Origin of the sequence: Azospirillum brasilense (assembly GCF_001315015.1) — a bacterium.
GTDB lineage: Bacteria > Pseudomonadota > Alphaproteobacteria > Azospirillales > Azospirillaceae > Azospirillum > Azospirillum brasilense.
In genome coordinates this window covers 1,642,084-1,697,321 of the sequence record NZ_CP012915.1, presented here as the reverse complement: position 1 = coordinate 1,697,321, position 55,238 = coordinate 1,642,084, and the positions used below count along the sequence as shown (strand labels likewise).

At 69.6% G+C, this 55,238-nt stretch carries 56 protein-coding genes and 1 riboswitch (1 of these 57 running past the window's edge); of the genes, 36 read left to right on the top strand and 20 right to left on the bottom strand.

Features of this window, described 5'->3' with window-relative positions; translation table 11 throughout:
• The 4 genes from nirB to cobA all read left to right on the top strand — a co-directional run.
• A protein-coding gene (gene nirB, locus AMK58_RS21410; protein WP_035677832.1) for a nitrite reductase large subunit NirB crosses the window boundary here: on the top strand, window positions 1-1,521 show its 3' portion. The gene continues 945 nt to the left of window position 1, outside the view; the window shows 1,521 of its 2,466 coding nt (coding positions 946-2,466); the start codon falls outside the window, past its left edge; the stop codon is at window positions 1,519-1,521.
• A 6-nt stretch (window positions 1,522-1,527) separates the two neighbouring features.
• Entirely contained in the window at window positions 1,528-1,884 is a 357-nt protein-coding gene (gene nirD, locus AMK58_RS21405) for a nitrite reductase small subunit NirD (protein WP_035677835.1), read from the top strand.
• Window positions 1,885-1,960: 76 nt separating this feature from the next.
• On the top strand, window positions 1,961-4,672 hold the full coding sequence (locus tag AMK58_RS21400) for a nitrate reductase (RefSeq protein WP_059399391.1): 2,712 nt from the start codon (window positions 1,961-1,963) through the stop codon (window positions 4,670-4,672).
• Window positions 4,641-5,579 carry a uroporphyrinogen-III C-methyltransferase gene (gene cobA, locus AMK58_RS21395; protein WP_079285741.1) on the top strand — a complete coding sequence of 313 codons (939 nt, stop codon included), beginning with the start codon at window positions 4,641-4,643 and terminating at the stop codon, window positions 5,577-5,579. Before AMK58_RS21400 ends, cobA begins: the two co-directional genes overlap by 32 nt.
• On the opposite strand, the gene AMK58_RS21390 is transcribed toward cobA, so the two are convergent.
• Window positions 5,502-6,296 carry a C40 family peptidase gene (locus AMK58_RS21390; protein WP_035677864.1) on the bottom strand — a complete coding sequence of 265 codons (795 nt, stop codon included), beginning with the start codon at window positions 6,294-6,296 and terminating at the stop codon, window positions 5,502-5,504. The two genes, cobA and AMK58_RS21390, sit on opposite strands and share 78 nt — an antisense overlap.
• A gap of 114 nt (window positions 6,297-6,410) precedes the next feature.
• Between AMK58_RS21390 and AMK58_RS29880 the strand changes: the two genes are divergently transcribed.
• A complete protein-coding gene (locus tag AMK58_RS29880) occupies window positions 6,411-7,037 on the top strand; it encodes a hypothetical protein (RefSeq protein WP_079285742.1) in 627 nt (208 codons plus the stop codon).
• Window positions 7,038-7,163: 126 nt separating this feature from the next.
• On the opposite strand, the gene AMK58_RS21380 is transcribed toward AMK58_RS29880, so the two are convergent.
• The gene (locus tag AMK58_RS21380; RefSeq protein WP_051140545.1) at window positions 7,164-9,245 is read right to left on the bottom strand and encodes a YgiQ family radical SAM protein; all 2,082 of its coding nucleotides are present in this window, start codon (window positions 9,243-9,245) and stop codon (window positions 7,164-7,166) included.
• Between the two features lie 309 nt (window positions 9,246-9,554).
• Between AMK58_RS21380 and AMK58_RS21375 the strand changes: the two genes are divergently transcribed.
• Window positions 9,555-9,740, top strand: coding sequence for a hypothetical protein (locus AMK58_RS21375; protein ID WP_035677836.1), 186 nt, complete (start codon window positions 9,555-9,557; stop codon window positions 9,738-9,740).
• Window positions 9,741-9,802: 62 nt separating this feature from the next.
• Window positions 9,803-9,997 carry a hypothetical protein gene (locus AMK58_RS29875; protein WP_079285656.1) on the top strand — a complete coding sequence of 65 codons (195 nt, stop codon included), beginning with the start codon at window positions 9,803-9,805 and terminating at the stop codon, window positions 9,995-9,997.
• 63 nt (window positions 9,998-10,060) lie between these two features.
• Here the strand turns inward: AMK58_RS29875 and AMK58_RS21370 are convergent, their stop codons facing one another.
• Window positions 10,061-11,881, bottom strand: a complete 1,821-nt coding sequence (locus tag AMK58_RS21370) for a hypothetical protein (protein WP_236778258.1) — start codon at window positions 11,879-11,881, stop codon at window positions 10,061-10,063.
• Between the two features lie 565 nt (window positions 11,882-12,446).
• Between AMK58_RS21370 and AMK58_RS21365 the strand changes: the two genes are divergently transcribed.
• From AMK58_RS21365 to AMK58_RS21355, 3 genes are all read left to right on the top strand, one after another.
• Window positions 12,447-12,998 carry a YcbK family protein gene (locus AMK58_RS21365; protein WP_059399390.1) on the top strand — a complete coding sequence of 184 codons (552 nt, stop codon included), beginning with the start codon at window positions 12,447-12,449 and terminating at the stop codon, window positions 12,996-12,998.
• Between the two features lie 246 nt (window positions 12,999-13,244).
• Complete coding sequence (locus AMK58_RS21360) at window positions 13,245-13,439, top strand: hypothetical protein (protein WP_014197998.1); 195 nt, start codon at window positions 13,245-13,247, stop codon at window positions 13,437-13,439.
• Window positions 13,440-13,486: 47 nt separating this feature from the next.
• Window positions 13,487-13,711 (top strand): hypothetical protein, encoded by a 225-nt coding sequence (locus AMK58_RS21355; RefSeq protein ID WP_035677842.1) that lies wholly within the window; start codon window positions 13,487-13,489, stop codon window positions 13,709-13,711.
• Window positions 13,712-13,799: 88 nt separating this feature from the next.
• Here AMK58_RS21355 and AMK58_RS21350 read toward each other — a convergent pair whose 3' ends face one another.
• The 4 genes from AMK58_RS21350 to AMK58_RS21335 form a co-directional block, all read right to left on the bottom strand.
• The gene (locus AMK58_RS21350) at window positions 13,800-14,030 is read right to left on the bottom strand and encodes a hypothetical protein (protein WP_236778257.1); all 231 of its coding nucleotides are present in this window, start codon (window positions 14,028-14,030) and stop codon (window positions 13,800-13,802) included.
• 150 nt (window positions 14,031-14,180) lie between these two features.
• Entirely contained in the window at window positions 14,181-16,025 is a 1,845-nt protein-coding gene (uvrC, locus tag AMK58_RS21345) for an excinuclease ABC subunit UvrC (protein ID WP_035677844.1), read from the bottom strand.
• A 99-nt stretch (window positions 16,026-16,124) separates the two neighbouring features.
• Window positions 16,125-17,249, bottom strand: coding sequence for a LacI family DNA-binding transcriptional regulator (locus AMK58_RS21340; RefSeq protein WP_051140547.1), 1,125 nt, complete (start codon window positions 17,247-17,249; stop codon window positions 16,125-16,127).
• Between the two features lie 290 nt (window positions 17,250-17,539).
• Window positions 17,540-18,445 (bottom strand): LysR family transcriptional regulator, encoded by a 906-nt coding sequence (locus AMK58_RS21335; protein ID WP_104675438.1) that lies wholly within the window; start codon window positions 18,443-18,445, stop codon window positions 17,540-17,542.
• Window positions 18,446-18,725: 280 nt separating this feature from the next.
• Here AMK58_RS21335 and AMK58_RS21330 point away from each other — a divergent pair, with 280 nt between their 5' ends.
• A complete protein-coding gene (locus tag AMK58_RS21330; protein WP_035677846.1) occupies window positions 18,726-19,916 on the top strand; it encodes a urate hydroxylase PuuD in 1,191 nt (396 codons plus the stop codon).
• Here AMK58_RS21330 and uraH read toward each other — a convergent pair.
• A complete protein-coding gene (gene uraH, locus AMK58_RS21325) occupies window positions 19,901-20,263 on the bottom strand; it encodes a hydroxyisourate hydrolase (RefSeq protein ID WP_014198004.1) in 363 nt (120 codons plus the stop codon). The genes AMK58_RS21330 and uraH overlap by 16 nt on opposite strands.
• 303 nt (window positions 20,264-20,566) lie before the next feature.
• On the opposite strand from uraH, the gene uraD reads away from it, so the two are divergent.
• From uraD to AMK58_RS30950, 6 genes are all read left to right on the top strand, one after another.
• A complete protein-coding gene (gene uraD, locus AMK58_RS21320; protein WP_035677850.1) occupies window positions 20,567-21,049 on the top strand; it encodes a 2-oxo-4-hydroxy-4-carboxy-5-ureidoimidazoline decarboxylase in 483 nt (160 codons plus the stop codon).
• Complete coding sequence (locus tag AMK58_RS21315; RefSeq protein ID WP_059399389.1) at window positions 21,046-22,287, top strand: allantoate amidohydrolase; 1,242 nt, start codon at window positions 21,046-21,048, stop codon at window positions 22,285-22,287. Before uraD ends, AMK58_RS21315 begins: the two co-directional genes overlap by 4 nt.
• The gene (locus AMK58_RS21310) at window positions 22,284-23,516 is read left to right on the top strand and encodes a M20/M25/M40 family metallo-hydrolase (protein ID WP_035682802.1); all 1,233 of its coding nucleotides are present in this window, start codon (window positions 22,284-22,286) and stop codon (window positions 23,514-23,516) included. The genes AMK58_RS21315 and AMK58_RS21310 overlap by 4 nt, the downstream gene beginning before the upstream one ends.
• 125 nt (window positions 23,517-23,641) lie before the next feature.
• Window positions 23,642-24,685 carry a GMP reductase gene (locus tag AMK58_RS21305; protein ID WP_035682805.1) on the top strand — a complete coding sequence of 348 codons (1,044 nt, stop codon included), beginning with the start codon at window positions 23,642-23,644 and terminating at the stop codon, window positions 24,683-24,685.
• A 157-nt stretch (window positions 24,686-24,842) separates the two neighbouring features.
• Window positions 24,843-26,096: a UDP-galactopyranose mutase gene (gene glf, locus AMK58_RS21300; RefSeq protein WP_059399388.1), complete on the top strand. Its 1,254-nt coding sequence runs from the start codon at window positions 24,843-24,845 to the stop codon at window positions 26,094-26,096.
• A complete protein-coding gene (locus tag AMK58_RS30950; protein ID WP_167555924.1) occupies window positions 26,093-26,260 on the top strand; it encodes a hypothetical protein in 168 nt (55 codons plus the stop codon). Before glf ends, AMK58_RS30950 begins: the two co-directional genes overlap by 4 nt.
• 50 nt (window positions 26,261-26,310) lie before the next feature.
• Here AMK58_RS30950 and nadC read toward each other — a convergent pair whose 3' ends face one another.
• The 4 genes from nadC to AMK58_RS21280 form a co-directional block, all read right to left on the bottom strand.
• The gene (nadC, locus tag AMK58_RS21295) at window positions 26,311-27,144 is read right to left on the bottom strand and encodes a carboxylating nicotinate-nucleotide diphosphorylase (protein ID WP_059399387.1); all 834 of its coding nucleotides are present in this window, start codon (window positions 27,142-27,144) and stop codon (window positions 26,311-26,313) included.
• Window positions 27,129-28,751 (bottom strand): L-aspartate oxidase, encoded by a 1,623-nt coding sequence (locus AMK58_RS21290; protein WP_059399386.1) that lies wholly within the window; start codon window positions 28,749-28,751, stop codon window positions 27,129-27,131. Before AMK58_RS21290 ends, nadC begins: the two co-directional genes overlap by 16 nt.
• A gap of 153 nt (window positions 28,752-28,904) precedes the next feature.
• A complete protein-coding gene (gene nadA, locus AMK58_RS21285) occupies window positions 28,905-29,915 on the bottom strand; it encodes a quinolinate synthase NadA (protein WP_059399385.1) in 1,011 nt (336 codons plus the stop codon).
• Between the two features lie 101 nt (window positions 29,916-30,016).
• The gene (locus AMK58_RS21280; protein WP_035677890.1) at window positions 30,017-30,379 is read right to left on the bottom strand and encodes a hypothetical protein; all 363 of its coding nucleotides are present in this window, start codon (window positions 30,377-30,379) and stop codon (window positions 30,017-30,019) included.
• A 95-nt stretch (window positions 30,380-30,474) separates the two neighbouring features.
• Between AMK58_RS21280 and AMK58_RS21275 the strand changes: the two genes are divergently transcribed.
• The 9 genes from AMK58_RS21275 to AMK58_RS21235 all read left to right on the top strand — a co-directional run bounded on the left by AMK58_RS21275 (window position 30,475) and on the right by AMK58_RS21235 (window position 39,317).
• Complete coding sequence (locus AMK58_RS21275; RefSeq protein ID WP_051140548.1) at window positions 30,475-31,080, top strand: biotin/lipoate--protein ligase family protein; 606 nt, start codon at window positions 30,475-30,477, stop codon at window positions 31,078-31,080.
• The gene (locus AMK58_RS21270; RefSeq protein ID WP_035677893.1) at window positions 31,077-31,601 is read left to right on the top strand and encodes a DUF3305 domain-containing protein; all 525 of its coding nucleotides are present in this window, start codon (window positions 31,077-31,079) and stop codon (window positions 31,599-31,601) included. The genes AMK58_RS21275 and AMK58_RS21270 overlap by 4 nt, the downstream gene beginning before the upstream one ends.
• Entirely contained in the window at window positions 31,594-32,157 is a 564-nt protein-coding gene (locus AMK58_RS21265) for a DUF3306 domain-containing protein (RefSeq protein WP_051140549.1), read from the top strand. Before AMK58_RS21270 ends, AMK58_RS21265 begins: the two co-directional genes overlap by 8 nt.
• A 134-nt stretch (window positions 32,158-32,291) precedes the next feature.
• Window positions 32,292-32,972 (top strand): TorD/DmsD family molecular chaperone, encoded by a 681-nt coding sequence (locus AMK58_RS21260; protein ID WP_035677895.1) that lies wholly within the window; start codon window positions 32,292-32,294, stop codon window positions 32,970-32,972.
• Window positions 32,962-33,186 (top strand): twin-arginine translocation signal domain-containing protein, encoded by a 225-nt coding sequence (locus tag AMK58_RS21255; RefSeq protein WP_035677897.1) that lies wholly within the window; start codon window positions 32,962-32,964, stop codon window positions 33,184-33,186. Before AMK58_RS21260 ends, AMK58_RS21255 begins: the two co-directional genes overlap by 11 nt.
• 28 nt (window positions 33,187-33,214) lie before the next feature.
• Window positions 33,215-36,133, top strand: coding sequence for a formate dehydrogenase subunit alpha (locus AMK58_RS21250; RefSeq protein ID WP_059399384.1), 2,919 nt, complete (start codon window positions 33,215-33,217; stop codon window positions 36,131-36,133).
• A gap of 25 nt (window positions 36,134-36,158) precedes the next feature.
• Window positions 36,159-36,794 carry a formate dehydrogenase FDH3 subunit beta gene (gene fdh3B, locus AMK58_RS21245; protein ID WP_035677902.1) on the top strand — a complete coding sequence of 212 codons (636 nt, stop codon included), beginning with the start codon at window positions 36,159-36,161 and terminating at the stop codon, window positions 36,792-36,794.
• A 160-nt stretch (window positions 36,795-36,954) separates the two neighbouring features.
• Window positions 36,955-37,959, top strand: coding sequence for a formate dehydrogenase subunit gamma (locus tag AMK58_RS21240; protein WP_051140550.1), 1,005 nt, complete (start codon window positions 36,955-36,957; stop codon window positions 37,957-37,959).
• 74 nt (window positions 37,960-38,033) lie between these two features.
• A complete protein-coding gene (locus tag AMK58_RS21235) occupies window positions 38,034-39,317 on the top strand; it encodes an acetylornithine deacetylase/succinyl-diaminopimelate desuccinylase family protein (protein WP_035677903.1) in 1,284 nt (427 codons plus the stop codon).
• Between the two features lie 15 nt (window positions 39,318-39,332).
• Here AMK58_RS21235 and AMK58_RS21230 read toward each other — a convergent pair whose 3' ends face one another.
• Entirely contained in the window at window positions 39,333-41,057 is a 1,725-nt protein-coding gene (locus AMK58_RS21230; RefSeq protein ID WP_051140551.1) for a DUF5672 family protein, read from the bottom strand.
• A gap of 127 nt (window positions 41,058-41,184) precedes the next feature.
• Window positions 41,185-41,314, top strand: a riboswitch (TPP riboswitch).
• Window positions 41,315-41,388: 74 nt separating this feature from the next.
• On the opposite strand from AMK58_RS21230, the gene AMK58_RS21225 reads away from it, so the two are divergent.
• The 6 genes from AMK58_RS21225 to AMK58_RS21200 are packed head-to-tail and all read left to right on the top strand — an operon-like array spanning window position 41,389 to window position 47,225.
• Complete coding sequence (locus AMK58_RS21225; RefSeq protein ID WP_035677906.1) at window positions 41,389-42,480, top strand: LuxE/PaaK family acyltransferase; 1,092 nt, start codon at window positions 41,389-41,391, stop codon at window positions 42,478-42,480.
• Window positions 42,465-43,928 (top strand): acyl-CoA reductase, encoded by a 1,464-nt coding sequence (locus AMK58_RS21220; RefSeq protein WP_035677909.1) that lies wholly within the window; start codon window positions 42,465-42,467, stop codon window positions 43,926-43,928. The genes AMK58_RS21225 and AMK58_RS21220 overlap by 16 nt, the downstream gene beginning before the upstream one ends.
• Before the next feature lie 10 nt (window positions 43,929-43,938).
• Window positions 43,939-44,709: an ABC transporter ATP-binding protein gene (locus AMK58_RS21215; protein ID WP_059399383.1), complete on the top strand. Its 771-nt coding sequence runs from the start codon at window positions 43,939-43,941 to the stop codon at window positions 44,707-44,709.
• On the top strand, window positions 44,709-45,455 hold the full coding sequence (locus AMK58_RS21210; RefSeq protein WP_035677911.1) for an ABC transporter permease: 747 nt from the start codon (window positions 44,709-44,711) through the stop codon (window positions 45,453-45,455). Before AMK58_RS21215 ends, AMK58_RS21210 begins: the two co-directional genes overlap by 1 nt.
• Before the next feature lie 7 nt (window positions 45,456-45,462).
• Window positions 45,463-46,440 carry an ABC transporter substrate-binding protein gene (locus AMK58_RS21205; RefSeq protein WP_035677913.1) on the top strand — a complete coding sequence of 326 codons (978 nt, stop codon included), beginning with the start codon at window positions 45,463-45,465 and terminating at the stop codon, window positions 46,438-46,440.
• Between the two features lie 17 nt (window positions 46,441-46,457).
• On the top strand, window positions 46,458-47,225 hold the full coding sequence (locus AMK58_RS21200; RefSeq protein WP_035677915.1) for a 3-oxoacyl-ACP reductase: 768 nt from the start codon (window positions 46,458-46,460) through the stop codon (window positions 47,223-47,225).
• A 22-nt stretch (window positions 47,226-47,247) separates the two neighbouring features.
• On the opposite strand, the gene AMK58_RS21195 is transcribed toward AMK58_RS21200, so the two are convergent.
• The 5 genes from AMK58_RS21195 to AMK58_RS30615 form a co-directional block, all read right to left on the bottom strand.
• Window positions 47,248-47,454, bottom strand: coding sequence for a DUF6494 family protein (locus AMK58_RS21195; RefSeq protein ID WP_035677918.1), 207 nt, complete (start codon window positions 47,452-47,454; stop codon window positions 47,248-47,250).
• 81 nt (window positions 47,455-47,535) lie between these two features.
• A complete protein-coding gene (locus AMK58_RS21190) occupies window positions 47,536-47,964 on the bottom strand; it encodes a diheme cytochrome c (protein ID WP_051140553.1) in 429 nt (142 codons plus the stop codon).
• 24 nt (window positions 47,965-47,988) lie between these two features.
• Window positions 47,989-48,411: a DUF1924 domain-containing protein gene (locus AMK58_RS21185; RefSeq protein WP_059399382.1), complete on the bottom strand. Its 423-nt coding sequence runs from the start codon at window positions 48,409-48,411 to the stop codon at window positions 47,989-47,991.
• Window positions 48,408-48,947: a hypothetical protein gene (locus tag AMK58_RS21180; protein WP_059399381.1), complete on the bottom strand. Its 540-nt coding sequence runs from the start codon at window positions 48,945-48,947 to the stop codon at window positions 48,408-48,410. The genes AMK58_RS21185 and AMK58_RS21180 overlap by 4 nt, the downstream gene beginning before the upstream one ends.
• Entirely contained in the window at window positions 48,934-49,089 is a 156-nt protein-coding gene (locus AMK58_RS30615; RefSeq protein ID WP_155903588.1) for a hypothetical protein, read from the bottom strand. The genes AMK58_RS21180 and AMK58_RS30615 overlap by 14 nt, the downstream gene beginning before the upstream one ends.
• A gap of 155 nt (window positions 49,090-49,244) precedes the next feature.
• On the opposite strand from AMK58_RS30615, the gene AMK58_RS21175 reads away from it, so the two are divergent.
• The 4 genes from AMK58_RS21175 (at window position 49,245) to chrA (ending at window position 53,096) form a co-directional block, all read left to right on the top strand.
• Complete coding sequence (locus tag AMK58_RS21175) at window positions 49,245-49,601, top strand: PepSY domain-containing protein (RefSeq protein ID WP_035677922.1); 357 nt, start codon at window positions 49,245-49,247, stop codon at window positions 49,599-49,601.
• Window positions 49,602-49,606: 5 nt separating this feature from the next.
• Window positions 49,607-50,266, top strand: a complete 660-nt coding sequence (locus tag AMK58_RS21170) for a response regulator (RefSeq protein ID WP_035677938.1) — start codon at window positions 49,607-49,609, stop codon at window positions 50,264-50,266.
• Window positions 50,263-51,612, top strand: coding sequence for a sensor histidine kinase (locus AMK58_RS21165; RefSeq protein WP_059399380.1), 1,350 nt, complete (start codon window positions 50,263-50,265; stop codon window positions 51,610-51,612). The genes AMK58_RS21170 and AMK58_RS21165 overlap by 4 nt, the downstream gene beginning before the upstream one ends.
• Before the next feature lie 92 nt (window positions 51,613-51,704).
• The gene (gene chrA, locus AMK58_RS21160; RefSeq protein ID WP_059399379.1) at window positions 51,705-53,096 is read left to right on the top strand and encodes a chromate efflux transporter; all 1,392 of its coding nucleotides are present in this window, start codon (window positions 51,705-51,707) and stop codon (window positions 53,094-53,096) included.
• Window positions 53,097-53,121: 25 nt separating this feature from the next.
• Here chrA and AMK58_RS21155 read toward each other — a convergent pair whose 3' ends face one another.
• Together AMK58_RS21155 and AMK58_RS21150 are read right to left on the bottom strand one after the other, a co-directional pair.
• Window positions 53,122-54,072, bottom strand: coding sequence for a hypothetical protein (locus tag AMK58_RS21155; protein WP_137165214.1), 951 nt, complete (start codon window positions 54,070-54,072; stop codon window positions 53,122-53,124).
• A 137-nt stretch (window positions 54,073-54,209) separates the two neighbouring features.
• Window positions 54,210-54,809: a calcium-binding protein gene (locus AMK58_RS21150; RefSeq protein WP_051140555.1), complete on the bottom strand. Its 600-nt coding sequence runs from the start codon at window positions 54,807-54,809 to the stop codon at window positions 54,210-54,212.
• Window positions 54,810-55,238 lie beyond the last annotated feature (429 nt).

Sequence of the window (55,238 nt, the reverse complement as noted above, 5' to 3'; positions counted from 1 at the left end):
GAGGCCGCCTACACCGGCTCCGTCACCTCGACCAAGCTGAAGGTGACGGGGGTGGACGTCTTCTCGGCGGGCGACTTCACCGGCGGCAAGGACTGCGAGGACATCGTGTTCCGCGACGCCGCCCGCGGCGTCTACAAGCGCGTGGTGGTCAAGGAGAACCGCATCCTGGGCGCCGTGCTCTACGGCGACACCAAGGACGGCGGCTGGTACTTCCAGATGCTGAAGGACGGGACCGAGGTGGCGCCGGTCCGCGACACCCTGATCTTCGGCCAGAGCTTTGGAGGCGAGGGGGCGGCAAACCCTAAGGCCGCCGTTGCGGCGCTCCCCGACAGTGCGGAGATCTGCGGCTGCAACGGCGTGTGCAAGGGCACCATCGTCAAGGCGATCACCGAGAAGGGCCTGTCTAACCTGGACGAGGTGCGGGCTCATACCAAAGCCTCGGCCTCCTGCGGAAGCTGCACCGGTCAGGTGGAGCAGCTCCTGGCCCTGACGCTGGGCGACGGCTACGCGGGCGAGGCGAAGGCCAAGCCGATGTGCAAATGCACCGACCGCACCCACGACGAGGTGCGCCGGGCCATCACCGCGCTGGAACTGAAATCCATCCCCGACGTGATGCAGCGGCTGGAATGGCGCACGCCCGACGGCTGCCACCATTGCCGCCCGGCGCTGAACTATTACCTGCTCTGCGAATGGCCGGGCGACTACAAGGACGACAGCCGGTCCCGCTACATCAACGAGCGCGTCCACGCCAACATCCAGAAGGACGGCACCTACTCCGTCGTCCCGCGCATGTGGGGCGGGCTGACCAGCGCGAAGGAGCTGCGCGCCATCGCCGACGTGGTGGACAAGTTCGCCATTCCCACGGTGAAGGTGACCGGCGGCCAGCGCATCGACCTGTTCGGCGTGAAGAAGGAGGATCTGCCCGCGGTGTGGGCGGACCTGAACGCCGCCGGCATGGTGTCCGGCCACGCCTACGCCAAGGGGCTGCGCACGGTGAAGACCTGCGTCGGGTCGGAATGGTGCCGCTTCGGCACGCAGGACAGCACCGGCCTTGGCGTCAAGCTGGAGCGGATGACCTGGGGAACCTGGACCCCGCACAAGGTGAAGCTGGCCGTCTCCGGCTGCCCGCGCAATTGCGCGGAGGCCACCATCAAGGACCTGGGCGTCGTCTGCGTGGACAGCGGCTATGAGCTTCACGTCGGCGGCAACGGCGGCATGCACGTCCGGGCCTGCGACCTGCTGGTGAAGGTGGAGACCGAGGCGGAGGTGCTGGAATACACCGGCGCCTACATGCAGCTCTATCGCGAGGAGGCCCGCTATCTGGAGCGCACCGCCCCGTGGGTCGAGCGCGTCGGGCTGGACCACATCAAGCGCCGGCTGGTCGATGATGCCGAGGGCCGCGCGGCGCTCAACGCCCGCTTCCTCTTCTCCCAGAGCTTTTCGCAGGACGATCCCTGGGCCGAGCGGGCCAACGGGTCGGTGGACCGTCACGAATTCGCGCCGCTCGCTCAGGTGGGGTAACGAGACATGGATCAGAGCATTTCCTGGATCACCGTCGGCTCGGTCGAGGACATCCCCCGGCAGGGATCCCGCGTGGTGCGGACCGACTTCGGCGACATCGCCCTGTTCCGCACCGTGGCGGACGAGGTCTACGCGCTGGAGGACCGCTGCCCGCACGCCGGCGGCCCGCTGTCGCAGGGCATCGTCCACGGCGCGCGGGTGACCTGCCCGCTGCACAGCTGGGTGATTGACCTCGCCAGCGGCGAGGCGGTCGGCCCGGACGAGGGCTGCGCCGGCCATTGCCCGGTGCGGGTGGTCGACGGCGCGGTGCAGCTCGGGCTGGCGGCCTTCCGTCCGGGCCGTGGAGGGTGCGGCCATGGGTGACGCTGAAGGCCCCTCTCCCCCTCCTTCTTCCCCCTCTCCCCTCTGGGGAGAGGGTTGGGGTGAGGGGGTTGCGCTTTTGCCGGACGCACCGCCACGCGCAACCCCCTTACCCTCCCCTCTCCCCGGGGGGGAGAGGGAATTTGCAAAGGAAACGGTCCGCACCACCTGCCCCTATTGCGGCGTCGGCTGCGGCGTCCTGGCCTCCGTCTCCAGCGACGGCAGCGTCTCCGTCTCCGGCGACCCCGATCACCCGGCCAACCGGGGGAAGCTCTGCTCCAAGGGCACCAACCTGCCCGATACGCTGGGCCTCGGCGAGCGGCTGCTCCACCCGCAGGTGGACGGGCGGCGCGTCGCCTGGGACGAGGCCATCGCCGCCGTCGCAACGCGCCTGTCCGACACCATCGCGAAGCATGGGCCGGACTCGGTCGCCTTCTACGTCTCCGGCCAGTTGCTGACCGAGGACTATTACGCCGTCAACAAGCTGGCGAAGGGCTTCCTCGGCACCGCCAACATCGACACCAATTCGCGCCTCTGCATGGCCTCCAGCGTGGCGGGCCACAAGCGCGGCTTCGGGGCCGACGCGGTGCCGGTGACCTACGAGGACCTGGAGGAAGCCGATCTGGTCCTGCTGGTCGGCTCCAACCTCGCCTGGTGCCACCCGATCCTGAACCAGCGGCTGCTGGCGGCCAAGCAGGCGCGCGGCACCCGCATTATAGCCATCGACCCGCGCCGCACCGCCGCGGTGGACGGGGCCGACCGCCACCTGCCCATCCGGCCCGGCACCGACGCCCTGCTGTTCAACGGGCTGCTCGTCCATCTCGCCGACAACGGGTTGCTCGACGCCCGTTTCGTCGCGGAGCACACCGCCGGTCTGGCCAAGGCGCTGGAGGCCGCCCGCGCCGACGCCCCCTCCCCCGCCCATGTCGCCGCCCGCTGCGGTCTGCCGCTGGCCGACATCGAGGCCTTCTACGCTGAAGTCGCAACGGTCCGCCGCACCGTCACCATTTACTCCCAGGGGGTGAACCAATCCTCGCAGGGGACGGACACGGTCAACGCCATCCTGAACGTCCATTTCCTGACCGGGCGGATCGGCGCGCCGGGGATGGGGCCCTTCTCGGTCACCGGCCAGCCCAACGCCATGGGCGGGCGCGAGGTCGGCGGGCTCGCCAACCAGCTCGCCGCGCATATGGGGTTCGAGCCGGAGTCGGTGGACCGGCTGCGCCGCTTCTGGAACGCGCCGCGCGTGGCGGACAAGCCCGGCCTGAAGGCGGTCGACCTGTTCCACGCGGTGGAGGAGGGCACGGTGCGCGCCGTCTGGGTCATGGCGACCAACCCGGCGGTCAGCATGCCCGACGCCGCCCGCGTCCGCCGCGCGCTGGCAAACTGCGAGACGGTCATTGTCTCCGACTGCATTGCCGACACCGACACGGCACGGCTGGCCCACATCCGCCTGCCCGCCGCGGGCTGGAGCGAGAAGGACGGCACCGTCACCAACTCCGACCGCACGATCTCCCGCCAGCGGTCCTTCCGTCCCCTGGCAGGCGAGGCGCGGCCCGACTGGTGGATCGTCACCCAGGTTGCCCGCGCGATGGGCTTCACCGCCGCCTTCCCCTTCGAGACGCCCGCCGCCGTTTTCTGCGAGCATGCCGCCCTCTCCGCCTTCGAGAACGACGGCACACGCGCCTTCGACATCGGCGGCCTCGCCGGGCTGTCCGACGCTGAATTTGAAACGCTCGCTCCCGCCCCCTGGCCGCGGCGGGTCGGCGAGGGTCCGACGCGCCGTCTCTACACCGACGGGCGCTTCTTCACCGACGACGGGCGGGCGCGCTTCGTCCCCGTCACCTCCCGCCCCCCGCCCCGCTTTCTGGAGCCGGGTTCGCTGATGTTGAACACCGGCCGCCTGCGCGACCAGTGGCACACCATGACGCGCACCGGCCTGTCGCCGCGCCTCTCCGCCCACGCGCCGGAACCCTGCCTGGACCTCCACCCGCAGGACGCGGCGGCGCGCGGCCTGACGGACGGCGCCCTGGTCAGCCTGTCCACCCCCGTCGGCACGGCGCTGGCCCGGCTGCGCGTGACCGAGGCGCAGCGGGCGGGGGAGGCCTTCCTGCCCATGCACTGGACCGACCGCTTCACCGCCTCCTGCGTCGTCGGGCGACTGGTGGACGATCTGGCCGTGGACCCCGTATCCGGCCAGCCCGACCTGAAGCGTATGCCGGTGACGGTCGCCCCCTACCCCGCCGCCTGGACCGGATTCCTGATCGCCCGCGAGCCCGTGGAGCCTGCCCATGGCGGCTATTGGTCCCGCCGCGCCGTCCCCGGCGGCCACCTGATCGAGCTGGCCGGCGAGGACGCCCTGCCCGCTCCGGAGGCGCTGGCGTTCGGCTTCGCCGGGGCGACGGTCGATTACAGCGACGCGGCCTGCGGCGTGCTGCGCCGCGCCTGGGTGACCCACGACCGGCTGGAGGCCTGTCTGTTCCTGTCTACCTCCGGCGGCCTGCCAAGCCGCGCCTGGCTGGTCGACCTGCTGTCGGCGGAGACGCTGGACGGTGCCGCCCGCCGTGCCCTGCTCTCCGGTCGGTCGCCGGTTCCCATGGCCGACGAGGGGCGGACGGTCTGTTCCTGCTTCGGCGTCGGCGTCAACCGCCTGATCGCCGCCATCCAAAGCCAAGGCCTGACCACGGTCCAGGAGGTCGGAGCGGCCCTGCGGGCCGGGACCAACTGCGGCTCCTGCCTTCCCGAACTCAAGGAGATCCTTGCCGATGCCCAGCGCAGCCATGTGGCTTGACGGTCTCGTCTCCCGGTCCGGGGGCAAGCGTTTCAACTTCATCGTCGCCCTGCGCGCGGCGCTGGGTTCGGCATTGCGTCCGCGCACGACCCACCGCGTCGCCCGCGCCATCCCGGAGGCGGGCAAGCGGACGCCCCATGTCACGCTGGTCGGCGCCGGGCCGGGGGACCCCGACCTGCTGACCGTCGCGGCGGCGAGGGCGATTTCGCAAGCCGAGGTGATCCTCTACGACCATCTCGTTGGGCCGGGCATCCTCGCCCTGGCGCAGCCGAGGGTGGAACTGATCTGCGTCGGCAAGCGGTCGGGCAGGCACTCCCACTCGCAGGAAGCCATCAACGCCCTGATCGAGGAACAGGCCCGCAGCGGGCGGCGCATCGTCCGGCTGAAGGGCGGCGACCCGATGATCTTCGGCCGGGCCGGCGAGGAGATCGAGCATCTGGAGCGTGTCGGAATCAGCGTGTCGGTGATCCCCGGCATCACCGCGGCGCTCGGCTGCGCGTCCAGCGCCGGGCTGTCGTTGACCAAGCGCGGCGTGTCGCGCGCCGTTACCTTCGTCACCGCCCACGCCCGTGAGGGTGACGCGACCGAGCCGGACTGGGCGCGGCTGGCCGACCCGAAGGGCACGCTGGCGATCTACATGGGCCGCGAGGCCGCCCGCCGCGTCGGGCGCGGCCTGACCGCCGGCGGCCTGTCCCCCGACACGCCGGTGCTGGCGGTGGAGAACGGCTGCCGTCCCGACGAACGCCACCATCGCACGACTCTGGGCGCCATGGCCGAGCGTGGCGTGGCGGCGGGCGACGGCCCGACGCTGCTCCTGATCGGCTGGGCGCTAGATGAGCGGGCGGCGCACGCCGGTGATGCCTTCAGCGCGGGCGGCCACGTCGGCCAGGGGCTCGGTCACGACTGACATGGTGAAGACGGTGGCGTGCAGCAGCGTGGCGCCGTCCAGCATGATCCCGACATGGCCGGGGAAGAACACGATGTCGCCGCGGCGGTAGTCGATCCCCTGCCCGTCCGGCCCAAAACCATCTTGGGACAGCATCGGCCCCAGCCGGTCGTCGTTGCGCTGCATCCCGCTGCTGTGGTGGGTGGTGATCCCCGCCGCGCGCAGCGCCACCTGGACGAGGCCGGAGCAGTCGATGCCGAAGGCGCTCCGCCCGCCCCAGACATAGGGGGTTTCCAGGAAGCGCAGCGCCGTCTCCACCGGAACGCGGTCCAGCGGCACGGCGACCGGCTCCAGCTGCTTGCCGAACGTCCACAGCCCGTTGTCGAGCCGGACCCAGCCGCTGTCGGCCTTTTCCGCTACGGTCACGAGGCTGCCGAAGCTCAGCGCCGCCACGGGCACCGCCTTGTGGGTGGGCGCCGGGTGCAAATTCGCCACGCGCCCGGACACGCGGTGAGTCGGGGCGACCGGTTCCGTCAGGTCCGTGCCGGGGGGAAGCCAGCCGACATGGCCGTCGGTGCGGTTTTCCACCTTCACCCAGTCGCCATCCCGGTCGAGCGGCGTACATGTTTCACCGAACAGCATCTCGCTGGTTTGCGGGACGCCGTGCCTCGGCTGTTCCAGAAGAACGGCCTGCGGGGCGGCGAGCCGGCGGATCGGGGTGGTCTGTGCATCGGTCATGCCGGTCACGCTAGAGCCCGCCCTGCCGGAATGCAAGCCAGAGGACCGTTCCGGACAATCCTCCGGCAAACGGGGATTTGCTATGGATTTGACGCTTTTCGACAGGAGAGTGCGATGGGCGACCGTGTGAGGCGTCTGGGACTCGCGGCGGCGGTGGGCTCGTGCCTGTTGGCCGGCGCCGCCGTGGCGCAGACGGCCCCCCAAACAGCCACCCAAGGTCCTCTGCGGCTCGTGCCGCAGCCCAATCCTTTTCCGGCGGTGGAGTTGTCCCCTCCCCAGCCGATCCCCGTTCCACCGCAGCCGTCCCCGGCCGCCGCGGTGGTCCGGCCGGGTCAGCCCGTAGCCAACCCTGCGCCCATCCCGCAGACGGCTCCGAGCGCTGACCCGGCCCAATTCACCCCGCCGACGCACCGCCCCCAACCGACCGACCGGGTCGCGGCGGTGCGCGCTTTCTACGAGGCCTTGGGGCAAGCCGACGCCGCGCGGGCCAACACCTACGTCGTCCCCGAGAAGCGGGGCAGCGGGGCCTACGACATCGCGTCGATGAGCCGCTTCTACGGCAACATGAGCGTTCCCATCCGCCTGCTGGCCGCGGAGGCCGCCGGGCGGGACGCCGTGCGCGTGCGCTACCACTATGTCCATGTGAGCGGCCGCGCCTGCGACGGCGCCGCCGAGGTCGCGTTGGCCGAGCGCGACGGACTGGCCTTGATCGAGCGCATCCGGGCGCTCAACGACTGCTGAGGTCTTGTTCCCTCTCCCCTCCGGGGAGAGGGTTAGGGTGAGGGGGATGCGCGTGACGTCACGTCCGGCACACGCGCATCCCCCTCACCGGCCCTGCGGGCCACCCTCTCCCCGGAGGGGAGAGGGCTATCGCACCCGTCCCGTCGGCTTGCCGGCCTTGGCCGGCGCCCGGCGGCCCTTGCCGGCCTGCTGGGTGTAGAAGGTCTTGCCCGGCTTCGGCTTCTCCGCCTTGCCGATTCCGCCCGTCGTCTGCCAAGCCGGCACCAGCTGGTGCTCGCCCGGTCCGATCAGGTCGCTGCGGCCCATCGCCTTCAGCGCGTCGCGCAGAACCGGCCAGTTCTCCGGGTCGTGGTAGCGCAGGAAGGCCTTGTGCAGGCGGCGCTGCTTCAGCCCTTTGGCGGAGAACACCGTCTCCGAGCCCTCGCGGCGGATCGGGCGCAGCGGGTTGCGGTCGCTGTGGTACATCGCCGTGGCGAGCGCCATGGGGGAGGGCAGGTAGGTCTGCACCTGATCGGCCTTGAACCCGTTCCGCTTCAGCCACAAAGCGAGGTTCATCATGTCCTCGTCGCTGGTGCCGGGGTGGGCGGCGATGAAGTAGGGGATCAGGTAGAGCTTCTTGCCCGCCGCCTTGGCCGCCTTCTCGAACATCTCCTTGAAGCGGTCGTAGGTGCCGATGCCCGGCTTCATCATCTTGGACAGCGGGCCGGGCTCCGTGTGCTCCGGCGCGATCTTCAGGTAACCGCCGACATGGTGGGTCACCAGCTCCTTCACATACTCCGGGCTGCGGACGGCGAGGTCGTAGCGCAGGCCCGAGGCGATGTTGATCTTCTTCACGCCGGGAATGGCGCGCGCCTTGCGATAGAGCTGGATCAGGTCGCTGTGGTCGGTGTTCAGGTTCTTGCAGATGTCCGGGAAGACGCAGGACGGGCGGCGGCAGACCTTCTCGATCTCCGGGTCCTTGCAGGCCATGCGGTACATGTTGGCGGTCGGCCCGCCCATATCGGAGATGACCCCGGTGAAGCCCTTCACCTTGTCGCGGATCTCCTCGACCTCCTTGAGGATCGACCCCTCCGACCGGCTCTGGATGATGCGGCCCTCATGCTCGGTGATGGAGCAGAAGGAACAGCCGCCGAAGCAGCCGCGCATGATGTTCACCGAGAAGCGGATCATCTCCCAGGCCGGGATGCGCGCGTCGCCGTAGGCCGGGTGCGGGGCGCGGGCGTAGGGCAGGCCGTAGACCCCGTCCATCTCCGCCGTGGTCAGCGGGATCGGCGGGGTGGTCAGCCAGACCTCGCGGTCGCCGTGCCGCTGCACCAGCGCGCGTGCGTTGCCGGGGTTGCTCTCCTGGTGCAGCACGCGCGACGCGTGGGCGTAGAGCACCTTGTCGGCGCTGACCTGTTCGAAGGAGGGCAGGCGGACCACGGTGCGGTCGGCCCCGGCGGCGCGCGGGGCGGCGGGGGTCAGCTCGTCGATGCTGCTGCTGTCGAGGACGGTCCAGCCGTCCGGCACGCGGCTGCGGACGATGGAGGTGCCGCGGATGTCGTCGATCTCCCGCGCCTTCTCCCCGGCGGCGATGCGGTGGGCGACGTCGATGATCGCCCGCTCGGCGTTGCCGTAGCACAGGATGTCCGCCTTGGAATCCACCAGGACGGAGCGGCGGACCTTCTCGCTCCAATGGTCGTACTGGGCGATGCGGCGGAGGCTCGCCTCGATGCCGCCGAGCACGATGGGCACGTCCTTGTAGGCTTCGCGGCAGCGCTGGCTGTAGACGATCACCGCGCGGTCGGGCCGCTTGCCGCCCTCGTCGTTGGGGGTGTAGCTGTCGTTGTGACGCAGGCGGCGGTCCGAGGTGTAGTGGTTCACCATCGAGTCCATGTTGCCGCCGGTCACCCCGAAGAACAGGTTCGGCTTGCCCAGTGCCTTGAACGGCTCCGCGCTGCTCCAGTCCGGCTGGGCGATGATGCCGACGCGGAAGCCCTGCGCCTCCAGCAGCCGCCCGATGATCGCCATGCCGAAGCTCGGGTGGTCCACATAGGCGTCGCCCGTCACCACCACGATGTCGCAGCTATCCCAACCCAGCCGGTCCATCTCCGCCCGCGTCATCGGCAGGAAGGGCGCCGGCCGCCGGGCCTCCGTCCGGTGCCGGGGGAGGGAGAAGATGTCCCGCGCCGCCGGAACGGCGACGGTGGGCGTGGCTTCGTTGAGCATGACGCTCTCCGTTCGGGCCGCCGGTGCGCGAGGAGCGCTGCCGGGGCGGGGTGCTTGATGGTCGGGTGCCGGCTTCATACCGGCAATGTCCGGCATGGTCCACCGCGCGAGTCCCTACGGAAGTGCCGCGGCGCGGTCAAGGATTGCCTGACCGTCGGGGTCAACTTTATACGCGATTATGACGCCGTGATGTGTGCAGCCGGGCCGCTGTCGGCAAGGGGCTACGGTACGGGGCTGGCGCAACGGCCATGCCGGTGTCCTGTTGGGAAGGGCGGAGACGCAAGCTTCACCCATAAGCAGGAGTGGATCATGAACACCGACAAACGCTACGGCGACGAGCGCGACGTGCCGCTCGACATCAAGAACACCCGCGCCGACCCCGCCATCGACGAGGAGAAGATGGGCTTCCAGAACATTGAAGGGCCGGGCGCCGAGACCAGAAAGGATAAGGCGCCGGGCACGGACGACTCTCCGGACAGCGCACCCCGCCCGTGACGCGGACCCCGCGGACATCACAGACGTTGTCCGTTGGAACCACAACAAAGCGGAGGTTCGCCATGGCTGAAGAGAAAACACCCGACAGCCCTTCCCAGGCGGGGGGCGAGGCGGGGAAGGACTCCCCGTTGGAGGACAAGACCAAGACGCCCGGCGACGGGACGCTGCAGGACGCCGTGCCCGCCGGAACCACCTCGGACGAGCTGCGGCGGCGGGCGGAAGAGGATGACGGGTCCGTCCAGCCGGGCACCGGCTGACGCGTCGGACGGCGTCGCCGGTTTCATCATACGACGTCGTATGAGAGCTACCGGGTATGAGAGCTACCGGGTGACGCTCTCGCCCCCGGGCGCGGCCAATCCGACCATGGCATAGCTGCTGCGGATGGCCGCGTCCAGCGTCGGAGGCAGGGGTTGGATGCGTTGCTCCCGTGCGGCGCGCCGTGCGAAATCAGGGTCCGCCGCCAGTGCCCGCGTCGCCGCCGCCTTGGCCTCATCCATTCGGCCCATCTCAACGAAGGCCACGGCCAGCGCGGCCTGGGCCGGTGCAGCGGCGGTCACCTCGAACTCAAGCTTCGTACTGTCCGGGTGCCCATGGCGCTGGAGGGCAAGGCTGTAAGCGGACAGAAGCCGTTCCCGCTGCGCCGGGTCGCGCTCCATCGCCTGCTCCAGCAGAGGCAGGCCTTTCGCGGATTGTCCAGCCTCGACATGCCAGAGACCGAGGTCACCCAGCACATGAGCGTTGCCAGGTGATGCCTGCAAGGCGCGTTGCCCGGTGGCGAAGCAGGGGGCGTATTGCCCGCGCAGGCAATAGGCGGTGTAGAGTGCCGTCAACGGGCGCAGCGATGCCGGCTCCAGTTCGGTGGCGCGCAGGGCGGCGGCCAGGGCATCGTCCAGTGCGGCGTCGTTCCGCTCCGCCCGATAGGCGTTGGATTGCAGAAGGGACAGCGCAGACCACAGCCGAGCGGACTCGCCGGCGCTGCTCGTCAATGCGCTGGCGGCCGAGTTCAGGCAACCGCTCAAGGCGGTCCGCTCGATTGGCGGAATTTCATGCCGACCGGTGGCGAGAAAGGCGCATTCGCGCGGCGACAGGCTGGTGGTCGGTTTGGTGCGCAGACGCGCGGTGGCAACCGACAACAGGGGACCTTGCGCAGCGGTGAGCGGTTCGACGATGCTGGCCGCCAGGTTCTGCGGGGTCGGCGCTCCCTCCGGCCCGGCCGGCCGGTCCAGGCTGTTGGACCAGAGCACCGCTCCGGTGGCGAGGTCGGTCAAGTGCACGACCAAGCGCACCGCCGTGTCATGCCCCTGAAGGCTGCCGGACAGACGGATCCCTTGGTGGGGCAGGGCGGCGGTCGGCGGCGGATCGATCCGCACCGGAAGATCGGTCCGGTTGGCGAGGCCGCTGGCAATCTCGTCGGTCAGCATGGCGGCAAGGGCGCCGTCCTCCGCCGACTGGCCGGTGGTGCGGAAGGGGCCGACGACGATGGTCACCGATGCATCGAGCGCCGTGTGCGGTTTCGCTGACAGGGGCGTCGCCGACAGGGGCAACGCCGGCTCGCTCCCCCCCGGCTCCATAGTGGCCGCGATGGGATGCGGGCCGAGCGCCAGTGCCTCTTCCACGTCGATGGGGGTGGCGAGGTTTCGCCCGACCAGCAAGCCGGCCAAGCCGACGGCGATCAGCACCACGGCGGCCCACCCGGCGACGCGCAGGGAAACGGGCCTTCGCATTGTTTCCGCTGTCGGAACGGCTTGAGGGGCGGGCAGGCCGGGGGACGGATCATCGTTCACCCGTTCGAAGCGGGGTGCATAGCCGCCCTTCGGCACGACGATGCGGATCGGGTCGCTGCGGCCCGCGGTCAGATAGTAATGCTCCAGGCTGCGGCGCAGACGCCCGGCCTCCAGCCGCACGATGGGGTCTGACTGCGGGTCAAAGCTCGGCTCCCGGTTGAAGACGCTGACGGCGATGCAGTAGGCCTTGATCTGCTGCGCCCGCCCGTCCAGACACTCCTCGACCACATAGCGCAGGAAGCGGCGGTTGCGGTCCGACGCGTCGAAATGGTCGCTCGCCAAAATCCGCTCAAGCTGAGTCCTGACGGCATGATCATCCAATGCCCACCCCTGCGCGGGCGGAGTTTCCTCGGTCATTTCTGACATCTCCCGGACGTTGAGAAAGTCGACGGTCGATCCTTCTCAAAAGGGGTGGGTCGATGTGTTGCCGGCATTCTTTCATCGGGAAAAACTGATGTCCATCAGCCCTGTGCTTTTAGGTCGGGCCTTATTCCCGAAGTCCGTTCATGTCTCTGTTCGTTGGGATAGATCGCCTATCCAAAGGATGATGCCGCACGCCCGAAGGCGACGGGAGCCACCCCCGCCGAACGGGGGGTAAACTACCGTATGCTACCCGCCGCGGCGGAACGGTTGGGCTGTTGTCCGGGTTACCCGCCGCCGGACAGGGGACTCGACACGGGAGAGCCCGAACATTGGCTGAAGGTTTCTCCCGTCCCCGCGGCACGCCCGGCTCACCGACGCGCATCCCCTGCCGTCGCCAAGGCGTGCCGACATTTCCCGGTTTTCCCTGTTCTCGGCTTCGGTAACGCAACACACCGGTGGTTCCATGTCGTTTTTGTCGTCGTCTTTTCTGTCGTCTCTGAACGTTCCGTCCCGCCGCTATCCCGCTCCCCACCTTCAAACGTCTCCCCATAAATCCCCGATGGACCAGCCCGCCGCGTCCGCGCTGACGCGCCGCGGCATCTTCGGGCTGGGGGCCGCCGTGGCGGTCGGCGTCTGCAACAGCCGCAGCGCGGCGGCGTGGGAGCCAGCGCCGGAGCGCACGCTGCGGATCTACAACTGCCTGACGGGAGAGAGCTTCGACGGCGTCTACTGGGCGGAGGGACGCCCGGTGGCGGAGGCGATGGCCCGCATCGACTGGGTGCTGCGCGACCATCGCAGCGACGATTGCCACCGCATCGATCTCGCCCTGCTGAATCGTCTGTCGGAGATGCAGGAGAAGCTGGACAGCCAGCATCCGTTCGAGGTGCTGTCGGCCTTCCGGTCCAAAGAGACCAACCGCCGCGTCAAGGGGGCGGCGACGGGCAGCCTGCATCTGCAGGGGCGGGCGGTCGACCTGCGCCTGCAGGGGCGGCGCGCGGTGGATCTCTACCGCTGCGCCCTGTCCTTCGGCGAGGGCGGGGCGGGTTGCTACGCGAAGCGGAACTTTGTCCATGTGGACACCGGGCCGACGCGGCGCTGGGTGGGAGCCTGAGCGTGGCGGCACGGAGTCGGGACTTTTCGTCGCAGAACCTTTTGCCAGGGGGCATCGGGCGAAGGGCATTACGCCGATGGATGGATTGTGCGCAGGACGGAGGAAGCGCACCATAGCCCGAAAAAGAAGGCCATATGATTGGCCAATGCTCTTTGGGAGGAGCCCATGCTAACCCCAACCGACCTTGCGGACCCCCGAGGCCGCAACTTATCGGCGCATCGTCATCCGTTGACGGACCCGGCCCGGATGGCGCAGGCCCGCACGCTGGCGGGCTGGATCGCCGTGATCGCCGAAGACCGCGGCCTGGACGAGCGTGGCGTGGCCGCCGCCACCGGCCTGGACATCGAGGATGTCCGGGCGGTTCTGGGCGGCACCGTGTTCATGATGCCCGTAAGCACGCTCGACCGCGCGCTGCGCCGCCTGGAAGGCCGCCCGCACTGAGGAGCCGCAAACCCGCCACTCCCTGCCCGCCGGCACAGGAGCACCGCATGACCCATCACGTCCGCAAACGGAGCAGCGCCATGGACCGCTCGGAAAAACGCGACGCCATCACCCGCATCCGCCACGCCGCCGAACAGCAGGGGCTGGACGCCGGCGATCTGGCCCGGATGACCGGTCTGGCACCGGGGCACGCCCGCGCGATCCTGTCCGGTTTCGGCTCGACGGTTCCGCGCGATGCCCTGGACCGCACGGTGTCCGTCCTGCCGGAGTGACGGAACGCTCGTGGCGGCACGCTGAAATGGAAACGGCGGCGCACCGGGTGCGCCGCCGTTGTTCCTGGACCTTGTGGAGTGCCGCGGTTCAGGCGACCGAGAGCACGTCCAGATAGACGTTCGCCGGCTCGGTCAGGTGAATCCGGTACAGCATGCCCGTCTGGTCGACGATGATGCTGGCGACGGGGTTCTTCGCGGCCATGTCGGTGACGGCGGCGCGCACGTTGCGCGGCAGGCTGTCGAGTTCGACGTCGCGGTAGCCGTTCTTATCGGAGAACTTGATGGTCTTCTGGCCCATGGTCAGGCGCCCTGCGTGCATGCTCTGTTTGTGGTGGGCGGACCATGATCCCGTCGGGTTAAGGAAGCACTAACCAAAATCCGCGCAAACGCAGGACTGATGAGCGGCGGCTGCATCGGTGTCCTTGGAATAATTCGGGCGGCGGTTGCCCCCACCTCGGCCACTCATCCCCTACCCATGGAAATGCTCGAACACCCGCCGGGCCAGCGCCGCGCTGATGCCGGGGGTGGCCTCCAAATCCTTCAGCCCGGCCGAGGCCACCGCGGTGGAACTGCCGAAATGGTGCAGCAGGGCCTTCTTGCGCGACGGGCCGACACCGGGGATGCCATCGATGCGGGTGTGGTCCATCGCCTTCAGGCGGCGGGTGCGGTGGGCGTCGATGGCCGTCCGGTGGGCCTCGTCGCGCAGCCGCTGCAGGAAGTAGAGGACCGGGTCGTTGGGCTCCAGCTGGAAGGGCTCACGGTCCGGCAGGAAGAAGCGCTCGCGCCCGGCGTCGCGGTCCGGTCCCTTGGCGATGGCGGCCAGCGGCACGCCCGCGATGCCCAGCCCGTTCAGCACCGCGCGGGCGGTGTTCAATTGGCCGAGACCGCCGTCGATCAGCACCAGATCGGGCCATTGGCCACCGCTGCGCTGCGGATCCTCGCGCAGCGCCCGCCCGAAGCGGCGGGTCAGCACCTCGCGCAGCATGGCGTAGTCGTCGCCAGCCGCGGCGGGGTCCTTGATGTGGAAGCGGCGCCCGGCGTTGCGCTGGATGCCCTCCGGCCCGGCGACCACCATGGCGCCGACCGGGAAGGCCCCCTGAATGTGCGAGTTGTCGTAGATTTCGATACGGGCCGGAGTCTTCGGAAGGCCGAAGACGCGGGCCACCCCGGCCAGCAGCTTGCCCTGGGCAGAACGTTCGGCCATGCGGCGCCCGTGGGCCTCGCGCGCGTTGGTCAGGGCGTGTTCGACGACGCGGCGCTTGGGGCCGCGTTGGGGCACCTCGACCTCCACCCGCCGCCCGGCGGCCAGCGTCAGCGCCTCGGCGAGCAGGGCGCGCTCCGGGATGGCGTGGCTGAGCAGCAGGTGGCGGGGCGGCGGCGTCCCTTCGTAGAGCTGCGCGGCGAAGGCGGCGAGGATCGCGGCGGGCTCCTCCTCCCCGTCGTGCCGGGGGAAGAAGGCGCGGGTGCCTTGGTTGCGCCCGCCGCGGAAGAAGAAGGCCTGGACGCAGGCGGTCCCGCCCTCGGCGTGGACGGCCAGCACGTCGGCGTCCTCCAGCACGCCCTCCAGATTGATGTCCTGGCGGCTCTGCAGGGCGGTCAGGGCGCGGATGCGGTCGCGCCAGCGGGCGGCGTCCTCATAGGCCAGCCGGTCGGAGCAGTCCATCATGTGGCGGGCGAACTCCGCCTGGATGGCGGCGCTGCGCCCGGTCAGCACGTCGCGCACGCCCTGCATCTGCGCGGCGTACTCCTCCGCCGTGACGCGGCCGACGCAGGGGGCGGAGCAGCGCTTGATCTGGTGCTGGAGGCAGGGCCGCGTGCGCGCGGTGAAGGTGGCGTCGTCGCAGTTGCGCAGCAGGAAGGCGCGCTGCAACGCCCCGATGGTCATGCCGACCAGGGCGGGGGAGGCGTAGGGGCCGAACAGGTCGCGCTTTCTGCCATGCCGATCGGCGCTGCCGCGGTGGTGCATCAGGCGCGGAAATTCGTGTCCCTCGCCCAGAGCGATGTAGGAGAAGGACCGATCGTCCTTCACCAGCACGTTGAAGGGCGGCAGCAGGCGGCGGATCAGGTTGGCCTCCAGCAGGAGGGCCTCCGCCTCGGTGTGGGTGGTGACGAACTCCATGGAACGGGTCAGCGCCACCATGCGGCGGGTGCGGTTGGGCAGCCCGTCCGTCCGGGTGTAGCTGGCCACCCGGCGTTTCAAGTTCTTCGCCTTGCCGACATACAGGATGCGCCCGTCCGCCCCGATCATCCGATAGACGCCGGGCGTGTCCGGCAGCGTCGGCAGGGTGGCGCGGATCACCGCAGCTCCGTCCATCACACTAACCCGGTGTGTTAATCACGATGGGGCGGAAGGAAGCAGGGGAACGAACCATGGACAAGGGACAATCGTCGGCCCTGTCCATCAGACCAGGATTCACCCCGCCTTCTGCCGCTCCACGCCCGCATCGGCGTCGGGACGGGTGCTGTCGCGGACGACCAGCTCGCAATCCAGCCCATGATGCGGCTGGGCCACCGTGGTGCCGTTCAGCCGGGCCAGGATCTGGCCGGCGGCCAGCTCCCCGATCTCGCGCTGCGGCGGGCGCACGGTGGACAGCGGCGGCAGGCAGGCGGCGCTGAAAGTCAGGTCGCCGAAGCCGATCACCGCCAGATCGTCGGGCACGCTCAGCCCGCGCCGGTTCGCCTCGAACAGCACGCCCAGCGCCATGGCGTCGTTGGAGCAGACCACCCCGTCGATGTCCGGGTGGAGCGCGAACACCTCGTCGATCAGCCAGATGCCGACGGGGGTGGAGGCGGTGTCGGGGGCGGTGAAGGCGATCGGCTCGTGCAGGCCGCGGCGCCGCACCTCGTCCTCATAGCCGTCGGTGCGGCTGCGCACGCGCATGTCCTGATGCACGGCGGCGCCGATGTAGGCGACCTTGCGGCTGCCCTGGTCGTAGAGGTGGCTGGCCTGCCGCCGCCCGACCTCGAAATGGGAGAAGCCGACCGTCATGTCCACCGCCGGGGTCTGGGCGGAGGGGATGTCCCACATCTCCACCACCGGCACGCCGGAGGAGCGCAGCATGGCGCGCGTCCGCTCGGTGTGGTGCAGGCCGGTGACCACCACCGCGGCGGGCGACCAGGCGAGGAAGGCGCGGATCAGCTCCTCCTCCCGCTCCGGATCGAACTCGCTGACGCCGAGCAGGGTCTGGTAATGGGCGGTCTGGAAGGCGCTTTGCAGCGTGTTGTAGGTTTCCGCGAAGAAGGAGTTGGTGATGGAGGGCAGGATCACCCCGACCGTCCGGCTCTTCGCCGCCGCGAGGCTGCCCGCCACAAGATTGGGCACGTAGCCGAGCTGGTCGATCACCGTCCGCACGCGGGTCGCCAGCTCCTCCGACACCGCCTCCGGCTTGCGCAGATAGAGCGAGACGGTGCTGGGCGACACGCCGGCGGCGTTGGCCACGTCCGTCATGGTCAGCCGCTCGGTGGCGCGGCGGGTCTTCTTGCGGATGGGTTTGGCGGGTTTCGGCGGAAACGGCTTGGCGGGCGGCTGTGCGGTCATTCTCGTCCTTCCCTGCGGCGAACCCCGCCGCGCGGCGTGGCGGCATCATAGCACGCCGTTGGAAAAGCGGGGGAAAGAGCGGGAGCGTCACCGGGGCAATCGCCTGAACGCAGGGAGCAGAAGATGCGAGCAAGATTCGACACGGATTTCACGGATCAACGCACGGATTTCACGGATTGTTTCCATGCCAAAATCAGGTCATGCCGCAATGGACATCACGTCGAATGGTTCCGTGAAATCTGGTTAAAATCCGTGAAATCCGTGTCAATTCTTGTCCCCAACGGGGCGACTTATTTTGAATCCGCGAGCGCGGCGCGGGCCTGCTCCGCGAAGAAGTCGATGAAGACGCGGATCTTCGCGGGCAGCAGGTTGCGGTGGGGGTACAGCACGGCGAGCGTCACCGGTTCCGGCGGGCAGTGCGGCAGGACGACGCGCAGCTCCCCGCGGCGCAGATGGTCGGCGACCTCCCACAACGGTTTCAGCACGATGCCTTCCCCGGCCAGCGCCCAGCCGGTCAGCACGTCGCCGTCGTCGGCGTCGAACTGGCCGGACACCGGCAGGGTCATCGGGCCTTGCGGCGTGTTCAGCGTCCACTGGAACTGCTGCGATCCGGGAAAGCGCAGCAGCAGGCAGTGGTGGGACAGCAGATCCTCCGGCCGGGCCGGCACGCCCCGCCGCTCCAGATAGGACGGCGCGGCGCAGAGCACCCGCGGCAGGTCGGCGATCTTGCGCGCGACGAAGCTGGAATCCTTCAGCGGCGCCATGCGGATGGCGACATCGGTCGCCTCGCGCAGCAGGTCCAGCAGATGGTCGGACAGGCGCAGCCGCAAATCCACCTGGGGGTAGGCGGCGTGGAAGCGCGGCACCATCGGGGCCAGGATGCGCCGCCCGAAGCCCAGCGGCGCCGTCACCCGCAGGCTACCCACCGGCGCCCCGCCGATGGCGCCGACGCTGCTCTCCGCCCGCTCCGCCGCCTCCAGCACCTCCAGGCAGTGTTCGAAGAAGACCTTGCCAGCCTCGGTGAATTGCACCTGCCGGGTGGTGCGGTTGAGCAGGCGGGCGTTCAGATGCTCCTCCAGGCTTTGCAGCCGGTGGCTGACCACGGCGGGCGACAGGCGCAGGCTCCGCCCGGCGGCGGACAGGCTGCCCAGCTCAACCACCCGCACGAACACCCGCATGTTCTCCAGCAGCGCCACGCCGTGTCTTTCCTGATTTTCCTTCTCCCCCCGGGGGAGAAGGTCAGGATGAGGGGGCGGCCGAAGGCCGACCACGCCGGCCCCTTGCCGCGCGTTGGACGCCCTGGCGGGCGCCCCCTCACCCTAAACCCTCTCCCCAGGGGGGCGAGTGGATATGGAGGAGAATCCTCCCACCTTTCCGTTTTTTTTGAAAGTGCTGGCGCACGCATCCGCTTCCCCGCTGCGCTGCGGCAACCGTAGAGTTCAGGGTGAGGATCACCGAACGGAAGAGGCCGCGCGCATGGAGCCGATCGTCTGGGAGTGGGTCAACTTTCTGGTGCGCTGGCTGCACGTCATCACGGCCATCGCCTGGATCGGGTCGAGCTTCTACTTCATCCACCTCGACCTGTCCCTGCGGCGGCGCGACGGCCTGCCCAACGGCGTGGCGGGGGAGGCGTGGCAGGTCCACGGCGGCGGCTTCTACAACATGATGAAATACACGGTCGCCCCGCCGGAGCTGCCGGAGAAGCTGACTTGGTTCAAGTGGGAAGCCTACGCCACCTGGCTCAGCGGCTTCGCGCTGCTGTCGGTGCTCTACTACCACGGCGCCGCGCTCTACATGATCGACCCGGCGGTGCTGGACATCCCCTGGTGGGGGGCGGTGCTGCTCAGCCTGGGCGCCCTGGGGCTGGGCTGGCACGTCTATGACCGGCTGTGCAAGTCGCCGCTGGGCAAGGACGACGTGAAGCTGGCGGCGGCGGGCTTCGTCTTCCTGGTGCTGGTCGCCTGGGGCCTCAGCCACCTCTTCAGCGGGCGGGCGGCAATGCTGCATGTCGGGGCGCTGATCGGCACGATGATGTCGGCCAACGTCTTCCGCATCATCATCCCCAACCAGACCAAGGCCGTGGCCGCCATGAAAGCCGGTCAGGTACCCGACCCGGCGCTGGGCAAGCAGGCCAAGCAGCGCTCGCTGCACAACAATTACCTGACGCTGCCGGTCGTCTTCCTGATGATCTCCAACCACTACCCGCTGGCCTTCGGCACGCGCTACAGCTGGGTGATCGTGGCGGTGGTCCTGGTGGTGGGGGCGGTGATCCGCCACTTCTTCAACAGCCGCCACGCCGGCAAGCCGACGCCCTGGTGGACCTGGGCGGTGGCCGCCGCGGGCGTCGCCGTCATCGTGGGGTTGAGCGCCGCCGGCACGCGGACGGAAAGCGCCGCCGCCGCGCCGGCCAGGGTCGAGTTCGCGCAGGTGGAAGAGGTGGTGCTCTCCCGCTGCTCCATGTGCCACGCGGCGCAGCCGGTGTGGGAGGGGATCGGCGCGCCGCCGCGCGGCGTGATGCTGGACAGCGCCGAGGCGATCGGCCGCCACGCGCCCCAGATCCGGACCTGGGCGGCGCTGTCCGACGCGATGCCCCCCGGCAACGTCACCGGGATCACGCCGGAAGAGCGCCGCCTGCTCGCCGCCTGGACCGATCAGCTTCCCCGGTAGGTCGAGTAGCTGTAGGGGGAGACGAGCAGCGGCACGTGATAATGCTGGTCCGCGTTGGCGACGCCGAAGCGGATCGGCACCACGTCGAGGAAGGCGGGTTCGACGATCTCCAGGCCGGAGGCGCGGAAATAGTCGCCGGCCTCGAACACCAGCTCGTAGACGCCCGGCGTCAGGTCGGCCCCGGCGAGGAGCGGCGCGTCGCAGCGCCCGTCGGCGTTGGTGCGGGTCTGCGTCAGCCGTTCCCGCCGCTCCCCGTCGATGCGGTAGAGGGTGACGGCGATCCCGGCGCCGGGCCGTCCGTGCGTCGTGTCGAGAACATGGGTGGTCAGGCGCCCGCTTCCGGACATGGGTCTCTCTCCTCTCGCGAATCCCCTCGCCCCCTGGGGAGAGGGTTAGGGTGAGGGGGCGCCCGTCAGGGCGTCCAACGCACTGCAATGAGCCGGCGTCGTCGGCCTTCGGCCGCCCCCTCATCCTGACCTTCTCCCCAGAGGGGAGAAGGAATAAGTGACTTTATACCGCACCGCCGCGCGGTCCGAACGGGGCCTGAGCAAAAAGACTTTCAAACGGATCGAAAAAGCGGACCTCGGCGATTGCGGTTATGCTGCGGGGCAGGGGACCGATCAGGGAAGGCCGGGATGCGACCGAGCGAGATGGACCGTGCAAGTTTCGTCGCCCGATTCGGCGGCGTGTTCGAACATTCGCCCTGGGTCGCCGAAGGCGCCTGGGATGCCGGAAATCTGTCCGACGACGCGGAGGGTTTGCACGCCGCCATGGTGGCCGTCCTGCGCGCCGCCGACCATGAGCGCAAGCTGGCGCTGCTGAACGCCCACCCCGATCTGGCGGGCCGTCTGGCGCTGCGCGGCGAGCTGACCGCCGACAGCACGGCGGAGCAGGCCAGCGCCGGGCTCGACCGCTGCACGCCGGAGGAGTTCGCCCGCTTCACCGAACTGAACGACGCCTACAAGGCGCGCTTCGGCTTTCCCTTCATCCTGGCGGTCAAGGGCCGCAGCCGCGCCGACATCCTGGAGGCGTTCGAGACCCGCCTGTCCAACGGCCCAGAGGAGGAGTTCGCCACGGCGCTGGTCCAGGTCGAGCGCATCACCTGGCTGCGCCTGAAGGACCTGCTTCCATGACGACGTTCGGCGCGGACCTGATGGCGCGGCTCGACGCCTTCGCCGGCTTCACGGAGGAGCCGGGGCTGCTGACCCGCCTGTTCCTGACCCCGCAGCACCGCGCCGCCGCGGACTGGCTGATGGAGCTGATGGGCAAGGCCGGGATGAACGCCCGGCTGGACCCTGCGGGAACGGTGGTCGGCCGTTACGAGGGGACCGTGCCGGGCGCGCCGGCCCTGCTGATCGGCTCCCACATCGACACGGTGCGCAACGCCGGACGGTATGACGGGAATCTGGGCGTGCTGGCCGCCGTCGCCGCGGTGGCGGAGCTGGACCGGCGCGGCGAGCGGCTGCCCTTCGCCATCGAGGTGCTGGGCTTCGGCGACGAGGAGGGGGTGCGCTTCCCGGTGACCCTGACCGGCAGCCGCGCCGTCGCCGGCCGCTTCGACCGGGCGGCGCTGGAGACGCGCGACCGCGACGGCGTGCGCATGGCCGACGCGCTGCGCGCCTTCGGCGGCGACCCCGAGGCCATCGCCGCGGCGGCCCGCAAGTCGGGGGAGGCGCTGGCCTTCCTGGAAGTCCACATCGAACAAGGGCCGGTGCTGGAGGCCGAAGGGTTGCCGGTCGGCATCGTCACGGCCATCAACGGCGCCACGCGCTTCGCCGTCCGGCTGCGCGGCATGGCCGGCCATGCCGGCACGGTGCCCATGGCGCTGCGCCGCGACGCGCTGGCCGCCGCCGCCGAGATGACTCTGGCGGCGGAGCGGGTGGCCGCGTCCTCCGACGCCGGGCTGGTGGCGACGGTGGGCCGGATCGAGGCGAAGCCGGGCGCCGTCAACGTCATCCCCGGCGAGGCCGCCTTCACACTCGACGTCCGCGCGCCGGAGGACTCCGTGCGGCGGGACGCTTGCGCCGCCATCGTCGCCGACTTCGAGGCGATCGCCGCACGCCGCGGCGTGGAACTGGCCGTGGAGACCACCCACGACGCGGCCGCCGCCCCCTGTTCCCCCGGCATCCGGCGGCAGATCGAGGCCGCCGTGATCCGCGCCGGCGTCCGTCCCCTGTCGCTGCCCAGCGGCGCCGGGCATGACGCCATGGCCTTCGCCGGCGTGCTGCCGATGGGCATGCTGTTCGTCCGCTGCAAGGGCGGCATCAGCCACAACCCCGCCGAATCCATCACCGTGGAGGACGCCGACCTGTCGGTGCAGATCCTCCTGGACATCATCCGCCACTTCGAGCACGAGACCCCGACACCATGACCGACACCGCTCAACAGGCCATCCGCGCGTTCCTGGAGCAGACCCGCGACGAGCAGGTCCGTTTTCTGGCCGAACTGGTCAAGGTGCCCTCCGACAACCCGGCCGGCGACTGCGCGCCCCACGCGGAGCGCGCCGCCGCGCTGCTGGAGGCCATGGGCCTGACGGTGGAGCGCCACCCGGTCCCGGCGGAGCTGGTTCGGGCCAACGGCATGATCTCCGCCACCAACCTGATCGTGCGCTGCCGCTTCGGCGACGGGCCGACCGTGGCGCTGAACGCCCACGGCGACGTCGTGCCGCCGGGCGAGGGCTGGACCCGCGACCCCTACGGGGCGGAGGTGGTGGACGGCTGGATGTACGGGCGCGGCGTCGCCGTCTCGAAGTCGGACTTCGTCACCTACACCTACGCGCTGCTGGCGCTGGAAAAGGCCGGGCTGGACCGCGGCACGGTGGAACTGCACCTGACCTACGACGAGGAGGCGGGCGGCGAGATCGGGCCGAAATGGCTGCTCGACGAGGGGCTGACCAAGCCGGACTTCGCCATCGCCGCGGGCTTCAGCTACGGCGTCGTCACCGCGCACAACGGCTGCCTGCATCTGGAGGTCGAGGTCACCGGCAAGTCCGCCCACGCCGCCCTGCCGATGACCGGCATCGACGCGCTGGAGGCGGCGACCGCGATCCTCGCCGCGCTCTACGAGCACCGCAAGGGCTACGCCGGCACCGTGTCGGCGGTTGGCGGCATCGGCTCGCCGCAGCTGACGGTCGGCCTCATCAAGGGCGGCATCAACACCAACGTCGTCCCCGACCGCGTGACCCTGCGCCTCGACCGCCGCATGATCCCGGAGGAGGCTCCGGAGACGGTGGAGGAGACGTTGCGCGCGGTCATCGCCGAGGCGGCCACGGCTTTCCCGAAGGCCCGCGTGGAAATCCGCCGCATCCTGCTGGCCCGCCCGCTGACCCCGCTGCCCGGCACCGACCGGCTGGCCGCCGTCCTCTGCGCCCATGCCAGCCGCGTGATGGGCGAGCCGGTGGAAACCAAGGGCGTGCCGCTCTATACCGACGCGCGCCATTACTCCGACGCGGGCGTGCCCATCGCCCTGTTCGGCGCCGGCCCCCACACCATCGAGGAGGCCAACGCCCACCGCGCCGACGAACGCCTGCCGCTGTCCGATCTGTTCAAGGCGACGGAGGTTGTGGCGCTGTCGCTGTTGGATCTGCTGGGCGAGGGGTGATTGCCCCCACTCTAACCCTCCCCCGCTTCGCAGGGGAGGGGACTTCATTCTCCCTCCCCTGCGAAGCGGGGGAGGGCCGGGGAGGGGGCAACGGCCCGCCCCACAACAACAAGGACGACCCGCCGGTGATCATCGAGAACGATCTGAAGCTGGACTTCAAGGATGTGCTGATCCGCCCGAAGCGCAGCACCCTGGAAAGCCGCAACGACGTGGACATCGAGCGGACCTTCCGCTTCGTCCACAGCGGGCTGGAATGGACGGGCTTCCCGCTGATCGCGGCCAACATGGACGTGGTCGGCACCATGGCCGTCGCCCGCGCCCTGTCGCGCTTCGGCGCGCTGACCGCGCTGCACAAGCACTACCCGGCGGAATCCCTGATCCCCTTCTTCCGCGACGAGGACACGGCCAACGTCTTCTACTCGCTGGGCACGACCGAGGCCGACTACGACAAGTTCCAGGCGGTGAAGGCCAAGGCCCCGGTGGGCAAGCTCTGCCTGGACGTCGCCAACGGCTACACGGAACGCTTCGTGCGCGTCATCGGCCGGTTGCGCCAGGAGAACCCGGACATGGTCATCATGGCCGGCAACGTGGTGACCGGCGACATGACCGAAGCGCTGGTGCTCGCCGGGGCCGACATCATCAAGGTCGGCATCGGGCCGGGGTCGGTCTGCACCACCCGCAAGATGACCGGCGTCGGCTACCCGCAGCTTTCCGCCATCATCGAATGCGCCGACGCCGCCCACGGGCTGAAGGGACAGGTCTGCGGCGACGGCGGCTGCACGGTGCCGGGCGACATTTCCAAGGCCTACGGCGCCGGTTCGGACTTCGTGATGCTCGGCGGCATGCTGGCGGGCCACGACGAGTGCGAGGGCGACATCCGCTACGAGGAGCGCGGTGGGCAGAAGGTGCCGGTGGCGATGACCTTCTACGGCATGTCGTCCGACACGGCGATGCACAAGTACGCGGGCGGCGTCGCCTCCTACCGCGCGTCGGAGGGCAAGACCGTGGAGGTCCCCTACCGCGGGCCGATCGACGGCACGATGCAGGAAATCATGGGCGGCGTGCGCAGCATGATGACCTACATCGGCGCCACCAAGCTGAAGGAGGTGTCGAAGCGGACCACCTTCGTCCGCGTTGGCGCGCAGCTCAACACCGTCTTCGGGGGGTGATGCCACGGGAGGTACCCTGCATCGGTACCTCCTTCTCGACCGCCTTCCTCCGGAACCACCGGCGGGTTCCACCGTTCGCAGGATGTGCGGACGGGTGGGGCGCCGGACGGTGTGCCCCCCTTGTCCGCCTTTTGGCAGGACGAGGAAGGCAGAGCTTATGCGTGATTTCGATGGTGCCGCTCCGGCCTATGTGGGGCGGACGGACGGGCCGGCGGTCTTCGATTACCTGATCGTCGGGGCGGGTTTCGCCGGCAGCGTGCTGGCGGAACGGCTGGCGGCCGGCCTGGACAAGCGGGTGCTGCTGATCGACCGGCGTCCGCACATCGGCGGCAACGCCTACGACCATCACGACGACGCGGGCGTGCTGATCCATCGCTACGGCCCGCACATCTTCCACACCAATTCGCAGCCGGTGGCAGACTATCTGTCCCGCTTCACCCAGTGGCGTCCCTACGAGCACCGGGTGCTTGCCCACGTCGACCGGCAGCTCGTCCCGATCCCGATCAACCGGACGACGGTCAACCGCCTCTACGGGCTGGACCTCGACGAGGCCGGAGTCGCGGAGTTCCTCAAGAGCCGGGCGGAACCGGTGGCCGACGTCCGCACCTCGGAGGACGTGGTGGTCGGCGCGGTCGGGCGGGAGCTGTACGAGAAGTTCTTCCGCGGCTACACCCGCAAGCAATGGGGCCTCGACCCGTCGCAGCTCGACAAGGCGGTGACGGCGCGGGTGCCGACGCGGACCAACGACGACGACCGCTATTTCGGCGACAGCTTCCAGAACATGCCGTTGCACGGCTTCACGCGGATGTTCGAGAACATGCTCGACCACCCGAACATCACCATCCGCCTGGGCGTCGATTTCCGCGACGTGGTGCGCGACGTGCGCTACCGCAACCTGATCTTCACCGGCCCGGTGGACGAGTATTTTGGGCACCGCTTCGGCAAGCTGCCCTACCGTTCCCTGACCTTCCGGCACGAGACGGTGGACCAGGAATGGTTCCAGCCCGTCGCCGTGGTGAACTACCCCGGCGAGGAGGTGCCGCACACCCGCATCACCGAGTACAAGCACCTGACCGGCCAGACCAACCCGCGGACCAGCCTGACCTACGAATACCCGTCGGCGGAGGGCGACCCCTACTACCCGATCCCCCGCGCGGAGAACGCCGCCTTGTACCGCAAGTACCAGGAGCTGGCCGACGCCACGCCGAACGTCCATTTCGTGGGGCGGCTGGCGACCTACCGCTACTACAACATGGATCAGGTGGTGGCGCAGGCGCTGGCGCTCTACACCCGCATCGCCAAGGCCGAAGGCGCCGTGGCGGAGGGCGCGCGCGGCATTTCCGGGATCGGCGCCGCTCCCCAGACCGCCCAACCGGCCGCTCCGGTCCACAGCAGGAGGGAAGCGTCATGAAAGCGTTCGGAATGGCTTTGGCCGCCGCCGTCGTCCTCGCCATCGGCGCCAGCGTGATCCTGGAAGGCACGCTCGGCCGCACCGCCGACGAGACCTACGCCGCCCCCTCGGTCCGGCTGAGCGAGGACAACACCGTGCAGCACCGGAACTTCATGGGGCATTGAGGACGGCGTTTCGGGAGGAGGGGCGTTGCGCCTCCTCCCCATCCGATCCCCTACATGTCCAGCCCGACGTCGAGGTTCGGCGCGCTGTGGGTCAGCCAGCCGACCGAGATCATGTCCACGCCCGACTCGGCGATGGCCCGCACGGTGGACAGGGTGACGTTGCCCGACGCCTCCGTCACCATGCGGCCGTCCACCATGGCGACGGCGCGGCGCAGCGTCGGCGGGTCCATGTTGTCGAGCAGGACGACGTCGACCGGCAGGGTCAGCAGCTCCTCCAGCTGGGCCAGCGTGTCCACCTCGACCTCCACCTTCACCATGTGGCCGATGGCGGCGCGGACGCGCTCGACCGCCGGGCGGATGCCGCCGGCCACGGCAATGTGGTTGTCCTTGACCAGAACCGCGTCGTCGAGCCCGAAGCGGTGGTTGAAGCCGCCGCCCAGCCGCACCGCGTGCTTTTCCAGGACGCGCAGGCCGGGGGTGGTCTTGCGGGTGCAGACGATGCGGGCGCGGGTCCCTTCGACCTCGCGCACCAGCGCGCGGGTGGCGGTGGCGATGCCCGACAGGCGGCCCAGCAGGTTCAGCGCCGTGCGCTCCGCCGTCAGCAGGGCGCGGGCGCGGGCCGTCACGGTGGCGATGGTGGCGCCGGGGGCCACGTCGGCGCCGTCGCCATGCTCCACCCGCAGCTCCGCCGCCGGGTCGAGCATGCGGAAGGCGGACAGGGCGACCTCCAGCCCGGCGACGCGCCCGTCCTTGCGCGCGGCCACCCGCGCCGTCGCCACGGCGTCCACCGGGACGATGCTGTCGGTGGTGATGTCGCCGGCCCGCCCGAGATCCTCCGCCAGGGCGGCGCGGACGATCGGTTCATAGGTCAGAGGATGGAGCATGCGGCGTCTCCGGTCAGGGGGCCGGCGGCCCCGGTCAGGTCGGTGAGGGTGAAGCGGTGGCGCTGTGCCGCCGGGTTTTCCCGCGGGAAATCGGTGCGGAAATGCGCCCCGCGGCTTTCGCTGCGGGCGAGCGCCGCGTGGACGATCAGCCGCCCGGCCAGCAGGCGGTTGCGCGCCTCGCCCCAGCGGCGGACGGCGGCGAGGTCCACCGGGCCGTAGCCGCATAGCGCGTCGAGCGCCACAGCGAGCCGGTCCAGCTTGCGCCGGGCGGTCCACAGCCCCACCCCGTCGCGCACCAGCCCGGCGCCCTGGTAGAGCGTGCGGCGGGATTCGTCGGTGATGGCGTCGAGCAGGCCGGCCCCGACCTCCCCGGCGACCGCCGGGGCGTCGGGCAGGGCGAAGGGCGGCAGGGGAGGCAGGTCCCGTTCGGCGACGTCGCGGGCGACCCGCGCGCCGAACACCAGCGCCTCCAGCAGGGAGTTGCTGGCCAGCCGGTTGGCGCCGTGGACCCCGGTGCAGGCGACCTCGCCGCAGGCCCACAGCCCGTCCAGGCTGGTCCGCCCGGCCGGATCGGTGACCACCCCGCCCATGTGGTAATGCGCCGCCGGAGCGACCGGCACCGGCTCCCGCCACGGGTCCAGCCCGTGGGCGGCGCAGAGCGCCAGCACGGTGGGGAAACCGTCCGGCCTGGCGGCCAGCGCCGGGCGCAGATCCAGCCGCACCGGCTCCCCCGCCGCGACGCGGGCGCCGATGGCGCGGGCCACCACGTCGCGCGGCGCCAGCTCGGCCAGCGGGTGTTCCGCCGCCATGAAACGGGTGCCGCGCCGGTCGAGGAGCAGCGCCCCGGCGCCGCGCAGCGCCTCGGTCAGCAGGGGGGCGGGATCGGCGTCCACGGCAAGCGCCGTCGGGTGGAACTGCACGAACTCCATGTCGGCGAGCAGCGCTCCGGCCCGCGCGGCCAGCGCCAGCCCGTCGCCGGTCGCCTCCGGCGGGTTGGTGGTGCGGGCGTAGGCCCCGCCGACTCCGCCGGTCGCCAGCACCACCCGCGGCGCGCGGTGGAACACCCAGCCTTCGGAATGGCAGGCCAGCACGCCGCAAACCCGCCCGTGGCGCACCGCCAGATCGACGGCGAAGGCGTCGCTCTCCACCCGGATCGACGGGGTGGCGCGCACCCGCTCGGCCAGCGCCGCGACCAGCGTCGCCCCGGTGGCGTCGCCCCCGGCATGGACGATGCGCGCCGCCCCGTGCGCGGCCTCCCGCCCCAGCAGGGGCGCGCCGTCGGCGTCCCGGTCGAAGGGCAGGCCGGCAAGGAGCAGCGCCCGCACGCGCTCCGCCCCCTCGCGGGTCAGCAGCAGGGCGCGGCCTGGGTCCACGAAACCGGCGCCGGCGGCCACCGTGTCGGCGGCGTGCGCCTCCGGCCCGTCGCCGGGGCCGATGGCGGCGGCGATGCCGCCCTGGGCGTGGTTGCTGGAGCCGCCCGGCAGGTCCGGCGTCTTGGTCAGCAGCGTGACGGCGCGCGGCGCCAGATGCAGGGCGGCGGTCAGCCCGGCCATGCCGGAGCCGATGACGACCACCTCCGAATCGCGGACCGTGTAAGGGGTGGGCATGGCGGGTTCTCGTGATGGAGAATCTAACCCTCTCCCCTCTGGGGAGAGGGTGGCCCGAAGGGCCGGTGAGGGGGATGCGCGTGGCGGTGCGTTCGGCACAAGCGCAACCCCCTCACCCTAACCCTCTCCCTTGAGGGGAGAGGGAATACGGGATCAGCGCGGCTTGACGACCAGCATCCGCTCCACCGAACGGCGGGCGCGGTCGGCCACCTCCGGGGCGATGGTCACCCGCGGCTCCAGCGTGCGCAGGCTGTCCAGGATGGTCGCCAGCGTGATCTTCTTCATGTGCGGGCACAGGTTGCAGGGCCGAACGAACTCCGTCTCCGGCGCGGCGGCGGCGATGTTGTCGCTCATCGAGCATTCGGTGACCATCAGCACGCGCGGCGGGCGGCGGTCCGTCACGAAATCGACCATGCGGGCGGTGGAGCCGACGAAGTCCGCCGCCTCCAGCACGTCGGGCGGGCATTCCGGGTGGGCGATGACGATCAGCTCGTCGAAGCGCCCGCGGAACTCGCGGATCTCGTCGCCGGTGAAGCGCTCGTGCACCTCGCAATGACCCTTCCAGGCGATGATCTCGACGCTGGTCTGGGTGGCGACGTACTTCGCCAGATACTCGTCGGGCAGCATGATGACGCGCGGCGCGCCCAGCGATTCCACCACCTCCACCGCGTTGCCGGAGGTGCAGCAGATGTCCACCTCCGCCTTCACGTCGGCCGAGGTGTTGACGTAGGCGACCACCGGCACGCCCGGATAGCGCTCGCGCAGCAGCCGCACGTCGGCGGCGGTGATCGATTCGGCCAGCGAGCAGCCCGCCCCGGTGTCGGGGATCAGCACGGTCTTGGCCGGGTTCAGCAGCTTCGCCGTCTCTGCCATGAAATGCACGCCGGCCACGACGATCACGTCGGCGTCGGTCTCGGTCGCGCGGGCGGCCAGCGCCAGGCTGTCGCCGACGATGTCGGCCACGCCGTGGAAGATCTCCGGCGTCTGGTAGTTGTGGGCGAGGATGACCGCGTTGCGCTCGCGCTTCAGGCGGTTGATCTCATGGACCAGCGGGGCGTGGAACGGCCATTCGACGGCGGGCATCACGCGCTTCATGCGCTCGTAGATCGGCTGCGTCGCCGCGGCGATGGCGGGCGTGTAGGCAAGGCCGGTGGTATCGCGCATGGCGCATTCCTTTAATGCTCGCGTTGAGCAAAACCATAAATGCTCGATTAGAGCATATCAAGCGGAAAAGGGTGCGCCTTGAGAATCGTCCGTGGCCCGGCTTACTTGGCTTCCTGGCTGCTCAGGTCGGACGGGTTCTCGGAGCGGGTCGGCTCGTGCCCCATGTCGGGTTCGCTGGCCCACTGGTTGGGGCGCGGCACCGGGTTGCCCTGAAGATCGGGGGGCGCGCGGCGGAGGTCGGCCAGGGCCTGCTGAAGCTGCGATCCCTGGGTTTCCTCGCTGGTGCTGGACTTGGGCGCGCGCACGCCCTGCTCGTTGGGCGGCGGCTCCTGGCTTTGCTGCACCTTGATGTCGTTGGACAGCGACTCCTTGTTGACTTCCTGGGCGATTACGTTGCCGGTCATCAGCATTCCGGCGACCAGACCGGAGGAAATGAGGCCGGTGGACATGAGGGCGGCGAGCAAGGCGGCGGACTCCTTTTGGGTGAAGGGGTGACAGGGCCGTCCCTTCCCCCAACAGGCGTTGGCACCAACCCTCCCGCTTGCGCGTTATCAGGGGCATGGACCCGATCGACGCCCCGACCCTGCCGCCCATCTTCCAGCCCTGGCCCGCCGAGGCGGGCGGCCCCTTCGCCACCGCCCGCCGCTTCGCCGCGGAAGGGGCGGCGCCCGGCACGCTCGTCCACAGCGGCCGTCGCGACCGGCTGGACGTGGCGGTGGTGCTGGTCCCCGACCGTCCGGACGCCGGGGATGGCCTCGCCGCCGTCACCCTGGTCGCGTTGGCCGACGCGCTGGAGGCGCTGGGGCCGCCCAACCAGAGCATCCGCTTCGACGGCGCGGGCCGTTTGCTGCTGAACGGCGCGGTGGCCGGCGGGGTGACCGTCGCGCTCGGTCCCGGCGCCGAGGACGGGCTTCCCGCCTGGGCGGTGGTCGGCGCGGAACTGGAGGTGCTGGGAGATCCCGACGATCCCGACCCCGGACGCCACCCCGACCGCACGGCGCTGCGCGAGGAGGGCTTCGGCGACACCGACGCCGTGGCGGTGCTGGAGAGCTTCACCCGGCATTTCCTGACCTGGATCGACCGCTGGATGGACGCGGGCTTCGAGCCGGTGCGGCGGGTCTGGGAACAGCGGCTGATCCGCAAGGCAGAGGGGACGCGGTCATGACCGGACAGGCCGAACGGCGCGGCGTCGGCATCACGGTGGAGCGCCAGCGCATCGATAACCCGTGGGTGGACGCCCGCTGGCGGGTGACCGGCGCCCTGCCGGCGCTGCCCGACCGCGCGCCCTGGACCGTGCTGGCACAGGACGGCGAGCGCACCGGCTATTACGCGGGGGCGGCGGAGATCGTGCTCCATCCCGGCGAGACGGAGAACTACGTCGAGAATCTGAAGGGCGGCCACCCGATGCTCTACGTCATCCTGCGCCGCTGCGCGGAGGAGCCGGGGCTGCGGCTGCTCGCCGTCACCGTCGATCCCGGCGAGGTCGACGCCCATTCCGATGCGGGCGACGACCTGATCGAGGCGATCCCCTTGCCGCCCGACCTTGCGGCGTGGATGCGCGATTTCGTGGCCCGCCACCACGCCGAACGGCCCTTCCACAAGCGCCAGCGCGACCGCGCCGACCCGGAGGCGCTGGCCCGCCGCGCTCCGGTTGCTCACTCTGGAAAGGATCAGCGCCATGGATGACGGGTCGGAAGGTTTCCTGTCGCGCTGGTCGCGGCGCAAGCAGGAGACGCGCGCGGCGCCCGTCGAGACCCCCGAACCGCAGAAGGAGCGGGACACGGCGGAGGAGCCGCAGGCCATAGCCGCTCCGCCGCCGGAACCCTTCGATCCGGAGAGCCTGCCGCCGGTGGAGAGTCTGGGCGCGGACAGCGACTACACCGGCTTCCTCGCCGGCAACGTCCCGCAGGAGCTGAAGCGGCTGGCTCTGCGCAAGGCCTGGACCAGCGACCCGGTGATCGCAGGCTTCCGCGGCTTCGCCGAGTATGACTGGGACTGCAACGCTCCCGGTTACGGCAAGCTGCTCGACACCGACCGCATCGCCGACCTGCTGGACCGCATCGCCACCGACGAGAAGCCGCCGGAGGAGGATACTGCGGAGGAGGTGGCGGTTGCCAGTGCTGGTGAATCTGAGCAGGGCGAAGCACTTGCCCCCACCCCGGCCCTCCCTCGCTCCGCGGGAGAGGGTGCCTTAGGCGAAGCGGCATCCGTCCCCTCTCCCGCGAAAGCGGGGGAGGGTTAGGGAGGGGGCAGCACCGAAGTACGAAGGCAACCCCACCACCACGCCCGGACTGCGCAACCTTTGTGCATTCGCGCTGTTGTCCCTGATGAGCCGGACCTTGACCGGCCACGGGAAAGGCGAAGCGGGGCAAAGGCATGGCGGAAACGGCCATCATCGACGACGCGGATCGGCTGCGGGCGCAGGCGTACGGCCTGCTGGCCCATCTGTTGGCGCGCCCGCCGTCGCGCGACCTGCTGGCCACGGTCGGCGCTCTGGACGGGGACGGTTCGCCGCTGGGCCGGGCCATCAGCGATCTGGCCGCACGCGCCCGCACGCTCGCCGACGCTCCGGATGGCGAACACCGGGCCGAGCGCGAGTATCATGAGCTGTTCCTCGGGGTGACGCGGGGCGAGCTCGTTCCCTTCGCCTCCTACTACCGCACCGGATTCCTGATCGACCGGCCGCTGGCCCGCCTGCGCGAAGACATGCAGGCGCTGGGCATCGAGCGCGCTCCGGGCGTCAGCGAGCCCGAGGACCACATCGCCGCCATCGTCGAGATCATGGGCGCGCTGGCCGCCGGGACCGTCGGGACGACGGACGGCGAGCCGGACCTGCCGCGCCAGAAGCGCTTCTTCGAGCGCCACCTCGCCCCGTGGGCGGGCCGCTTCTTCCAGGATCTGGAGGAGGCGTCGGCGGCGCATCTCTACCGGCCCCTGGGCACCTTCGGGCGGCTGTTCCTGGACATCGAGACCAACGCCTTCGCGATGATCGCCGACGCCTCTTCGGCGTCGGCTCGCGGGGCCGACCAGCGGGAGGGCACGTTCCATGCACCGTGACGACAGCCGGAACGATGGTGGCCAAAAGAAAGCCGGGCTGGAACGCCGCAGCCTGCTGAAGGGCCTCGGCCTGGGTGCGGCGGGGGCCGCCGCCGCGGCCGCGACCCTGCGGGCCGCCCCAGCGGAGGCGATGGATCCGGGACCGGAGGAGATGAGGTCCCGCTACCGCGACAACGACCATGTGAAGCGTTTCTACGCGCTGAACCGACTCTGACCGCGACTTTGATCCAGAGGGCCGTCCCATGCTCGTCAAGCGCAACGCCGGAACCGCCGCCACCCGCGCCTCCCTTGCCCGCCGCCTGAACGGACTGTCCGCGGGCACCGCCGGGCTGGGGGAAACCGTCGACCGCCGCGGCTTCCTGAAGACCTCCGGCCTCGCCGCCGGGGGCATGGCGGCGCTGGGCGCGCTGCCCGCCGCGATGATTCAAAAGGCCGAGGCCGGGCCGACCCTGCCCAACGTCGAGGTCGTCACCCGCAAGAACATCTGCACCCACTGCTCCGTCGGCTGCACAGTGATCGCGGAGGTGCAGAACGGCGTCTGGACCGGGCAGGAACCGGGCTGGGAAAGCCCGATCAGCCAGGGTGCGCACTGCGCCAAGGGCGCCTCGGTGCGCGAGCTGACCAAGGGCGAGCGGCGGGTGAAATACCCGATGAAGCTGGTCGACGGCCAGTGGCAGCGCATCTCCTGGGACCAGGCCATCGAGGAGATCGGCAACAAGCTGCTGGAGATCCGCCAGCAGTCCGGGCCAGACGCCACCTTCTGGCTGGGCTCCGCCAAATTCTCCAACGAGGGCGCCTATCTGTTCCGCAAGCTGGCGGCCTTCTGGGGAACCAACAACGTCGATCATCAGGCGCGCATCTGCCACAGCACCACGGTCGCCGGGGTGGCGAACACCTGGGGCTACGGCGCGATGACCAACAGCTACAACGACATCCAGAATTCCAAGGCGCTGCTGATCATCGGCGGCAACCCGGCGGAGGCCCACCCCGTCTCGCTGCCGCACATGCTGCGCGGCAAGGAGCACAACCGCGCCCCCTTCATCGTCATCGACCCGCGCTTCACCCGCACCGCCGCTCACGCCACCGACTATGTGCGCATCCGTCCCGGCACCGACATCCCGGTCACCTGGGGCATCCTCTGGCACATCTTCGAGAACGGTTGGGAGGACAAGGAATACATCCGCCAGCGCGTCTACGGCATGGACGAGATCCGCGCCGAGGTGAAGAAGTGGGACCCCGCCACGGTGGAGAAGGTCAGCGGCGTGCCCGGCGAGCAGCTCTACCGCGTGGCGGAGGCGCTGGCGAAGAACCGGCCGTCAACGGTGATCTGGTGCATGGGCATCACCCAGAAGACCACCGGCACCGCCAACGTCCGCGCCCTGTCGATCCTGCAGCTGGCGCTGGGCAACATCGGGGTGGCCGGCGGCGGGGCGAACATCTACCGTGGCCACTGCAACGTGCAGGGCGCCACCGACTTCGGGCTCGACGTCTCCACGCTGCCGTCCTACTACGGGCTGGCGGAGGGGGCGTGGAAGCATTTCTGCCGCGTCTGGGACGTCGATTACGACTGGATGAAGGCCCGCTTCTCCTCCAAGGAGCTGATGGAGGCCAAGGGCATCCCGACCACCCGCTGGTTCGATGGCGTCACCTACAAGCCGGAGGAGATCCAGCAGCCGTCGCCGCTGAAGGCCATGGTCGTCTTCGGCCACGGCGGCAACACCGTCACCCGCATGCCGGAGATGCTGAAGGGGCTGGAGCAGCTGTCCCTGCTGGTCATCGCCGACCCGCACCCGACCACCTTCGCCGCCTTCAAGGAGCGCCGGAACGGCACCTACATCCTGCCGGCCTGCACCCAGTTCGAGACGGACGGCTCGCGCACCTGCTCCAACCGGTCGATGCAGTGGGGCGAGAAGGTCGTGGAGCCGATCTTCGAGTCCAAGGACGACTACACCATCATGTATCTGATGGCCCGCAAGTTCGGCTTCGCCGACGAGATGTTCAAGCACATCACGGTGGAGGAGACCCGCCCGGTGCCCGAGGACATCCTGCGCGAGATCAACCGCGGCTGCCTGTCCACCGGCTACACCGGCCAGTCGCCGGAGCGGCTGAAGATGCATATGAAGCATCAGGCCGATTTCGACAAGATCACCATGCAGGCGACCAGCGGGCCGGTGAAGGGGGAGTATTACGGCCTGCCCTGGCCCTGCTGGGGCCATCCGGAGCTTCGCCACCCCGGCTGCGCGGTGCTCTACGACACCTCCAAGCATGTGATGGAGGGCGGCGGGGTCTTCCGCGCCCGTTTCGGGGTGGAGCGCAACGGCGTCAGCCTGCTCGCCGACGGCTCCTACTCCAAGGGGTCGGAGATCGAGGACGGCTATCCTGAATTCACCATGGCGATGCTGAGGAAGCTGGGCTGGGACAAGGACCTGACGGCGGAGGAGATGCGCGTCATCCAGGCCATCGGCGGCGACAAGACCGACGAGGTGAGCTGGCAGACCGACCTGTCCATGGGCATCATCCGCGTCGCGCTGAAGCATGGATGTTCGCCTCACGGCAACGCCAAGGCCCGCGCCGTCGCCTGGAACCTGCCCGACCCGGTGCCGCTGCACCGCGAGCCGATCTACTCCCCGCGGCCGGAGTTGGTGAAGGAGTATCCGGCAATCGAGGACCGGCGCGACTTCCGCCTGCCGCAGCTCGCCCGCTCGCTCCAGTTCAAGATTGCGGACAGCGACATCCGCCAGCGCTTCCCCTTCATCCTGACCTCCGGACGGCTGGTCGAGTATGAGGGCGGCGGCGAGGAGACGCGTTCCAACCCCTGGCTGGCCGAGTTGCAGCAGACGATGTTCGTGGAGATCAACCCCAGGGACGCCGAGCGGCTGGGCATCCGCGACGGCGGCATGGTCTGGGTCTACGGGCCGGAAGACAACTCGAAGGCGCGGATGCGCGCGCTGGTGACCGAACGCATCGGCGCCGGCACGGTGTTCATGCCCTTCCACTTCTCCGGCTACTGGCAGGGCAACAGCCTGCGGGAGAACTACCCGCCCGGCACCGATCCCATCGTCCTGGGCGAGCCGGCCAACGGGGTGACGACCTACGGCTACGACCCCATGACCTTCATGCAGGAAACCAAGGTGACGCTGTGCCGCGTCGAGCCGGCCTGACGCGCCGCAAGGAGGACACGAGACCATGGCCCGCATGAAATTCCTGTGCGACGCGGAACGCTGCATCGAGTGCAACGCCTGCGTCACCGCCTGCAAGAACGAGCACGAGATCCCCTGGGGCATCAACCGCCGCCGCGTCATCACGCTGAAGGACGGCGTGCCGGGCGAGCGCTCGATTTCCATGGCCTGCATGCATTGCAACGACCCACCCTGCGCGGCGGTCTGCCCGGTGGACTGCTTCTACCAGACGGCGGACGGCGTGGTGCTGCACTCCAAGGACCTGTGCATCGGCTGCGGCTACTGCTTCTACGCCTGCCCCTTCGGCGCGCCGCAGTACCCGCAATCGACCAACTTCGGCGGGCGCGGCAAGATGGACAAATGCACCTTCTGCGCCGGCGGTCCGGAACCAGACAACTCGGTGGAGGAGTACCAGAAATACGGCGCCCACCGTCTGGCCGAGGGCAAGCTGCCGCTCTGCGCGGAGATGTGCTCCACCCGCGCGCTGATGGCCGGCGACGGCGATGTCCTGGCCGACATCTACAAGGAGCGGACGGTGCGCCGCGGCTATGGCTCCGGCGCCTGGGGCTGGACCACCGCCTACCGGGAGAACGACCGCGGCCGCGCCGTCGGTCCGGGCCGCGAGGGCACCGGCGGAAGCTGAGGGGGAGTGGGAGTGATGCCCCCTCCCTAACCCTCCCCCGCTGGCGCGGTGGAGGGGACCATTCTCCCTCCCCTGCGAAGCGGGGGAGGGCCGGGGTGGGGGCAAACGCCCTCCGATCGCGCACCCCGCAAAGCGCATTTTCTCCAGGGAAGGACGCGCCATGACGAAGCTCCTGCGCCCCCTGCTGGTCCTGGTCGTTCTGCTGCTCGCCGCCCCGGCGGTGCAGGCGCAGTTCTACCAGACGCCGGGGCCGAACTCGCCGACCTCGAAGGACGAGGTGCAGCTCTACCAGACGCCGGACGGCAAGCTGTCCGGGCGGGTCAGCATTCCCGACGCGAAGCTGGGCGTGCTGGTCCAGCCGGAGGGGCGGGAATGGCGCGAGTTCCGCATGGTCTGGCTGAAGATCATCGCCGGCGCGCTGATCCTGGGGCCGATCGCGGCGCTGGGAATCTTCTACCTGATCCGCGGCACCATCCGCATCCAGGGCGGCCGGTCGGGGCGCCAAGTGCCGCGCTTCAGCGGTCTGGACCGCTTCGCCCACTGGACCACGGCGGTCAGCTTCCTGCTGATGGCGCTGACCGGGCTGATCCTGACCTTCGGGCGCCTGCTGCTGATCCCGCTGATCGGCCACCCGAACTTCACGATGCTGGCCGAGGCCAGCAAGTACATGCACAATTTCTTCAGCGTCCCCTTCGTCTTCGGTCTGCTGATGATCTTCGTGCTGTGGGTGCGCGACAACATCCCGGAGAAGGCCGATTTCGTCTGGCTGAAGACGCTCGGCGGCGTGCTGAGCAAGTCCGGCGAGCATCCGGAGGCCGGGCGCTTCAACGCCGGCCAGAAGGGCGTCTTCTGGGCGGTGGTGTTCGGCGGCTTCGCGCTGTCGCTCACCGGCTACCTGCTGATGATGCCCTTCGCCGTCACCGGGATCGGCGGCATGCAGATTCTCCATGTGGCGCACGGGGTGGTGGCGGCGCTGATGATCGCGCTGATCATCGGGCACATCTACATCGGCACCATCGGCATGGAGGGCGCCTTCGACGCCATGGGCCGCGGCGTGGTGGACGAGAACTGGGCCAAGGACCATCACCGCCGCTGGTACGAGGAGCAGCTCCGCAACGGGCAGGCCGATCCGGACGGGCGGCTGCGGCATCACGCGGCGGAGTGAGGCGCGGAACCTCTCGACAGGCGCGCCGGCATGACCGATCCTTCCGCACAACCAATTGTGCGCAGGGGGGAGGCATGCCGCTCGACCACCGGGAGTCGCTGTTCCGCCGCATCGCGGAGCGGCGCGACGACCTCGTCGCGCTGACCCGCGACCTGATCCGCATCCCCACCGTGAACCCGCCCGGCGACGTCTACACCGACTGCGCGGAGTTTCTCGGGCGCCGGCTGGCCGGGCGTGGCTTCGCCGTGGAGTATGTGCGGGCCGACGGCGCGCCGGGCGACAGCGACCGCTACCCGCGCACCAACGTGATCGCCCGCATCGAGGGGCGCGAGCCCGGCCCCTGCGTGCATTTCAACGGCCACATCGACGTGGTGCCCGCCGGCCAGGGCTGGACGGTCGATCCCTTCGAAGGCGTGGTGAAGGACGGGCGCGTCTACGGCCGCGGCGCCTGCGACATGAAGGGCGGCATCGCCGCGTCGGTCATCGCCGTGGAAGCGATTTTGGAGGCGGGCATCCCCTTCCCCGGCGCTCTGGAAATCTCCAGCACGGTGGACGAGGAGTCCGGCGGCTACGGCGGGGTCGGGCATCTCGCCAAACTCGGCTATTTCTCGCGCCCGCGGGTGGACCACGTCATCATTCCGGAACCGCTGAACGTGGACCGCGTGTGCATCGGTCACCGCGGCGTCTGGTGGGCGGAGATCGAGACGAAGGGCCGCGTCGCCCACGGCTCCATGCCCTTCCTCGGCAACTGCGCGGTGCGCCACATGGGGGCCGTGCTGCACCGGATCGAGACGGAACTGATCCCCCGCTTGGCCGCCAAGCGCACCGCCATGCCGGTGGTCCCGGAGGGGGCGCGGCAGTCCACCCTGAACATCAACGCCATCCATGGCGGCCAGCCCGAGGATCACGGCGGCCTGCCCAGCCCGATGGTGCCCGACCGCTGCCGCATGGTCATCGACCGCCGCTACCTGATCGAGGAGGACCCGGAAGAGGTGCGGGCGGAGATCGTCGGCATCCTGGAGGATCTGCGCCGCGAGCGCCCCGGCTTCGAGTACGAGCTGCGCGAAGTGCTGGCCTTCCTGCCCACCCTGACCGACGCCGACGCGCCGGTGGTGCGGGCGGTGGGCGCGGCCATCGAGACGGTGCTGGGACGCCCGGCGGCGCAGGTAGTGTCCCCCGGCACCTACGACCAGAAGCACATCGCACGGGTTGGGCATCTGAAGGACTGCATCGCCTACGGCCCCGGCATCCTCGACCTCGCCCACCAGCCGGACGAGTATGTGGGCATCGACGACATGGTCCATTCCGCGCAGGTCATGGCGATGGCCGCCCTGTCGCTGCTGCGGCGGGAGGTGTAGGGGGAAGAGCGCCGCCTACTTCCAGGTGACCCGGCCGCCGACCTCCTCGGCGATGAAGTCCGCCCAGCGTTCGCGGTCGCCCAGGAGGTTCGCCGGGAAATAGTCGTTCAGCTCCACGGCCTGCCAGCGGTAGCCGGGACGGTTGAAGAGGTCGCTGCCTTCCGCCAGGAAGCGGGGCACGTCGATGCCGTCGAGGATGTCGTCGCGGTTCAGCTCCTGGTGCGAGAAGCTTTGGATCTTGTGCCGGATGGCGGCGTCGTCGCCGATGTAGGAGAAATGCCAGCCCGCGTGCGGCAGGATGTCCACATAAGCGGGACGGGTCTCGGGGGTGTAGCGGTCCAGCGTGCCGCGGCTCTCGCGGATCTGCTGCGGCGTGGTCATCCGGGCCATCAGCCCGCGGACGGCGACGGGGAAGACCGAGAAGTTCTCGCCCTCCACGTTCATGAAATTGACCTTGAAGTAGAACAGCGGCACGCGGAACCCCGCGATCATCGCCGGGCTGTCGCGCAGCGACGCGACCGAGCGGGCGCGCAGGATCTCGTCCACGTCCGAAATGATGACGATGTCGTCCGACTCCACCTTGTCCAGCCCGAGCGCGATGGCGTTCCGTTGCGCCCGCTCGCGCACCCAGGGATTGTCGGTTTCCGGGAAGTCGGGGGCGACGATCAGCTTGACCTTGTCGAGGAAGGGCAGGAAGCGGTCGCGTTCCTCCATGAAATGCAGCGGCTTGGGCGCGCCGGTGAAGGTCTGCTTGGCCTCGACGATCACGAATTGGTCGACCGTGTCGTACAGCTCGCGGAAGCGCAGCTCCAGAAGGTCGAGTTCGTTGTGGAAGGTAAAGCAGTCGTAGATTTTCGGCTGGCGGCGCTGCGGCGTGGCCACCGCCGGCCAGCGCGACCCCGGCGCCGCCGTCGTCTGCACGGCATCGGCCAGGGCCAGCACATAGTCCCGCTGCACACCGCTCGTCCATTCGGTGATCTGGGAGCGCAGGACCGTCTCGTCCCGCCGCGCCACCAGCTTGCGGACCATGGAGGCGAAGGGGGCCTTGCGTCCGGACAGCGCGAGGCTGGTCATCAGGTCGGTGTAGTCGCGCCGGTCGAGGAGCGGGCCGTCCATGACCTCGATACGTTCCTCCAGCGCGCGGTCCCCCAGCACCTTGCCGAAGTTGAACAGGCCGTGGAAGCCGAAGGCCGGTCCCGGCACCGGCATCCGCTCGAAGGCGAAGCGGTCGGCCACCGCTTCCGGGGCGAAGCGGATGCCGGCCTTCTCCAGCGCCGGGCGCTCGGTTCGGCAAATAATGTGGTCCTCGGGGATGCCGGCTTCGAAGGGCAGGTCGCGCAGCCGGTCGAGCAGGGCGGCGGAGCGCAGGGAGAAGCCGCCGTTCCCCACCGTCATGCCGTCGTCGTACCAGCCCCAGCGGGCGCCGATGTAGTCGAAGGCGCGGAACTCCTCCGTCCAGGCCTGCGGGTCGGCGATGAAGCCGTCCCACTGCGCGATCAGCACATGTTTCGTCGTCACCAGCCGGCGCAGGCGGACGTTGATGGTGTCCGAATAGTCGTCGATGTCGTTGATCGGGGCGATGCGGTGGAAGTCGACGCCGGAAATCTTCGGGTCGCGGTCGGAGAGCAGCAGGACGCTGGAGAAGCGGCAGGCGGCGATGCTGTCCCGGATGGCCATCTCGACCAGGGCGTGGTTCGCCGTGTCGGCGAACACCAGCGTGCAGTCCTCGATCCTCACCATGCCGTTCCCCGTTCTGCCGCCGGCGTCGGCCGCCCGCGGGCGCGGATCCTATCACGGCGGTTGTGGGGCTGCCACGGGCGGAGCGCCGGTCATCCTTGACGGGCGGGGGCCGGTCCCTTAGCTTGCGAAGTGTTCCCTGGGGGGCCTCGCTAGGAGGCTGAGACTCCGCCGGTCCGGCGCTTTCATCCGGACAACGCGGTGACCCATCGAACCTGATCCGGGTCATACCGGCGTAGGGACGGGACTGAAGGGCGGCACGGCGTACCCCCATTCCATCCAGACACCGCTTGTCCCGGCAACAGTTTGCTGGCGTTGCAAAAGGTGTGCGGACGTGACCGAAGCCCGACTTGTCGAAGAGCTGCTGGCCTTCATCGCCGCCGGAGAGGCGGACGAGGAGGCGTTCAACCGCATGGCGCTGGCCGTCTTCGCCCACCAGTTCGAGACCAACGCCCCCTACCGCCGCTTCGCCACCCAGCGGGCGCGCACCCTGCGCACGGTGAAGAGCTGGCGCGACGTGCCCGCCGTGCCGATCAGCGTCTTCAAGGATTTGACGCTGAGCGGACGCCCGCCGGAGGAATGCCCGCACGTCTTCATGACCAGCGGCACCACCAAGGGCGTGCGGGGCAAGAGCCACCACCCGACGCTGGCGGTCTACGACCGCTCGATGACCGTCAATTTCCGCCGCCGTTTCATGGGTGAATGGGACCGGCTGCGCATGGGCATCCTGTTCCCGACCGAGCAGGCGATGCCCAACTCCTCGCTCGCCCATTATCTGGCGTTGGCCAAGAGCGACTTCGGGACGACGGAGAGCCGCTATCTCATCACCGACGCCGGGCTGGACGTGGACGGGGCCATCGCCGAGCTGTCCCGCGCCGAGGAAACCGGCGAACCCTACGCCCTGCTGGGGGCGAGCTTCAGCGTCGTGCATCTGATGGACGCGCTGGCCGAGCGGGGGCGGAGCTTCGCTCTGCCGGCGGGCAGCCGCATCCTCGACACCGGCGGCTTCAAGGGCCAGTCGCGGGAGATGGCGGCGGAGGAGTTCTACAGCCGCCTGTCCGCCACCTTCGGCGTGCCGCGCCGGCTGTGCATCAACATGTACGGCATGACGGAGCTGAGCACCCAGTTCTACGACGACGGCAACGAGAGCTGTCCGTCGGTGAAGTCCGGCCCGCACTGGATCCGCAGCCGGGTCATCAACCCGCTGACCGGGCAGGAGGTGCCGCGCGGCAGCGTCGGCGTGCTGGTTCATCACGATCTGGCCCATTTCAACTGCGCCTCGGCCATCCTGACCGAGGACGCGGGGGTGGAGGTGGACGGCGGCTTCCAGCTTCTCGGCCGGGCTGACGGGGCGGACGCCAAGGGCTGCTCCATGGCGGTCGAGGACTTCCTCAAAGCGGCGCAGGCCCAATGGCCGTTGGCTTGATGGAGCGCGCCGGGCATCTGCCGGGACTGCCCGCCGACGCGGTGGAGTGGCGGACGCTGACCTTCCGGCGCGGCGCCGAGACGCTCGACGTGGCGGTGCCGGTGCTGAGCGAGGCGCAGATCGCCGAACTGGCGGCGCGGGTGCGGACGAACGTGCGGACCTATTTGCAAAGCCGCACCGTCGCGGAGATCGCCGCCGCCATCGACCGCGCCGTCGCCCGGCTGCTCGACCGCGACGACCCGTGGCGGCAAAAGGCGGAACGGCTGCTGCCGCTGGTTACCGGCTACGACGCCGAGATGGTCCGGCTGGGGCTGACCGGCTATCTGAAGACCTTCCGCGGGCCGGAGCTTCGGAAATTCGTCGCGGAGGATTTCGCCAACCCGGCGGTGCTCGACGATTTCCAGCCGATGCCCAAGGGCGGCTTCGCCCGCGCCTTCGGGCCGGAGCTGCTGCTGCATGTCTGGGCGGGCAACGTGCCGGGCCTGCCGCTGTGGAGCCTGATTTCCGGCCTGCTGGTCAAGGCCGGCACGGTCGGCAAGCTGCCGAGCGCCGAGCCGCTGTTCGCCGGCTGGTTCGCGCAAATCCTGGCGGAGATCGACCCGCAACTGGCCGATTGCATCGCCATCGTCTGGTGGAAGGGCGGCGACGAGGCGGCGGAGCGCGCGTGGCTGGGCCGCGCCGACACGGTGGTCGCCTATGGCGGCAACGACGCGCTGGAGGCCATCCGGGCGCGGGTGCCGATCACCGCGCGCTTCCTGCCCTACGGCCACAAGATCAGCTTCGGCATGGTCGCCCGCTCCGCGCTCGACGCCGGAAAGGCGGGGCCGGCGGCGCGGCAGGCGGCCTACGACGTGGCGCGCTACGACCAGCAGGGCTGCTACTCGCCCCAGACCTTTTTCGTGGAGCGTGGCGGGCGGGTGTCGCCGCGCGAATTCGCCGGCTATCTGGCGCACGAGCTGGACGCGCTGGGCAGCAAGTTCCCGCGCCGCCCCCTGTCGATGGGCGAGGCGGGCAGCGTCGCGTCCTGGCGCAACGCGGAGGAGACGAAGGGCTTCGCCGACCCCAGCCGCGCCCTGCTGGGCGATCCGGCGGGAAGCTGGGCCGTCGCCTACACCGACGCGGCGGACGGCCTCTCGCCATGCGGGCTGAACCGCACGGTGACGGTGGTGGCGGTGGACCGGCTGGCCGATGCGGTGCCGGGGCTTGCGCCCTACCGCGCCTTCCTCCAGACCGTTGGCATTGCCGCCGCGCCGGAGGAGCTGTTCGCTCTGGCTGGGGCGCTGGGGGCCGTGGGGGTGACGCGCCTCTGCGCGCTCGGCCGCATGACCGCGCCGGAGGCGGGCTGGCACCATGACGGGCGGTTCAACCTGCTGGACCTCGTCACCATGACCGAGATCGAGGGCTCGGCGGAACGGGCGGCGGACACCTTCGCCCCCTACACGGATTGAGGCGCCGGCCATGAGCTTCGTCAGCATCGAACAGGCCGGCTACGGCGTCCCGAGCGGCGGCACCATCCTGGACCGCGTCGACTGGACCATCGGGGAGGGCGAGTTCCATGCGCTGGTCGGGCGCAGCGGCTGCGGCAAGACGACCCTGCTGAAGCTGGTCGCCGGCCTGCTGGCCCCCTCGACCGGAACCGTCCGCATCCAGGGGGAGCCGGTGCGGGGGCCGGGCGCCCAGGTCGGCTTCGTCTTCCAGGCGCCGACGCTGCTGGAGTGGCGGACCGTGCTCGACAACCTGCTGCTGCCGGTGTCGCTGACGCGCCGCCCGCAGCCGGCGGACCGCCGCAAGGCGGAGGAACTGCTGGACCTCGTCGGCCTGACCGGCCTCGAAGGGCGCTACCCCAGCCAATTGTCAGGCGGGCAGCAGAGCCGCGTCGCGCTGGCCCGCGCGCTGGTCACCGAGCCGCCGCTGCTCCTGCTCGACGAACCCTTCGCCGCGCTCGACGCCATCACGCGGGAGGAGTTGCAGAACGATCTGCTGAAGCTCTGCGTCCGGCATCGCACCACCGTGCTGTTCGTCACCCACGACATCGCGGAGGCGGTCTATCTGGCCGACCGGGTGGCGGTGATGGAGGGCGGGCGCCTGCGCCACGCCCTGCCGGTGCCGCTGGCCCGCCCACGCGGGCGCGACGTGCGCTACAGCCCGCGCTTCAACGCCCTGTGCCTGGAGCTGCGCCACGCCATGGACGGCTCGCAATCCGGCGTGGCGCTGGAGCGCGCGTCGTGATGGTCCGCATCGCCTCCGCCCTGCTGCTCGTCCTGCTGCTGGCCGGGTGGGAGGTCTATTGCCGGGTGGCGGGGGTGTCGGCGCTGGTCGTGCCGCTGCCCTCGGCGGTGCTGCGCACGCTGTGGGACGGGTTGGCCGGCGGCTATCTGCTGCCGCACATTTGGGTGACGACGGCGGAGATGGCGATGGGCCTCGCCGCCGGCTGCACCATCGGCTTCCTCGCCGGGGTGCTGCTGGCCGAGGTGCCGATGCTGCGCCGCCTGTTCTACCCCTACATCCTCGCCAGCCAAGTGGTGCCGAAGCTGGCGCTGGGGCCGCTGTTCATCGTCTGGTTCGGCTTCGGCATGACCTCCACCGTCGTCATCACGGCGCTGATCTGCTTCTTCCCGCTGCTGGAAAACACCATGACCGGGCTTCAGCAGGTCGATCCCAACAAGCGGGAGCTGTTCCGGATGCTGCGGGCGACGCGCCTGCAAACCCTGCTGCGCCTGAAGATCCCCTCCGGCCTGCCGGTGATCCTGGCGGGCCTGCGCGTCGCCGTGGTGCTGGCGCTGGTCGGCGCCGTCGTCGGCGAGTTCATCGGGGGCCGGCAGGGGCTGGGCGCCTCGATCATCGCGGCGCAGGGGATGATGGATTCGACCATGATGTTCGCCCTGTTCATCGTCATCACGGTGCTGGGCATGATCGTTTATCAGGCCGCCGCCGGGCTCGAACGGTGGCTGCTGCGCCGTCCGTGGAAAGGATAATCACACGATGTTCGGGTTCCTGCGCACTTTGGGTGCCGTCGCCGTTTCCGCCCTGCTCCTGTCTTCCCCCGCGCTGGCGCTCGACAAGGTGACCGTGGCGGGCTGGAGCCAGCCGATCAGCGAGATCACCAACCTGCTGGCCGAGCCGGACAAGGGCTTCTTCAAGGCCAAGGGGATCGATCTCGGCTATGTGCCGGGGACCGGCGGCGGCTCGGCCATCCAGAACATGCTGACCGGTCAGGCCGACGTGGCCTTCACCGACCCGGCCTCCTTCTACCTGGCGCTCGACAAGGGCGAGAAGCTGATCGCCATCTACAACATCTACCCGCAGAACGTCTTCAACGTGGTGTCGCCGAAGGAGCGCAACATCACCAAGCCCGAAGACCTCAAGGGCAAGCGCATCGGCGTCTACAGCCTGTCCAGCGGCACCCGCCAGAACCTCCAGGTGCTTCTGCATCAGGTGGGGCTGAGCGAGAAGGACGTGACCATCGAGGTGACCGGACTGCTGAACTTCGCCCCCGTCATCCAGGGTCAGGTGGACGCCACCGCGGCGACCGACACCGGTCTGCATGTGGGGATGCAGAAGGGGCTGAAGGACATCAACGTCATCGAGGTCAAGGACACGCTGAACCTGCCCTCCGACATCTTCGTGGTGACGGAGGAGACCTACCGTACGAAGAAGGACGTTCTGAAGCGCTTCCTCGCCGGCTACCGCGACAGCGCCGCCTGGATGATCGCCGAGCCGGAGGAGGCCGCCCGCCTCGCCGTGACCCGCGCCATCAACGGCCGCGACGAGGCCACCAACCTCGCCATCATCAAATTGCGCAACGCCTCCAGCGTGTCGGAGACGACCAAGGCCAAGGGCCTCGGCCATTTCGATCCGGCGCTGATGCAGAAGGGGGCGGACACCTTCAAGCAGCTCGGCCTGATTGGGACGGACCTCGACATGGGCACGCTGGTCCGGTCCGACCTGATCCCCGAGTAAGGAAGGCTTGGCCCGCCATGGATTTCCGCGACAAGACCGTCCTCGTCACCGGCGCCAGCCGCGGCATCGGTGCGGCCATCGCCAAGGCCTTCGCGGCGGAGGGGGCGGCGGTCGCCGTCAACTACCTCCAGAATGCGGACGCCGCCGAGGCGGTGGCGTCGGCCTGCCGGGAAGCCGGTGGCGACGCCTGGGCGGTCCAGGCCGACGTGACCGACGCCGACGCGGTGACCCGCATGGTCGAGCGCACGGCGGAGGAGTTCGGCAAGATCGACGTAGTGGTCAACAACGCCTTCCGCCCCTACGCCTTCGACCCTGAGAAGCGCAAGCTGTTCTGGGACACCGAGTGGGCGGATTACCGGGGGCAGGTGGATGGGGCGCTGCTCGGCACCTACAACGTCTGCCGGGCGGTGCTGCCGGTGATGCGGCGGCGGCCGGGCGGCAGCATCGTGAACATGGCGACCGACCTCGTCGCCCGGCCCACCGTGCCCTATCACGACTACACGACGGCCAAGGCGGCGCTGGTCGGATTCAGCCGCAATCTGGCGGCCGAGCTGGGGCCGCTGGGCATCCGCGTCAACTGCGTGGCGCCGGGGCTGGTCTACCCCACCGACGCCAGCCGGGCGACGAAGGAGGACGTCAAGGACGCCATCGTCGCCCAGACCCCGCTGCGCCGCATCGCCACGCCGGAGGACGTGACCGGCCCGGTGCTGTTCCTGGCGTCCGGCTGGAGCCGTTTCATGACCGGGCAGGTGCTGTATGTGGACGGGGGGCTGGTGATGGGGTGAGTGGTTGCGTTGGGTTCTCCCACTACTCCAACGCGATCTCCCCCTTGATCTCATGCTCCAGCCCGATGCCCTCGATGGTCAGCACGACGCGGGCCTGGAGCGTCTCGTTGCCCTTCAGCTTGCCGGCCTCGATCGCTTCGCTCACGGCGCGCTCGATCTCGCGCTGCGAGGTGACGCCGACGACCTTCAGGTATTTCCGGATGCCCATGTTGAAGGTGTCGTGGTCCATGATGCTCCTCCCTCTCTGATCGCTCCCGAGAACAACCGTCGCGGCAACGCTTTGTCCCGCCCGATCAGTCGTCGTCCCCGATCAGTCGTCATAGAGTCCGCGGGCGGCGTCGCGGTGGCAGGCTTCGCAGTTGGCCTTGGACAGCACGTCCTTGCGCAGCCAGACCTCCGGGCGGAAGCCGTGCTCGCGCAGCCACCAGCGCTGTTCGGTGATGCGCAGCAGCGCGGGGTCGCCGCGCCCGGCGGCGTTGCCGGTCAGATAGGCGCGGATCTCCGCCGCCGGGCCGGGCGGCAGGCTGGCCTTCTCGCCGAAATGGTCGTCCAGCCCGTCCATGATCCGTGTCCAGCTTCCCGCCGGCAGCAGGCCGGGCTGGAAGGCCATATGGCATTCGCCGCATTCCTTGCGGGTGGCGTCGTTGGTGACGGGCCGGACGCGCTCGAACTCGTTGGCCGATGCGGGCGCGCCGGACAGCAGAAGCAGGACGGTCGCGGCGGCGAGGCGGCGGGGCATGGCGGGACTCCTCATTGGCCAGCCTTATTGACCGGCGAGATAGGTGATGAAGTCGCCCTTCTCCTGCGCCGTGCAGGCGCGGCCGAGGACGTTGGGGCAATCGCGGTCGAAGCGCTTTTCCACCTCCGCGGGGTCGGTGAAGCGCTTGGGGTTGGCGGAGACGGCCATCGGCTCGATCCCGCGCCCGGTCCGCTGGTGGCGACCCTGGGCGGTCGGGTCGGGGGTGTGGCAGGCGGCGCAGGCGTTGGTCTCCGGCTTGCCCCCGCCGTGCGGGCCGAGATAGAGCGCGCGCCCGCGCTCGGCGGAAAAGCCGGCGAAGGCGGGCGATTGCGCCTTCGCCTGGGCGGCATAGCCGTCGAGGAGGGCGGTGCGCGCCGGGTTCGGGGCGGCGGCGATGGCCGCGCCCACGGCGAAGACGGCCAGCGTGGGCAGGACGAAGCGGATCATGGGGCGATGACCTCGTGTCGGATGTTGGAGCGGGCGCGCCAGCCGGCGACTTTCTTCAGGCCGAGCAGCGCGACGACCAGGGCGACATGGGCCAGCACGACGGGCAGGGAAAACTCGCCCAGCGCCTCGTGCAGCTTTTCCATCGGGACGAAGACGTCGGCGACCGCCCCGCTGAGGGCGGCGGCGCCCACGACGGCCAGCAGCGCCAGCGCCATCCAGGCGAGCAGCGGGCTGCGCTGCCCCCAGGCCCGCGCGTCGCCCGAAGCCACCCGGCGCAGCCAGTCCAAGGTCGCGGCCTGGGAGGGGCGGGGCAGGCGTAGCGGCCCCACCGGCATCAGCACCCCGGCCAGAAGCCGCACCGCCAGCGCGGCCAGCGCCGTGTAGCCGGCGAACTGGTGCATGGCGTAGGTGTCCTCGTCCCCCGTCAGGTAGGCGACGATGAAGGCGCCCGACAGCGCGGCGTGGAAGGCGAACAGGAACAGCAGCCGACCCGGCGTGCGGCGCGTGTTCGTGGGGCGGGGTTCAGTCGATCCCATGATCGTTTCCCCCAACGGCGGCGGCCAGCGTCCAGGCGGCGCGGGTGACGCCGTCCCCGTTGGAGAAAGCCTGGAAGGCGAAGGCCGCCACGACGATGACGAGCGTCGCGGCGGCGGTGTGGGTCAGCATCCTGCGGATCATCGGTGGTCTCCAGTGCGGCGGGTTCGTTGCCACGGAGACTGCGCCGCCCACGCTGAACGGAGCCTGAGCGGCCCATTCAGGTGCCGTTCAGGCAGCGATGTGCTAACTGGGATTGTCTTCCCGTATGCCCGTCCGCCCGCCTGCCGGTTCCGACCATGAACGCCGTCCGCACCGCCCTGCTGTCCCTGATCCTCTTCACCGCCGCCCTCCCTGGCGCCACCCTGCCGGCGGGCGCCGACGACGACCGCGACCACGAGCGGGCGCGGGAGGCGTTCCGCTCGGGCCGGGCGCTGCCGCTGGAGGCCATCGTGGCCCGCGCGCAGGCCGATTTTCCCGGTGACATCCTGGACGTCGAGTTCGAGGATGAGGACGGGCAGATCGTCTACGAGATCAAGACCATCACCGCCGAAGGCCGCGTCCTGAAGCTGAAGTACGACGCCGCGACCGGCGACCTGCTGCGGGTGCGCGGGCGCAACGGGAAAGGCGAGGGCGGCCATCATGGGAAGAGGTGAGCGCCATGCGCCTGCTCGTCGTCGAGGATGATCCGGCGCTCGCCCGCCAGCTCGCCGAGCGGCTGGAGGGCGAGGGCTACGCCGTGGACCGCGCCGCCGATGGCGAGGAGGGGCAGTTTCTCGGCGAGACCGAACCCTACGACACCATCGTGCTCGACCTCGGCCTGCCGCGGGTCGACGGGCTGACGGTGCTGCGCTCCTGGCGCGCGCAGGGGATTGCGGCACCGGTCATCATCCTGACCGCCCGCGGCGCCTGGACGGAGAAGGTCCAGGGCATCGACGCCGGGGCCGACGACTATCTGGCGAAGCCCTTCAGCATGGAGGAGCTGCTGGCCCGCATCCGCGCGCTGATCCGCCGCTCCAAGGGCCACGCCTCGGCGGAGATCGCCTGCGGCGGGGTGGTGCTGGACACCCGCTCGGGCCGGGTCACGCTGGACGGGCAGACGGTCGAGCTGACCGGGCACGAGTTCCGCGTGCTCGATTACCTGATGCACCGCAAGGGGCAGCTCGTCTCCCGCACGGAGCTGACCGAGCACATCTACGCCCAGGATTTCGACCGCGATTCCAACACCATCGAGGTCTTCGTCGGCCGCCTGCGCCGCAAGCTGGGCGCCGACCTGATCAAGACCGTGCGCGGGCTCGGCTACAAGCTGGAGGCGCCGTGAGCGGGGGCGGGCGGCGGCTGACCGGGTCGCTGCGCTTCCGCCTGCTGGCCGGGGCGGCGGTGTGGATCGCGCTGGCCCTGGCGCTGGCCGGGCTGGTGCTGTCCGGCCTGTTCCGCGACCATGTGGCCCGCCGCTTCGAGGCGGAGCTGACCAACCATCTCGACCAGCTCGCCGCGCTGACCGAACTGGGGGCGGACGGCGTGCCGGTGCTGCGCCAGCCGCTCAGCGACCCGCGCTTCCGCCGGCCGCTGTCGGGGCTCTACTGGCAGGTCGGGCCGGGGGACGCGCCCGCCCTGCGCTCCCGCTCCCTGTGGGATGAGGCGCTGGCCCTGCCGCCGGACGAGGTCGCCGACGGCGACATCCACCGCCACAGCGTTGTCGGCCCCGCCGGACGCCAGCTGTCGGTGCTGGAGCGCGCCGTGACCCTCCCCAACGGAACGGCGCCCCTGCGCATGGCGGTGGCGCAGGACGAGGCGGAACTGCGGGCGGTGGTGGCCGACTTCAACCGGGTGCTCTGGCTGTCGCTGGGCGCGCTGGCGCTGGCGCTGATCGCCGCGGCGGTGGTCCAGGTGTCGGTGGGGCTGCGCCCGCTGGTGCGGCTGCGCGCCGAACTGGCCGCGGTGAGGGCCGGGCGCCGGAAGCGCTTCGGCGGCGACTCCCCGCGCGAGGTGCAGCCGCTGCTCGACGACCTGAACGCCCTGCTGGACCATTCGGAGGAGGTGGTGGTCCGGGCGCGGCTCCAGGCCGGCAACCTCGCCCACGCGCTGAAGACGAACCTCGCCGTGCTGGCGAACGAGGCGGAGGGGGAGGGGGCCGCCCGGCGGGTGGCGGAGATGCGCCGCCACATCGACCATCACATGGCCCGCGCCCGTGCCGCCGCCGCCCGCGGCCTGCCCGGCGTCGCCACACCGGTGGCCGACAGCGCCGGGGCGCTGGCGCGGGTCTTGGAGAAGCTTCAGGGCGGAGGACGGGTGACGGTCGCCGTACGCGTCCCGCGCGAGCATGTCTTCGCCGGAGAGCGCGCGGATCTCGACGAGATGCTGGGCAACCTGCTGGACAACGCCATGAAGTGGGCGGGGTCGCGGGTGGAGGTCGCGTCGCGGCTGGAGGCGGGCGGGATGCTGGCCGTGGTGATCGAGGACGACGGGCCGGGCCTGCCCGCCGACCGGCGGGACGCCGTGCTGGCCCCCGGCGTGCGGCTGGACGAAAGCACACCGGGCAGCGGTCTCGGCCTCGCCGTCGTGCGCGACGTGGCGCGGCTCTACGGCGGCGACCTGCGGCTGGGCGATTCGCCGCTCGGCGGGTTGCGGGTGGAGCTGGTGCTGCCGGCGGCGCCGCCGTCCTGACCGGCGCAAGAATTCCGTCACATTTCCGCGCTGGCGGCGGACCGTCCCTTGTGGTCTCAATGGCGCCCCTTCGCGTGCTCCGGAGACGATGCATGACCCAGACGGACAGCGCCAACCCACCCGGTGTGGACACCGCCGGCCACGGGGTAGGCCTGTGGGAGGCGGTGCGCGTCTGGGCGCGGGTCGCGGCGCTGAGCTTCGGCGGGCCGGCCGGCCAGATCGCCATGATGCACCGCGTGGTGGTGGACGAGAAGAGGTGGATCGGAGAGGAGCGGTTCCTCCACGCCCTGAACTACTGCATGCTGCTGCCGGGGCCGGAGGCGCAGCAGCTCGCCGTCTACATCGGCTGGCTGATGCACCGGACGGTGGGCGGGCTGATCGCCGGCGTCCTGTTCGTCCTGCCCGGCGCGCTGGCCATCATGGCGCTCAGCCTGCTCTACGCGACGCTGGGGCACACCGGGGCGGTGCAGGGGCTGTTCTTCGGGCTGAAGGCGGCCGTGCTCGCCGTCGTGCTGGAGGCGGTGGTCCGCGTCGGGCGGCGCACGCTGAAGAACGGGGCGATGGTCGCCCTGTCGGCGGCGGCCTTCCTGGCGATCTTCGCCTTCAATGTCCCGTTCCCGCTGATCATCCTGACCGCCGCCCTGATCGGGCTGGGTGGCGCGCGGCTGGGCGTTTCCGCCTTCCGGCCGATGCCGCACGGGCCGCATACGTCCACGCACGGGAGCAGCCTGCTGGGCGAGGGGACGCCGGACCACGCGCGCCCCTCCACCGCCTGGTCGCTGCGGGTCGGGGCGGTCTGCCTCGCCCTGTGGCTGGGGCCGGTGCTGGCGCTGCTGCTGACGCTGGGGCCGGACAACACGTTTACGGGCATCGCCGTCTTCTTCTCCAAGATGGCGGTGGTGACCTTCGGAGGCGCCTACGCCGTGCTGGCCTATGTGGCGCAGCAGGCGGTGGAAACCTACGGCTGGCTCCATCCCGGCGAGATGCTGGACGGGCTGGGCATGGCGGAGACGACGCCGGGACCGCTGATCATGGTGGTGCAGTTCGTCGGCTTCCTCGGCGCGCTGCGCGATCCGGGGGCGCTGCCGCCGCTGCTGGCCGGGGTGCTGGGCGGGCTGCTGACCACCTGGGTCACCTTCGTGCCCTGCTTCCTGTGGATTTTCCTCGGCGCGCCCTATGTGGAGGCGCTTCGCGGAAACCGGATGCTCGGCACCGCCCTGTCGGCGATCACCGCGGCGGTGGTCGGGGTGATCCTGAATCTTGCGCTGTGGTTCGCCCTGCACACGCTGTTCGCCCGGCTGGAGCCGGTGTCCGTCGCCGGCATGGCGCTTGACCTGCCCGTTCTCGCCAGCGTCAACCTGCCGGCGCTGGCGCTGACCGTGGCGGCGGTGCTGGCGGTGTTCCGCTTCAAGGCGGGGATGCTGCCCACCCTGGGCGCCTGCGCGCTGGCCGGGGTGGCGCTGCGCATGGCCGGGGTGGCGTAGAGGGAGCCCTACACCTTATAAATGATCAGTAGTTGGCTCGCAGGCCCCGCCAATATTGCCGAGCTGCCTCTGCGTCCTCACCGAAGGCGTTTCCCTTCAACGGTCCGATGGCGGACCCGGCGTTGGTCAGGAAGTCGGTGTCGATGACACGGCCATCGGTACCGGAACCTGCCCCCGCCGCCGAAGGTGGTGCGGTTATCGGCTGAATGAGCGCCTGATCCAATGAGAATTCCTGGTCCTTCGAGACTGTATGCGTCTGCGGGAGACCGGTACGCTCGGCCACCAGCGACGCGGCGTCACGCTCACCCATCGGGCGCAAAGCCTTGTCGATGGCCGACAAATCGACACCTGCGGCTTTCAGCTTGTAAACGGCGTCGGTTTCGCCGCGCGTCGACATCAGGCGGGATTCCCCTAGGTCAATCGGTTGGAACGGGTTGACGACACCGCTCCCGCCAGCCAGCAACCGAGCGTTTGGCGTCAATGCCTTGAGTTGGTCGGACAGAGCGGCGTAATCGTCGGAGCCATCCTGCCCGCTCTGCAGCAAGGCGGACAACTTCTCCATCATTCCCGCCCGCTTTTCCGAAGCCGCGCGCAGCGTCTCCCGAAAATCGGACGTCGTCGCGGAACCGCTGGAGAACAGACCGGCGTTGTCATTGTTGGCCATGCGGAAGGTTGCCGCATAAGCGCCGAGACGTGCCTCCTTGGTTCGTTGCTTCAAAGCGTTGTGCACATCCTCGCCGGAGAGCGCGCCGCTGTCGACGAGAGAGGAAAGCTGAGACCGTGTCTCAACCGACAATGCGTTGAAGGCGGTAAGTGATTCATCATGAAGGGCCGAAGCCAACGGGCTGAACGACACCCGGTCTGTTGGCGCCGGAATTCCAGCAACCGTCTTTGGTGATGCGGATGTCGCTTGGGAGAGGGAGTTGAGGCTCTGTACCGAACCGTTCGTCAAATTCGATGTTCCCAGCACGTTCATCGTCGCATCCTCCTTCGCCATGTCCAGCAGGGGCAGTTACTTGACTGACGTCATGCAAGCTGGAGCCCGCCTGCAACGCAGGCTCCAGCTACGGCGAATGACCGGTTGTCGAAAAACTCAGTTGATGATCAGCCAATTTAGGCGAATTGCACATCCCAGCTGTTGAATATTGCGGCGTCCCAAGTGGTGATCTGACCGCCGTCGAGGACGGCATATTCAATTGTACCCACTCCTGGATTGCCCAGATTCCTCAGCATACCACGGATGACAATGCCATTATCGAAGGTGCCGTCGTCCCACTCACCCGGCTGGAAAATGTACAAAGTCGAACGATCCCCAACCCAGTAGAGGTTGAGCGTCGTCGCATTGTACATGAACAGGGCGTCAGCGTTTCCAAATTGGTCGCCAGACATGTCGTCGATTACGGTCACGCCACCAAGCGCGAAGTTGTGGAAGTAATAATCATCGCCGGGCCCGCCGTAGAGGTGGTCGGCGTAGTTTGCGAAATCACCCGTCCCAGAGTTGCCGCCACCGAAGAGTGTGTCATTGCCGTCATTGCCGTAAAACACGTCGCTTCCAGCGCCACCATCCAATACATCGTTGCCGTCGTCGCCCCAGAGTCTGTCGTTACCCCCGAAGCCCTCAAGGGTATCGTTGCCCTGCAATCCAACGATGGTGTCGTCCCCAGCGGAACCCTGCAGGGTATCATTGCCGGCAGTCCCAATGACGGTGCTCATTCGATACTTCATTAATTTTATAGTTGTGCAAATTATTATATTTCACCCTTATAAAATGCATATTTACAAATCCGAGTCTACAAAAAAGATAAAATCATTCAATTTATAACTATTAGATTGTGAACTAATTCACGATGCCATGAATACGCACATTCGCGAGATGAATTTCCAACGGAGGCGATCCGTGAGATGCTTTCCAATCGTCACGGGGAAATGATCTGCGCCTCATGGCGCGGCAGGGGAAGCAAGGGCGGGTGGCGGATCCACCGGCCCACGCTTTCGACAAAGGGCGGCCGGAAATTGCGCGGCTCGTGACTGGACACTGGCGGACGATTCACCGGGGCGGCGGTTCAACAAGGAAACCCATGGCCACCCATGGTTTGCCGAGCCGCCAAGCCTGTGCTGTTCCTTCCAAACATGTCCGGGCAC

Coding starts and splice junctions, on each gene's coding strand:
- AMK58_RS21365 (WP_059399390.1), top strand. CDS start 12,447: ATGGACCAGCCCGCCGCGTCCGCGCTGACGCGCCGCGGCATCTTCGGG.
- AMK58_RS21355 (WP_035677842.1), top strand. CDS start 13,487: ATGACCCATCACGTCCGCAAACGGAGCAGCGCCATGGACCGCTCGGAA.
- AMK58_RS21315 (WP_059399389.1), top strand. CDS start 21,046: ATGACGACGTTCGGCGCGGACCTGATGGCGCGGCTCGACGCCTTCGCC.
- nadC (WP_059399387.1), bottom strand. CDS start 27,144: ATGCTCCATCCTCTGACCTATGAACCGATCGTCCGCGCCGCCCTGGCG.
- AMK58_RS21170 (WP_035677938.1), top strand. CDS start 49,607: ATGCGCCTGCTCGTCGTCGAGGATGATCCGGCGCTCGCCCGCCAGCTC.
- AMK58_RS21195 (WP_035677918.1), bottom strand. CDS start 47,454: ATGGACCACGACACCTTCAACATGGGCATCCGGAAATACCTGAAGGTC.
- AMK58_RS21175 (WP_035677922.1), top strand. CDS start 49,245: ATGAACGCCGTCCGCACCGCCCTGCTGTCCCTGATCCTCTTCACCGCC.
- AMK58_RS21360 (WP_014197998.1), top strand. CDS start 13,245: ATGGCGCAGGCCCGCACGCTGGCGGGCTGGATCGCCGTGATCGCCGAA.
- nirD (WP_035677835.1), top strand. CDS start 1,528: ATGGATCAGAGCATTTCCTGGATCACCGTCGGCTCGGTCGAGGACATC.
- AMK58_RS30950 (WP_167555924.1), top strand. CDS start 26,093: ATGAAAGCGTTCGGAATGGCTTTGGCCGCCGCCGTCGTCCTCGCCATC.
- AMK58_RS21215 (WP_059399383.1), top strand. CDS start 43,939: ATGAGCTTCGTCAGCATCGAACAGGCCGGCTACGGCGTCCCGAGCGGC.
- AMK58_RS21270 (WP_035677893.1), top strand. CDS start 31,077: ATGACCGGACAGGCCGAACGGCGCGGCGTCGGCATCACGGTGGAGCGC.
- AMK58_RS21190 (WP_051140553.1), bottom strand. CDS start 47,964: ATGCCCCGCCGCCTCGCCGCCGCGACCGTCCTGCTTCTGCTGTCCGGC.
- uraD (WP_035677850.1), top strand. CDS start 20,567: ATGGACCGTGCAAGTTTCGTCGCCCGATTCGGCGGCGTGTTCGAACAT.
- AMK58_RS21290 (WP_059399386.1), bottom strand. CDS start 28,751: ATGCCCACCCCTTACACGGTCCGCGATTCGGAGGTGGTCGTCATCGGC.
- AMK58_RS21205 (WP_035677913.1), top strand. CDS start 45,463: ATGTTCGGGTTCCTGCGCACTTTGGGTGCCGTCGCCGTTTCCGCCCTG.
- AMK58_RS29875 (WP_079285656.1), top strand. CDS start 9,803: ATGGCTGAAGAGAAAACACCCGACAGCCCTTCCCAGGCGGGGGGCGAG.
- uvrC (WP_035677844.1), bottom strand. CDS start 16,025: ATGGACGGAGCTGCGGTGATCCGCGCCACCCTGCCGACGCTGCCGGAC.
- AMK58_RS21350 (WP_236778257.1), bottom strand. CDS start 14,030: ATGCACGCAGGGCGCCTGACCATGGGCCAGAAGACCATCAAGTTCTCC.
- AMK58_RS21240 (WP_051140550.1), top strand. CDS start 36,955: ATGACGAAGCTCCTGCGCCCCCTGCTGGTCCTGGTCGTTCTGCTGCTC.
- AMK58_RS21330 (WP_035677846.1), top strand. CDS start 18,726: ATGGAGCCGATCGTCTGGGAGTGGGTCAACTTTCTGGTGCGCTGGCTG.
- AMK58_RS21230 (WP_051140551.1), bottom strand. CDS start 41,057: ATGGTGAGGATCGAGGACTGCACGCTGGTGTTCGCCGACACGGCGAAC.
- AMK58_RS21235 (WP_035677903.1), top strand. CDS start 38,034: ATGCCGCTCGACCACCGGGAGTCGCTGTTCCGCCGCATCGCGGAGCGG.
- nadA (WP_059399385.1), bottom strand. CDS start 29,915: ATGCGCGATACCACCGGCCTTGCCTACACGCCCGCCATCGCCGCGGCG.
- AMK58_RS21155 (WP_137165214.1), bottom strand. CDS start 54,072: ATGAACGTGCTGGGAACATCGAATTTGACGAACGGTTCGGTACAGAGC.
- AMK58_RS29880 (WP_079285742.1), top strand. CDS start 6,411: ATGGGCGACCGTGTGAGGCGTCTGGGACTCGCGGCGGCGGTGGGCTCG.
- AMK58_RS21340 (WP_051140547.1), bottom strand. CDS start 17,249: ATGACCGCACAGCCGCCCGCCAAGCCGTTTCCGCCGAAACCCGCCAAA.
- AMK58_RS21265 (WP_051140549.1), top strand. CDS start 31,594: ATGGATGACGGGTCGGAAGGTTTCCTGTCGCGCTGGTCGCGGCGCAAG.
- AMK58_RS21375 (WP_035677836.1), top strand. CDS start 9,555: ATGAACACCGACAAACGCTACGGCGACGAGCGCGACGTGCCGCTCGAC.
- AMK58_RS21200 (WP_035677915.1), top strand. CDS start 46,458: ATGGATTTCCGCGACAAGACCGTCCTCGTCACCGGCGCCAGCCGCGGC.
- AMK58_RS21250 (WP_059399384.1), top strand. CDS start 33,215: ATGCTCGTCAAGCGCAACGCCGGAACCGCCGCCACCCGCGCCTCCCTT.
- uraH (WP_014198004.1), bottom strand. CDS start 20,263: ATGTCCGGAAGCGGGCGCCTGACCACCCATGTTCTCGACACGACGCAC.
- AMK58_RS21275 (WP_051140548.1), top strand. CDS start 30,475: ATGGACCCGATCGACGCCCCGACCCTGCCGCCCATCTTCCAGCCCTGG.
- AMK58_RS21210 (WP_035677911.1), top strand. CDS start 44,709: ATGGTCCGCATCGCCTCCGCCCTGCTGCTCGTCCTGCTGCTGGCCGGG.
- AMK58_RS21310 (WP_035682802.1), top strand. CDS start 22,284: ATGACCGACACCGCTCAACAGGCCATCCGCGCGTTCCTGGAGCAGACC.
- AMK58_RS30615 (WP_155903588.1), bottom strand. CDS start 49,089: ATGATCCGCAGGATGCTGACCCACACCGCCGCCGCGACGCTCGTCATC.
- AMK58_RS21255 (WP_035677897.1), top strand. CDS start 32,962: ATGCACCGTGACGACAGCCGGAACGATGGTGGCCAAAAGAAAGCCGGG.
- AMK58_RS21180 (WP_059399381.1), bottom strand. CDS start 48,947: ATGGGATCGACTGAACCCCGCCCCACGAACACGCGCCGCACGCCGGGT.
- fdh3B (WP_035677902.1), top strand. CDS start 36,159: ATGGCCCGCATGAAATTCCTGTGCGACGCGGAACGCTGCATCGAGTGC.
- AMK58_RS21185 (WP_059399382.1), bottom strand. CDS start 48,411: ATGATCCGCTTCGTCCTGCCCACGCTGGCCGTCTTCGCCGTGGGCGCG.
- AMK58_RS21390 (WP_035677864.1), bottom strand. CDS start 6,296: ATGACCGATGCACAGACCACCCCGATCCGCCGGCTCGCCGCCCCGCAG.
- chrA (WP_059399379.1), top strand. CDS start 51,705: ATGACCCAGACGGACAGCGCCAACCCACCCGGTGTGGACACCGCCGGC.
- AMK58_RS21220 (WP_035677909.1), top strand. CDS start 42,465: ATGGCCGTTGGCTTGATGGAGCGCGCCGGGCATCTGCCGGGACTGCCC.
- AMK58_RS21370 (WP_236778258.1), bottom strand. CDS start 11,881: ATGACCGAGGAAACTCCGCCCGCGCAGGGGTGGGCATTGGATGATCAT.
- AMK58_RS21380 (WP_051140545.1), bottom strand. CDS start 9,245: ATGCTCAACGAAGCCACGCCCACCGTCGCCGTTCCGGCGGCGCGGGAC.
- glf (WP_059399388.1), top strand. CDS start 24,843: ATGCGTGATTTCGATGGTGCCGCTCCGGCCTATGTGGGGCGGACGGAC.
- AMK58_RS21260 (WP_035677895.1), top strand. CDS start 32,292: ATGGCGGAAACGGCCATCATCGACGACGCGGATCGGCTGCGGGCGCAG.
- AMK58_RS21150 (WP_051140555.1), bottom strand. CDS start 54,809: ATGAGCACCGTCATTGGGACTGCCGGCAATGATACCCTGCAGGGTTCC.